Source organism: Pseudomonas sp. Pse79, from assembly GCF_024519615.1.
Taxonomy (GTDB): Bacteria; Pseudomonadota; Gammaproteobacteria; order Pseudomonadales; family Pseudomonadaceae; genus Aquipseudomonas; species Aquipseudomonas veronii.
Map to the genome: position 1 here is coordinate 584,351 of NZ_JALJRR010000001.1, position 57,671 is coordinate 642,021.

Genomic DNA, 57,671 nt, shown 5'->3' on the forward strand with positions numbered 1-57,671 from the left:
GCCAAGGCGTCCGATCCCTTGCGTGATGTGCAGGCCTTGGCGGCAGGATGGTCACAGGGTTTGCCGATGACAGGCTGCACGGACAGCACGCCGATGGATGGCGCTGACTTCGGCAGTCTGTACCGCCTCTGAAAGACGGTGGCAATCTGGACACCGCATGGCGTCTCCGGCCCCGAGATGCCTCACTGTAAACCGAGCCCCATGACTTTACCCACCGCGCTGGAGCGCCAGGTCTAGCAGCTCACACTGATGCTCTTCAGATGTCGGCTTCTGGCCGATTCTGTTGAAAATGTAGCTCCCCTATCTGGCCTGCGGCAAAGTATCTGCATTGACCAGCAGGGAAGGATTTGGAATAGGAACGGCGTGTTGGCTGCATGAAATATCCGCTTAAAAGGTTAGAACTGGTGCCCACTTAAATGTAAGTGCACACCATGTCCTGGCTCTTCGGGGCTGGGCAGATGACTTGGCCGGACGGATACACGTTAGCTGCAAATTTGATGCTGAATTAACATAGAGACCTCGCCCAATACATTGCCACGTCCATGCAGACTCTCGAAAACACCTTGTTTTTATATGCCAGACAGCACCTGCCAACACTTCCGAAGATCTACATGTGGACGCTTGATACCACCCTTGTTCACCATTCATTCAAATGGGTCATTGGCCACGCATGAAGGCTCAGGCGATCCAACAAAGCTGGATTCGAATTGCAACGACCAGTGTCTACTCAACCTACATCGAGTTACTCATGAGCGTCTCCCGAAAACTTGACGTCGAGATAGGTGATCTGGAAATGCTGCTCTTTGCGAAAGCAGAAGACCTTGCACAAACGTTCAACACGACCTCCCCCTCTGCTTGAACGAGAAAAAGCTCACAGAGCTTGATCTACACCCGTATGTTTTTTTGAAAGATGGCCGACGCAGAGAGCGAGTGAGATTGACCAGTTGCTTGCGCACCAGTGGGTACTCGCTTGAGTAATACACCGTGACTTTGGCGCTCAGCGCTCTTCAATCACGCAGCGGCTTTGTCGGAACCTGGACTTTTCACGACGACTGTCCGCAACGCACGTCCCGAATACTCGATAGAAATTGCCTGGTTTGACGGTTGGATCGCAGACAGACGACGCGACATGTTGAGGGCGCCGTTGCCGCAAGCTGCCTCATCTTGGCACGCGCCGATTTACGGGTAGTCCACATGAAGTTGAAAAGCGCTAGAAGGTTCTTTAGCTGCTCTGGGCAATCCTCTGGAAGGTCGGGGCGAGTGCTACCACGCTGGGTCAAAGTTCTAAGAAACACACGCCAAAACCGAAGTACCGGCGACCGATCAATCCATATTAAGAGGTCGGCTCTGGCAATACGGTTATCCCAGGTGGCCGAATGGCCACCTTCAAAAATCCACTGATCGCGAGCCTCGGCCTCGTGACAAAGGCGAGTCTTCTCATCAGCGTTTCGCTCAACCCATCCCGGTTGCCAATGGATCGTGTCGATATGGATGACCGGAAGACCTGTGTGCTTGCCCATCGCCCGAGCCAACGTACTTTTTCCTGACCCCGGTTGGCCAATAATCATGACACGCTGCATAGGAGCCCCTGCGCATTGAACATCCTGATAATACTGAGCGACGCTGCTCCTCATTGGAACACTTCACAATCGAATCGTGTTGATTAGTGCTACGCGGCGACGGGTGAAGTTCCAGGCAATAGGCGAGAGTAGAAGGACCGCGACAAGAAACGCCACCTGGGACAGGTAGAACGGCTCCAGCCACTGCTGGTTCAATGCGACGTAATAGGTGTTATGGGCGACGTCAGCCAGAATGATTGCTGCTGTAAGGATGATGCCCACCCTTGGTTTTATGAAAAGGAGCAGTGCCGCCAGCGGGTCAAAAAACGTAAGCGCCCCCCAGAAAATACGGCTAGCCCAATAGGCGCTGGCCCCGTATCCGTAGTCCCAGAGCAACCCATGCTGAAAATCTGCTCGAATGTGATTGGTGGTTGCGACCAAAAGGCAACAGGCGAACAAAACTCGGATGACGAATGACGACCTTGGCATAGCTGGATCTGCTCTCGTGAAGTAATCCTATGATAACGGGATCAACCAACGTCGCAGCAATGTAAGCGTATGGCAAACCCGTCTTGACCAGACGACTTTGGGCCGTGCGACAATTGGTTGCATATCGTTGGGCAAGAAATGTAGGTTGTACCGTCAACATAAATACATCGTTTAACTGGAGCTACATGGACGAGCTAAGAGTTTTCAGCAACACCCACTGGATAGTAACTCATCGGCGAGATTCACGTTACGACGGGTATTTGATAATTTCATCTGAAGAGACGGCTTCAGATCTCAGCGATTTGAGCGACGAAGCCATGTCATCTCTCGGTTTGGTGATGAAAACCTCGGAGCGTCTGCTGGCAAAGGTGTATTCCCCTTACAAAGTAATGTTCTACAAATTGGGATTTTCTCCTGACTTCAGCGCACATTTTCATGTCGTTCCAGTCTCGGAAGACTTGCTCGCAGAGATATCAAAACACCCCGGTTATTCCGACAATCCTGACGGTAATGACGCAATTGTTTTTCTAAGTCGAGAGTACTGTGAAAGACCTCTTACCGCTGGCGAAGCAGAGAAACAGCTCTCGGCGGTTCATTTGCTCAGGGCCTTTCTGTGACTAAGATACTTTCGCGCGGTTAAGCGGATACCCACTTGTGCGGTGGCAGTTCTTCAATCTCACTCGCCCGCTGCGTCGGCAGGCGCGTTAGAATATCCCTCAAATACGCGTATGGACCATGCCCATTCAACCGCGCAGTAAGCGTTTGGCCAACTCTCCTGGAGTAGTTGGGGTATTGCGCAGACTCTCCCATCCAATTGCATGGAATTGACATAAGTGTCCATTCAACACGCATGTTGCGTGGTTAAACGCGCGCCCACTTAACTGTTGACTCTGATAGGAATAGGCAATGTTCTAAGACAAACCGGCATAGGTGACCGAGTTTTCGATAGATATCATGGCCTCGTCCCTATTTATTGGAAGTCGCCATGAACAGCAGAAAAACCATATTCATCACGGGGGTGAGCAGTGGCTTCGGCAACGCGCTGGCGCAAGAAGCTCTTGCCGCGGGCCACCGTGTCATAGGTACCGTGCGTAGTGAAGCCGCCTTGCGCGCCTTTCAGGCGCTCTCGGTGGATCATGCTCATGGGGTGATTCTGGATATCACTGACTTCGCCCGGATCGACAGCGTAGTAGCTGCTATTGAAGCAACCCACGGCCCAGTCGACGTGTTGGTCAACAACGCCGGCTACGGTCATGAGGGCATCTTTGAAGAGTCGCCGCTGGAGGAAATGCGTCGCCAATTCGACGTCAACGTGTTCGGCGCGGTAGCGGTGACCAAGGCTTTCGTGCCTTATTTTCGCAAGCGTCGCACTGGTCATATTCTTAATATCACTTCTATGGGCGGCACCATCACGATGCCGGGCATCGCGTACTACTGCGGGAGCAAGTTTGCTCTCGAAGGTATCTCCGATACGCTGAGCAAAGAACTGCTACCTTTCAACATCTTCGTGACCGCCGTGGCACCTGGCTCGTTTCGCACTGACTGGGCCGGTCGTTCGATGCAGCGCACCCCACGAAGCATTGCTGACTATGACGCCAGTTTCGACCCGGTACGTAAGGCCCGCGAAGAAAAGAGCGGCAAACAGCTTGGCGACCCGCGAAAAGCGGCGCAAGCGATGTTGCAGGTTATTGCCAGCCCGACACCACCGGCACACTTATTATTGGGCAGTGACGCGCTGGGGCTGGTACGTGACAAGCTGAATCGCACGGCCAGGGAGATTGATCAATGGGAAGCGCTGACTCTTACCACCGACGGTTGAGCGGCCAGCAGAGGGGACATCAATGAATCGGGCCGACTCACGCACCTCGCGCATGGTGCATTTGATGGAAACCCTCGCGCCGGTCGAGGGCTACAACCTCAGCACGCTAGAGGATATCCGCTTTTTGCGTTCGAATCGGCCACTGACTCGCACTCCGGTGCTGTATGACCCGGGTATCGTGATCCTGTGCCAAGGGCGCAAACGTGGCTATCTGGGCGATGACGTATACGTTTATGACGCCCAGCACTATCTAGTGGTGTCCGTCCCAGTTCCTTTCACCATGGAGACCGATGCCAGCGAGGCGCAGCCAATGCTGGCGGTCTACATGCGCCTCGACTTACAAATGGCCAGCGAGTTGATACTGCAAATGGATGAAGCTCTCGGGCCAAGTGATGCCCAGCCCAAGGGCATGTATGCCTCGCCAATGGACGATTTGCTGCGCGCCTCGACGCTACGCTTTCTTGAGGCGATGAGCAGTCCGGGCGAAGCGCAAATACTTGGGCCGTCGCTGGTGCGGGAGATCTACTACCGCATCCTAACCGGCGAGCAAGGTGGTTCGATGCGCGCCGCGCTCAATCGCCAGGGTCACTTTGGTAAGGTCACTCGTGCGATCCGCAAGATCCATAGTTGCTACCAGGAGCGCCTGGATGTGGTGTCCCTTGCCCAAGAAGCGAGCATGAGCGTGCCCAACTTTCATCTGCACTTTCGCAGCGTGACGGACTCGTCGCCGATGCAATACCTGAAGTCGACGCGCTTGCACCAGGCGCGATTACTGATGCTACGCAACGCTATGACCGCTTCGACGGCGGCGTTCAATGTAGGCTACGAAAGCGCCTCGCAATTCAGCCGCGAATTCAAACGTTTCTTTGGGCGCACGCCCCAGGCAGAGATCGAATGGATGAAGGCGACCTACGCACTGCCTGCGCCGTCCACGCCATCTATGTACGTCTCGTCACATTAGCGATGAGCCGACCCGCTGCTCCGGCAACCCCAGTATCAGCGCTGTCCGCACCTGCCCAACATACTTTGGGCGGTTGAACGGGTGCCCATTTATGCGGCAGCAACTCGTTAATCTCACTTGCCCGCTGCGTCGGCAGCCGCGTCAGCACATCTTTGAGATAAGCATACGGATCATGCCCGCTGAGCCGCGCCGACTGGATCAAGCTCATGATCGCTGCCGCCCGTTTGCCACGGCGTAAAGACCCTGCGAAGAGCCAGCTCTTGCGCCCAAGAGCCCATGGCCTGATTTTCTTCTTCAGGTGCTTGTTAACGTCAATGTTGTTGAAGTCCTCTGCCCCAGTACTGCCCACGCTTTTTGTAGCGCTTGATGGGGGACCGGACGGTGATCGATAGCGCGAAAAAAGCAAGGCGTCTTGGGCAGAGATAACACGCGTGACTGGACGAACAGGCGCGCCTCACGCCCGCCAGGCCCGTGAGATAATCACGCGCTACGAGCGGACGACTCCGCCGAATAGATGACGGTTTGCGCGCTGTTCGCCGCAACGGTTTGCCGGGTGAAGTAGGTGTCGCCTTCGTCGGTCAGAATCTCATAGTCGACTTTTTGCGTGCTGCTGGCGTGTTTGATGATTTTCAGCACGCGCTGGAATTTCACGCTTTGCGTGCCGTTCTGGTTGGGCCCGGTCAGTACATTCACGCTTTGAAACCAGCCGGCGTGTTTCTTGTTGCTCACCAGCGCGTTGGTCATCGCCTCGAACCGCTCCAGGCGGGTGAAGCCCCACAGCGTCTGCTCCTCGACGGTTGCGTCGGGGGTGGCGGCGCCGGTAAACACGAAGATATTGATCGTCGGGCTGTCTTCACAAAAGAAGTCATACGGGACCAGGCCATCGACCATTTTCCTGCCGGGCACAAAGCCCTTTTTATGCACCTGAAACATCGCCACCTCCGCTCAAACAATGGCGACAAGTCTAATGAGCGGCGACGTACAGGGCGGTCAAGCCAATGTAATGTCGTGTAAAGATCGCGCGTTGTGCAGGTTGACCTCAACGGTCAGCCCACCGCCTGACTCATTGCGAGCCACGATGCTGCCGCCGTGCATCTGCACTGCCCGCGCGGCGATGGCCAAGCCCAGGCCAAAGCCGACGCTGGCATCCCCCGCGCCACGCTCGAACGGTTGGAAGATGCTGTGCAATCGATCGTTGTCGACGCCCGGCCCGTGGTCGCTGATCGCCACAGTGAGGCGGCTCGCGTCGGGATTGATGCGCGCTGAAACCAGCACCGTGGTGTCCGGCCGCGTGTAGCGCACGGCGTTGCGGATCACGTTCTCGAAGCAGCGGTACAGCAGCTCACCGCTGACACAGGCGATAAACGGCGGGCAAGCCTGTAGGTGTACGCGGCAGCCTTTGATGCCGGCTTCGAACTGCGCATCTTCGACAATCATCGCCAGCAACTCGATGATGTCCACGGGTTCGCGCTCGATGCTTTCGGGCCGGCCTTGCAGGCGAGCCAGGGTCAGCAGCGCTTCGATCAGGGTGTCCATGCGTTCGGATTCATGCTCGATGCGTTCGAGCATTTCCATGCGTGCAGGGTCTTGGCGCAACAGGCCGATGGCCGCTTGCATGCGCGTCAGCGGCGAGCGCAATTCATGGGAGATGTCGTGCAGCAGATGCTGCTGGGCTTGCACCAGCACCTTGAGCTGGTTGGCCATGCGGTCGCAGTCTTCGGCTAGGTCGACGATTTCATCGCGGCGCTTGCCCATGGCGGGTTTGACCCGGGTTTCGAAGCGTCCTTGGGCCACATCGCTCATCGCCCGACGCAAGTAGGCCAGCGGCCAGGCCAGGTAGTACGCCATGTAGCCGCTGAACAGCGCACTCATCAACGTGCCGATGAGCAGCGGGATCTGGTGCCAGGGCCTGCCGGGGACGTTGCCGGGGGCGTGGGTGGACCTGATCGAAAGCGCCAGGCCTTCCTTGCTGGTGACTGCTCGTTCATAGGCCGGTTGCTCTACGGGCGCCCCCACGAGCAAGTGACCGTTGCTGTCATAGACGCCGATGTTCTCATCCGGCGGACGTTCCCAGACCGTGAGGAGCTGGCCTGCCGCGTCGACACCGACGCGTTCGAGCAGCCCGGTTTCCGCTGCCAGAATGGCTTCCACATACGGGTCGCTCGGGCGAAAACGGCTCAGTTCAAGCACGCCGATCCCGACCAGAAACGTCAGGGTGGTCGCCAGCCAGAAGGCCAGGAACAGTTTCCAGAACAGCAGGCTGGGCCGGGTCATTCGGCGATCAACAGGTAGCCAAGGCCGCGCACGCTCTGGATCCAGGCCTTGGTGTCCAGGCGCGGCCCAAGCTTCTGCCGGATGCTGCTGATGTGTACGTCGATGCGCCGGTCGTAGCGGGTCAGCGGGCAGCCCAGGGCGTTGAGGGACAGGTCCTTTTTACTCACCACTTGGCCGGCGTTGCGGGCCAGTTCTTCGAGCAGGCTGAATTCGGTGCTGGTCAGGCCCAGCTCGACACCGCTCCATAGGGCCTGGCGCTTGCCGGGCCACAACACCAGCGCGCCGGTCTTGATCACTTCGGTGAGCGGCTGGCCCACCGGCTGCACCCTGCGCATGATCGCGCGCAACCGTGCCACCAACTCGCCCGGGGAGCTGGGCTTGGGCACGTAATCGTCGGCGCCGAGTTCCAGGCCGGTGATGCGGTCGATGTTGTCGCCACGGGCGGTCAGCAGCACCACGGGCACTTGGCTGACCGCGCGGATGCGCCGCAGCACCTCGATACCCGAACGCTGGGGCAGCATGACGTCCAGCACCACAATGCTGTAGCGCCCCGACAGCGCCTCGACCTCGCCCTCCTCGCCCGTATGCACGGCCGTGGCCTCAAAACCTTCGCGCGCCAAGTATTGGCTGAGCATTTCCGTCAATTCCTGGTCGTCGTCGACCAACAGTACGCAGATCATCGTGGGCTCGTCAGTGTGGGGTTGTCCATTATCAGCCTTTGCGCAGGTTATCAGGCCCACCTTTACCTAACTTGACATTCGGTTAACCGCACCAAACGCCGCGCACTCTTATGCTGGCTGTTCACCGGTCGGCGAGTGAACCCAGCACGCCGGCGCTGCTTGTCGATGTGTTCTGGAAAAGATCTTGATGAATTTTTCGCGCCTGCTCTGCTCGGTTGCGCTGCTGCTCAATACCTCACTGGCACTCGCCCAAGGCTTCAAAATCTCGGATATTCGAATCAATGGCCTGCAACGCGTCTCGGCGGGCAGCGTATTCGGCGCATTGCCGCTGAACGTCGGCGACGAAGCGGATGACCGGCGCCTGGTGGATTCCACTCGCGCGTTGTTCAAGACCGGGTTCTTCCAGGATATCCAGCTGAGTCGCGAAGGTGATGTGCTGATTATCAATGTCGTCGAGCGTCCTTCGGTTGCCAGCATCGAGTTCGAGGGCAACAAGGCGATCTCCACCGAAGATTTGATGAAAGGCATGAAGCAATCGGGCCTTGCCGAAGGCGAGATATTCCAGCGCGCCACCCTGGAAGGCGTGCGCAACGAGTTGCAGCGTCAATACGTTGCCCAGGGCCGTTACTCGGCCTCGGTCGACACCGAGGTCGTGGCCCAGCCGCGCAATCGGGTCGGCCTGAAGATCAAGATCGATGAAGGCGAAGTGGCGTCGATCCAGCACATCAACGTGGTGGGCAATACGGTGTTCCCCGACGACGCGTTGATCGACCAATTCACGCTCAAGACCAGCAACTGGCTGTCATTTTTCAAGAACGACGATAAATACGCACGGGAGAAACTCTCCGGCGACCTCGAACGGCTGCGCTCCTATTACCTGGACCGTGGCTATATCAACATGGATATCACCTCGACCCAGGTCTCCATGACCCCGGATAAAAAGCACGTCTATATCACCGTGAACATCCAGGAAGGCCAGAAATACACGGTGCGTGAAGTCAAGCTGAGCGGCGAGCTGAAAGTCCCGCAAGAGCAGGTCCAGTCATTATTGCTGGTGCAAAAGGGCCAGGTGTTTTCGCGCAAGTTGATGACCACCACCTCGGAACTGATCACCCGCCGCCTGGGCAACGAAGGCTATACGTTCGCCAACGTCAACGGTACGCCTCAGGTGCATGAAGAAGACCACACGGTAGACATCACTTTCAGCATCGACCCCGGCAAGCGGGCTTACGTCAATCGCATCAACTTCCGGGGCAATACCAAGACCGACGACAAAGTGTTGCGTCGCGAAATGCGGCAGATGGAAGGCGGCTGGGCGTCGACCTACCTGATCGACCAATCCAAGGTGCGCCTGGAACGCCTGGGGTTCTTCAAGGAAGTGAACGTCGAGACGCCGGCCGTGGCCGGGCTGGATGACCAGCTGGATGTGAACTACGCCGTGGAAGAACAAGCCTCCGGCTCGATCACGGCCAGCGTCGGCTTCGCCCAGAGTTCGGGCCTGATCCTTGGCGGGTCGATTACCCAGAACAACTTTCTTGGCACGGGCAATTACGCCAGCCTGGGGCTGACCCGTTCGTCCTACCAGAGCAAGTACAACATCGGTTTCACCGACCCCTACTTCACCACCGATGGGGTTAGCCTGGGCTACAACGCGTTCTACAGCAAAACCGACTACAACAAATACTACGATGACGGGGTGTCTTATTACGCCATCAACAGTTTTGGCCTGGGTGCCAGCCTCGGTTACCCGATCAACGAGACTTCGCGCCTGACGTTCGGCCTGACCGCACAACACGACAGCATCGAGCCGGGCACCTACAGCGCCGACGAGATCTACGATTTCATCGAGCGCGAAGGCAAGGAATTCACCAACTTCAAGGCCAGCGCAGGCTGGTCGGAGTCGACCTTGAACAAAGGCGTACTGGCCACGCGCGGGCACGCGCAGAACCTCAACCTGACGGTGACGGTGCCCGGCAGTGACCTGAGTTTCTACAAAATCGACTATACGGGGCAAACCTTCCTGCCGGTCAGCAATACCACCGCCCTGCGCTTCCATACCAAGCTCGGTTATGGCAACGGTTATGGCTCCACGGACGGGTTGCCGTTCTATGAGAGCTATACGGCCGGCGGCGAAGGCACGGTGCGTGGTTTTGAAAGCGGCACGCTCGGCCCGCGCAATACCCCGGCGACCGGGACCTATGCCAGCGCAGGTCAAGCGTACTACTCGGACCGGACTACGGAGGCACTGGGCGGTAATATTCTGATTACCGGGGGCACGGAGTACTTATTTCCCGTGCCGTTCATCAAAGACAACAAATCCGTGCGGACCTCCTTGTTCTGGGATGTGGGCACGGTGTATTCGGACAAGTGTTACCTCAGCACCACCCAAGGCTGCGGTGGTGTGGACCTGAGTCAGATGGCCAGTTCGGTGGGGGTTGGCGTGACCTGGTACAGCCCGCTGGGGCCGTTGAGTGTCAACCTGGCTTATCCGATTCGCACGCCGGAGAACGCGGATAAACAGGTGTTCCAGTTTTCCATGGGCCAGACGTTCTGACCATTTCAGCGGGTTAACGCGTTGCTCGCCGTCGCAGGATACCGGCGTTATGTTTTATCGCCTGGCTCCGATGGGGCCTCGGCGACGGTTGCAGATTCGCGAGGCACATACGGTTCTGGAATAGAGGGTGCGAGTGGGCGCCGTGTGAGGGCTGACCGGGACTTGCCGCGAACCTTCTCTTCCCACTTGGCACGCTCCTGAGGGATGTCTTCGATCGGGATTTTCCTGTCCGTGCGTCTAAGTGCGATCAGTACCACCACCAATACGGTTACGACGGCCGAGGATAGAATATCTAAAAGGTCCATGTTTCTTTCCGGTAGCCGTTGGCCGGCAATGGCTTGACTTCGCTGATGGTTGTTCGGCGAAGCAGAAAATTACTTTCCGATCGTTGTAAGAACACTATTCCAGGTTGTTTGTTTTCCTTAGTTGCGTAGGCGTTACGCCAAGTTTGCTGCGCAGGACACGGGTCAAATGCGCCTGATCTGAAAACCCACAATGATAGGCAATTTCCTTAATCGACAGTGTGCCGCTGTACAGCATTCGCTTGGCCCGCTCGATGCGCTGCTCGGTAACAAAAGTGTGTGGCGAACAGTCGAACGATTCACTGAATTTCCTGGAAAACGTCCAGACACCCAACCCTACGGCATCGGCCATTTCGTCCAGGCGTATGGACTCTTCCAGATGAGCATCGATGAACTCGAGCAAGTACTTTTTTTGCTGTTGCGACAGCCGACCAGGCGCACTGGACTCTTTAAAGGTGACACTGGCGTAATGCCGTAGAAGGTGAATGGCCAACTGCATGCTCAAGGCTTCCACATACAATGCGCCACCAATCCCACGACTTCTTACTTCATTGGTAATTGCGCCGACAATAGCCGTGAGGATCGTGTCTTGGGTACGGAGCAGATCATGCAGGCGCACCTCTTCAATCGGACGTTCCATAACATCCATGGCCACACGAGACATCAGCGTATTGGAAAGATAGAGATGAGAAACATCAATGTCTTGCGTCCAGTTCCAATGGGAGTCCTGTGACATCGTAAGCAGGGAAATATCGCCCGGCGCGCAAGCGGTACGTGTCCAGCCCTCATCCACACAGCGATCCATCGGTGTACGGCCGCCAAAGTAATAAACGATCATGAAATGATCAAGGGGTGGAATGAGGACGTCCTGACCTTTATATCGATATGAGCGTTGCTGCATATCTTTCCATCCGAGTTCTTCGCTTGAGCTGAGAACTACGCCTGGCACCCACTTGAGAAGTTCCTTTGGAGTAATGACGGTCGGCATACTTGAAGTCTCACTTGAGGGCCGTCACCCTGGCTCTTATTGCGCTCCTACGCAAAGTTGAAAGCACTCGAGAGATGGCCGTGGAGTATTGTTTTTATTAGTATTTACAGCTCACCAGAATACTAGCACGGGATGAGCAGTGTCGAAAAAAAATATCCAACGTTATGCGACTTAAGTGATTATAAAAAAACCGAACACAGGGATTAAATGGGTATAAAGCGTGACCGAGATGATTTGCATGGGTTGAGGGTTGCGAACGTTTCCCGCCCCGCTAAAAAAACGGCCACCGCCGGGCGGCCGTAAAGGGGCTGCGAGAAGTGATTCTCGCAACGGAGCGACGCCTGCCAGGCCAATGCCTGGTGATGTCTTCACTGATTTTCCTGGCATAGCCGGCGTTGCTCAGTGACTTAGAATACGTAAAGTAATCGAAGATTGACGCGAGACTCTTCCTTGAAGCCATTTTCAACTGAAAGGTCTCGCCCCAATGTCGCAAGCAACTGAGTTTTCGGCGTCACGAAATAAGACCCGCCCAGCATTATTTTTGCTTGACGGCTTTCATCTTCCAGTTCAGTTCCGTCAACTTTCCTCTGCCCGCCCCATAGCCGGGAATAACCGACATGCATAGCCGCGCGCTCACTGAACATGTACCTGATGAATCCTTGCATCTGATACTGCGGGTCCTGCTTCAGCGTCAGGTCGCGGGAGGAATAACGATCGTTGTCGCCGAAAAAAGTCACGTCAGCGACGAAATCCAGAATGACGCGGCTGCCGATGCCGTGCATGTATCCGCCCTGCAAGACATACTTCCATCGGTTCTCCCCAATATTCAACTCTTTATTCTTGTTGTAGTCGCCTATTGGCAAAAAAAGATATTGAGTGACGGCCAATGCGCGGTTTGTTGAAGGGTCCTGATGGATCCAGACCGCATTGGCCAGAATCGGATCGCCCATTCCGCTTTCGCTGCCCATGCCTTTTATAGCGCCACCGGCCGACAAGTGGCCAAAAGGCAATAACAGTTGGATATTCGTCAGGACGCCTGCAAACGCTTGATAGCTGACCCCCCTCAGAATGCTGACATCCGAGTACAGGTCATATTTGTCGCTTAACTGATTGCCGCGCACGTAATAATCGTGGCGTTCTGCGTGCTGTAAATACAGCAGCCCGAGCTGTGTGCCGTCTGGCATAGGCGTATAGTCGCCAGGATCGACATCCAGTGCGTGGCACACAATCGGAAGTTGTAGGCCAAGCATTAAAGTCGCCAACTGAAACGCATGCATAATTCGGCAGTGGGTATTGTTTTTTCTCAGGCAGTCGACGCTAGCAGCAGAACTCGACTTGAGCGTATTGGCCGCGCGCAAAGCATGTGCTGTTGTTATTATGTTCATCTTCAACCCTGTTTTTTTTAAAATTGTTCTGGGTCTAGCACAGGTGTCCTGTGCTATTTTTTTGAAGCTTTTTTCAATGTGTCGGGGACGAAAGCAGCTCTGCCAGATGGGCGTCCAGTTGATTGAGCATTTGCGTGTCGGTGCCAAAAAGTCCGAGGTGACCGTCGATTGATTGCAATGGCCTGAACTCGCTGTTCGGGATCATTTTCTGCTCCGACAGACAATCGTCCACGGTAAAGAACTGGTCATGTGAGATGGGCATGACATAGGTTTTCGCGCGGATTCGCCCCAGGGCCGTCGCAAGATCACCGCCCGTGTTTCGACTGACATCGCCCCGCTGCCATTTCCAGGCCATGGTCAGGAGGTTGTTAGGGTCCATTGCTGCAAAGTAGTTCGTCATAAAGCTGTCGACGAATACCTGCATCGACTCGAAACCCAGCGCCTTATGCCGCTCGGCGCGGAAGAACGCGGTACTCCAGCCCATCAATGTCCAAACTTTCGCGTGGCGCTTGAGCCCAGCCGCCACTGCCGCCGATGAGCCGTATAAGCCAGCCCGGAAGGCCGGATCGGTGGTTATCGCATCAATCAGTATTTCGCTGAACAGGAAGTCATGTTCGCTATTGCGCGCGGTGCCCGCTATAGCTGCGGCGCGTTTGACAAAGTCTGGATAGCGCACAGCCCACTCGTAGGTTTGCTGCGCGCCCATCGATCCCCCGACCACTAACGCCAGGCTCTCGATGCCAAAGTATTCGGTGAGCAATGTGTGCTGGGCACTGACGTCATCGCCAATTCTGACATTCGGGAACCCAGGGCCAGCCAATGAACCGCCGGTGTTACTCGCAGAGCTGGAAAGACCGTTACCGATCTGGTTGACGACGATGATGCAGTATTTCGCAGGGTCCAGCGCCCGCCCTTCGCCGATGTAAATCTGCTCCATCGCCTTGCTTGTGCCGGAATACCAAGTGGGAACCAGTATGGCGTTAGTCTTGTCGGCGTTCAGGGTGCCATGTACGGCTACGGCCAGCTGACATTCAGGAATGCACGAGCCTTCTTCAAGCTGAAGCGCTCCGATGTTGATCAGTTCAAAAGGACCGTGATGTTCCTGGGAGTAATAGTTGTTCATTTCAGGTTACCTCGAATATCGAGCTGTCACGGCGCAATAGAGAGTCGGAGTGACAGCTGCAATCAATGAGCAGTCGTTCGACCTCAAGCCATTTCAAAGCCTGGGTAACCCTGTGCGGCTATTTCGTCGCAGCGGCGATGATAATTACCGACGCCGCCGATATACGATACAAGTCGGCGCGGTTTTCCATCGACGTTGGAGCCCATGTACCAAGAGTCGGTTTTGACGACCAGGGTCTTCGCCGCCGTCTCGTCGTGATGCTGTACCCAGTCGTCCTCGAACTCTTTGGAAGCTTCCACGACTTGTTTGCCGTGCTGGATGGCAAACTCAATGCATCCGGTGATCCAGTCCACCTGCTGCTGCAGGCAAGTGGTCATGTTGCAAAGTGCCGCCGACGGTGCCAACGGCGCACCGGTGGTGAACAGGTTGGGGTAGCCATGGATCTGCAGCCCCATCGATGTACGGATTTCTTGTTTCCACTGCTCCCTCAGCGACCGGTTATCGCGCCCTCGAATGTCGATCCGGCTGAGTGCGCCGGAGCCTGCATCGAAACCCACGGCCAGCACGATGATGTCTACCTCGTGAATCTTTCCATCCGCGGTCTGGATCCCCTCCGGCACAATGCGCTCGATCGGCGACTGCTTGCAGTCGACCGCCTCGACGTTGGGTTGCAGATAGACTTCAAGGTACTTGCTTTCCAGCGGTACGCGATGGGTGCCGAAGCCATAGTCGGTCGGGATCAGCAGGTTGCAAAGATCTGGCCTCGACTGCAGGCGCTCACGCATCTTGATACGCACGAACTCCGACACGACTTCATTGACCTGTTCGTCAAAGAACATCTCGGGAAACGACGCCAGCCACATGGCCAAAGAGCCATCCTCCCAGAGTTGTTCAAGCACGGCTTGTCGCTCGTCGGGGGTTTTCTCGGCCCAGGGGCCGGCGTCGAAGTCATAGTCGAAACCGGCAAAGGTCTCTCGCACGCGCTTCTTGAGCTGGTGGAATTGGGTGCCCCACTTTTCCCAGTCTTCTTTGCTGTACTTAGGGTTCCTCATCGGAATCACATACTGCGGGGTACGCACGAAGACCTTCATCGATCCCACCGCCGGAGCGATGGTCTGGATCACCTGAATACCGGTGGCGCCAGTGCCTACCACGGCCACGCGCTTGCCGTTGAAGTCCACGGGGTCTTTTGGCCACAGGCCGGTGTGATAGATCTGACCGTTGAAGTCGGTTTGGCCGGGGAACCGATCGGACAGCGGAGCGGACAGCATCCCGCAGCAAGAGATCAGATATTGCGTATTGATCGTTTCGCCGGCCTCGGTTGTCACCCTCCAGTGCCCGCTCTCTTCGCAGAAGTGCGCGGCAGCGATGCGGGTGTTGAACTGGATATCTTTCTTGAGGTCGAGCCGATTGGCGACGAAGTTCAGCCACTGCTCTGTTTCGGGCTGAGCCGGGAAACGCTCGGTGGGTTGCCAGGACTTATAGAGTTCTTCAGAGAACCAGTACTGATAAATTTCTGCCTGAGAGTCAAACCGCGCACCGGGGTAACGATTCCAATACCATGTGCCGCCCACTCCGGAAGCCGTATCGTAGGCGCGGACCGTCAAGCCCATCTCACGAAGTCGATACAACTGGTAGAGGCCAGCTACCCCTGCACCAATCACCATTGCGTCCAAGTACGTGACTTTGCCGTTTTCGGCAGACACAGCGGCGAGTTTAGATTGAGCACTCATTTTGAAGCCTCATATTGTTATGTTTATATTTGCCTTTACTTACTTGCTGCCAGGCAATGCTTAAGGCACGGATAAACGATAACAACCGAGGCGCGTTCTACTCTTGAAGGAAATGGTGAATAGCTTGAACAATCCGGTGCGATGAACCGGGCTTCGCCGAGGCCGACGACAGAGGGGCGCGACGCAACCCGACCGACGCGCTGAAGACGCGTAGGCCGGCGCGTCCAGGCATTAAAACCAGGTTTCCATCTGTATCCCGTATTGCCATACACCGCCGGCCTTGAAGTCGGTCTTGCCGAAGGCGTCAGAGGTCGCGTAGTTGTCCAGATCGGAAGACCAGTTCATCACGCTTGCGAACACTCGCAACTCGGGCCGCGTGAGAAGGTCGCCAACGTCAAGCTTGAATGTTGGCGCGACAGTGAACTTCCAGAAGTTACCGTCGACTGCATTACGTTGTAGATAGCCCTTCGGGTCGAGGTTCATGGTTTGCCAGCTCAATTCGTAGGCCATCTCAAAATTGCTGTTGATTTCATTGGCCAAACGCATGTTGAGGGTCATCCAGCGGTAGTCGTCACCCTTGACGTATCTATCCTTGCTCTGCTCGGCCAACAAGCTCGGGCCGATGCGCCAACCAGGCGCGATGGGCGTCTCGCCATACAGTGCCAGACGCAGAGCGCGGGCATCGTCAATCAACTCACCGTCCGAGCCGACGTTCTTGACCTCAGCGCCCAGGCCTTGCCCATAGAGCAGCGCGGTTTTGAAGAAGCCTTCCCTGCCGAAAAAGTTTTTCTGGTGGTTGGCCAGCATGGTGTGTACACCGGAATTCGCAGGCCTGAACCCCGCTTCGTTGGTGCGGGTGGCGAAATCGTTTTTCTTGGCGCCAATGCCATTGAACATCCACTGCCACTGACCATTATCGAAGAACTGGTTGGAGGTCAGGATGTAGCTTTCCACATCGGCATTCACACCGTCTCGACTGAAATCGCCGTAGGTACGCCCGATCAACGAGTAATTCGAGCGCCAATTCTTGTTCATCTGCACATCGTAAATGCCACCCCCGGTGCCGGCCAGATAGACAACGTCCGAATCCATCCAGTGGATATCGAAGTTATCGCGATCAAATCGCTTACCGGCCCACAAGGTCGCGTTCTCGAACACTGAGTTGCCCTTGAACGCGGCGAGACGGTCGAGTTCCGTGAAGACCTGGCGCACGTTCAACTTGCTTTCTTCGGCGGTCCAGTCATTGGAACTTTCCACGCCGTCAGCGATGGAGACCGTGAATTTCGCGCGGGTACCGTTCTGCGCATAGATCTCTTTCGACAGGTCTATACGCATGTAGGTGTCGTCTTCGTTACCGAGGCGCCCAACCGCACCACCGACCAAGCCGGCCGGTGTCGTATACGGCCCGCCGCGGCCACCGCCGAGTCCCTGGTCAATCAGCAATCCCGAGCGGGCATAGCCTTTGAAGCTGAAGCCGTCTGTGAGGTGTCCGGTACCGCCCGGTTTTTCCAGGCTTTCTTGGCGGGCTTCGAGCTTTGCCAGCCGGGTATCCAGCGTCGGTGCCGCCGTTGCTTGCGCAGTGGCGGCAGCGGGCTGCAAGGGCGGCGTGGCGAGTTTGATCTGTTGCAATTCTCTGGCGAGTGCCTGGGTTTGCTGCTCGGCTGCGGCGGCACGTTTCTCGGCGGCGCTGGCGCGGGCTTCGAACGCGGCCATGCGTTCTTCCAGAGTTGCGGCCTGGGACGTCGCCGCCGAGGTGCTGAGCACGCCTGCGAGCAGCCATTGTGATGCTTTCTGCATGTGGATTTCCCTGTTTTGTTTTTATTGTTTTGTCCCAGCGACAGACGTGTTTTTCCGTGAGGTGTGAATTGCCAGAGTCGGCAAAAAAAAGGATGCCTCATCGAAAATACGCTGATACATTGAGCGTGTTAACGTTAACTTCTCTAAAAACAAAAATAAAGAGGGCTTTATGAAACAACTGAAATCGCTCCTTCCCGCAGCGCTGCTTACCCTCTGTGCCGGGCTTCCTGGCGTCTCGAACGCAGCCGATCTGACGATCTCGTGCGGTGCAGTGGGTGCCGAGTTACAACTGTGCAAGGAGGCTGTCGAGGCATGGTCGAAACAGACCGGCAACAACGTCGAGGTGGTTTCCACGCCGAACTCGGCAACCGAGAGGCTGTCGTTCTACCAACAGATCCTCAGTGCGCAGTCCAGCGACATCGACATCATTCAAATCGACATGGTGTGGCCGGGAATGCTGGCCAAACACCTGATGGATCTGCGCGAGGTGCTTGCGCCGGACGCGACCCAAGGCTACTTCCAGGCCCAGATCGATAACGCCACGGTGAACGGACGGCTGGTGACGATGCCGTGGTTCACCGATTCGGGCCTGCTGTATTACCGCAAGGACTGGCTCGAGAAGTACAACAAGCCGGTGCCCCAGACGTGGGAGGAAATGACCGCTACCGCCAAGGAAGTTCAACAGGCCGAACGCAACGCCGGTAACCCCAATGTGTGGGGCTACATATTTCAGGGGCGCGCCTACGAAGGTCTGACGTGCAATGCACTGGAGTGGATCAGCAGCCAACCGGAAGGCGGACTGGTCACCCCGCAAGGCGACATCGTGGTCAACAGCCCGGCTTCAAGAGCGGCTTTGACCCTGGCGAAAAGCTGGGTCGGCGACATCTCCCCGCGTGGCGTACTCAATTACACCGAGGAAGAAGGACGTGGTGTCTTCCAGTCGGGCAATGCGCTGTTCATGCGTAACTGGCCTTATGTCTGGGCCCTGGTGCAAAGCCCGGACAGTGCCGTCAAAGACAAGGTGGGCGTCGCTCCCCTGCCCCGCGGCGGCAGCGCCGGCAGCCATGCGTCCACCCTTGGTGGGTGGGGTCTGGCGGTTTCGCGTTACAGCGCCCATCCGAAACTTGCCGCAGAGCTGGTGAGTTACCTGACCAGCGCTCAAGAGCAAAAACGGCGTGCGCTGATAGGCGCCTATAACCCGGTGATCGAGGCGCTGTATCAAGACCCCGAACTGCTCGCGGCAATGCCTTACTACCGTCAGCTCCACAGCATCCTCAACGACGGGGTCATGCGCCCCGCCTCAGTCACTGCCGAGCGCTATCCACGGGTTTCCAATGCGTTCTTCGATCGGGTGCATGGCGTGTTGGCGGGTGAGTTGCCCGTCGATCAGGCGCTTGCCGAGCTGGAAAGCGAACTCACGCGCATCAAACGCCGGAACTGGTAAGCCACAAGGAAGGAAATCACCATGTCTGTCTCTACTCCCCACGCCTCCTGTGACGAGCCCCTGCTCGCCAGGGAGACGCCCATACAGCGCCGCCGCCTGCGCGCCGCCTGGCTGTTTCTGACACCGATGTTGCTGTGCCTGGCCCTGGTAGCGGCCTGGCCGCTATTGCGCACATTCTGGTTCAGCCTTACCGACGCCAACCTGGCGGACACCCGTGGCGCAACCTTCGTCGGCTTTAGCAATTACCTGTTCTACAACGGCTCCGGCTGGTCGGGCATCCTGGTCGATCCACAATGGTGGAACGCGGTGCGCAACACGCTGCATTTCACCGTGGTGTCGGTGGGCCTGGAGATCGTCCTCGGGCTGCTGGTGGCATTGCTGCTGAACATCAAGTTCACCGGCCGGTCCCTGGTGCGTGCGTTGATACTGATTCCCTGGGCGATTCCTACGATTGTCTCAGCGAAAATCTGGTCGTGGATGCTCAACGACCAGTTCGGCATCATCAATCACCTGATGCTGAGCCTCGGCCTGATTGACACGCCGTTGGCCTGGACGGCTGACGCGAGTCTGTCGATGTGGGCCGTCATCATCGTCGACGTCTGGAAGACCGTGCCCTTTGTCACACTGCTGATGCTGGCGGCCTTGCAGATGTTGCCAAGCGATTGCTACGAAGCCGCCAGGGTCGATGGCATTCATCCGCTGCACGTGTTCTGGCGTGTCACGCTTCCACTGTTGATGCCTGCATTGCTGGTGGCGGCGATCTTTCGCATCCTCGATTCGCTGCGGGTATTCGACGTTATCTATGTGCTGACCTCGAACTCGTCGAGCACCATGAGCATGTCGGTCTATGCGCGCCAGCACCTGGTGGAGTTCCAGGACGTGGGCTATGGCAGCGCGGCGTCGACGTTGCTGTTCCTGGTCGTCGCGGTGATTGCGTTGCTTTATCTCTACCTCGGACGCCGTCAACTGGAGGTGCGCTCATGAGCCCGCGTCTACTCAAAAAAGCGCTGTTGCGCCTCGGGTTCTGGTGCCTGATCGGAATTTTGCTGCTGTATGCGGTCTTCCCTTTCTACTACGCCATCGTGACGTCGCTGAAGCCATCCAGCACCTTGTTCGAGGTGAGCTACTGGATCGACCGTCCCGACTTCTCCAATTATGCGGCGGTACTCCATCAACCCTCGTTCCTGAAAGCTATCGGCAACTCGCTGGTGGTTGCGCTGTGCGTCGTGACGCTGGCGTTGTTCCTCAGCCTGACCGCCGCCTATGCCTTGGGCAGGGTGAAGTTCCGGGGGCGCGGCACAGTATTGATGATGGTGCTTGGCGTCTCGATGTTTCCCCAGGTCGCGGTACTGTCGGGGCTGTTCGAAGTGATCCGCGCCCTGGGCCTGTACAACACGTCCTGGGCGTTGATCCTAAGCTACACGATTTTCACCCTGCCCTTCACCGTCTGGGTGCTGACCACATTCATGGGCCAACTGCCCCATGAGCTGGAAGAGGCGGCAATCATGGATGGCGCTTCGCCGTGGGTCACGCTGACGCGGGTGTTGTTGCCGCTGCTCTGGCCCGCCCTGGTCACCACTGGCTTATTGGCCTTTATCGCAGCGTGGAACGAGTTCCTGTTCGCCCTGACCTTCACCCTCACCGACACGCAACGCACGGTACCGGTCGCCATTGCCTTGATTTCCGGCGGGAGCCCCCATGAGCTGCCGTGGGGGCTGTTGATGGCCGCTTCGGTGCTGGTCACGGTCCCATTAGTGATTCTGGTGCTGATCTTCCAGCGCCGAATCGTATCCGGCCTCACTGCCGGCGCGTTAAAGGGTTGATGCCCAACAAATACAAGGAACAGCATCGTGATCAAATTGAAACTGGACAACGTGAACAAACAATTGGGCGGCGCGCGGATTCTTCGCGACGTCAGCCTGGAGATTGCCGCGGGCGAGTTCGTGGTGTTCGTTGGCCCTTCGGGCTGCGGAAAATCGACCCTGCTGCGACTGATCGCCGGGCTGGATTCGATCTGCGGCGGCGACCTGCTGATCGACGGACGACGGGTCAACGACCTGGAACCGCGTGAGCGCGGCGTCGGCATGGTGTTTCAGTCGTATGCGCTGTACCCGCACATGAGTGTCTACGACAACATCAGCTTCGGTCTCAAACTGGCCAAGACGGAAAAGAGCAGCTTGCGCGAGCGCGTGCTGAAAACTGCGCAGATCCTGCAACTGGACAAACTGCTGCAACGCAAACCAAAGGAACTGTCCGGAGGCCAGCGTCAGCGTGTGGCCATGGGCAGAGCCATGGCGCGGGAGCCGGACATTCTGTTGTTCGATGAACCGCTTTCCAATCTGGACGCATCCCTGCGGGTGCAGATGCGCAACGAAATCGCCCGTCTGCATGCTCGACTGGGCTCGACCATGATCTACGTCACCCACGACCAAGTAGAAGCGATGACCCTGGCCGACAAAATTGTCGTGCTCAACGGCGGCCGCGTGGAGCAGGTCGGCTCACCGCGCGAACTCTATGAACGCCCGGCCAGCCGCTTTGTCGCCGGTTTTCTCGGCTCGCCCAGAATGAACTTTATGCCGGCGCGCCTGCATGCCCCAGGCAAAACCAGCCTGATCGACACCCCTGTAGCGGGCATGACTGCCCTGCCCTTCGACAGCTCGAACCTGCCGGCAGACGCGCAGCTGAGCCTGGGGATTCGCCCGGAGCACCTGTCGCTCAAAGCGGCTGAGGGCGCCAACGGTGTCGTCGTGACCGGGGTCGAATACCTGGGCAGCGAAACCTATGTACACCTCGAATCGGGTCAGGACGAACCCCTGATCTGCCGTTGCGAGGTCAACGCCGGATGGCAGGTGGGCGATCGGGTCGAGCTGCAGCTGGACACTGACAACCTGCACCTGTTCGACGCCGACGGCACCGCCTTGAAACGCCATCCGGCCGCCGCCGAACACCTGCCCGATGACGTCGCTCTGCATTCATTCCGAGCACGCGCCCTATGACTTTGTCCTTGAATACCCTGAGCGAGCCAATGCCTTCAGCCCTTGACCTTGCGCAGCGCGCACTGCATGACGGTGCGTCTCGCGTCGTCGACGACTATCGCCCCGGCTATCATATTGCGCCACCGGCCGGCTGGATGAACGACCCGAACGGGGTCGTGTACTTTCGTGGCGAATATCACGTGTTCTATCAACATTACCCATTTGAAGCGAAATGGGGCCCGATGTATTGGGGGCACGCCAAGAGTGCCGACCTGGTTCATTGGCAGCACCTGCCCATTGCGCTGGCGCCCGGTGATGAGTGCGACCGTGACGGTTGTTTTTCCGGTAGCGCAGTGGTGTGTGGGGATACCTTGGCACTGATCTATACCGGGCACACTTGGCTTGGGGAAGTGGGCGACGAACGCTCGATCCGTCAAGTCCAGTGCCTGGCCACCAGTGTCGACGGCATCCGCTTCGTCAAGCATGGCGCAGTCATCGAGACCGCGCCGCAAGACAACATCATGCATTTTCGCGACCCCAAGGTATGGAAGGAGGATGACGCTTGGTACCTCATTGCCGGCGCACGCCTGGGCGACAGGCCGCTGCTTCCGTTGTACCGCTCCACCGATCTGCACACCTGGGAGTTCCTTGACTATATTGCCGCGGGCAGCGACGGCGATGGTTATATGTGGGAGTGTCCGGACCTGTTTCGACTGAACGGACGCGACGTGCTGCTGTATTCCCCGCAAGGCATGCTTGCCCAAGGGTACGAACGGCTGAACAAATACCAGACGGGTTATCGAGTGGGCCGGCTCGACAGCGCGTGGCACTTCACCGGCGGGCCGTTTATCGAGCTGGATAACGGCCACGATTTCTACGCCGCGCAGACCCTCGTGGCCGCCGATGGTCGGCGTCTTGTCTGGGCCTGGCTCGACATGTGGGAAAGCCCGATGCCGAGCCAGGCCCATCACTGGAGCGGTATGCTCGGATTGCCACGCGAACTTGAACTGTGTGCCGATCGCCTGCGCATGTTTCCGGCCCGGGAACTCACCGCACTGCGCGGGACGCTGCTGCCGGCTACCGCGTGGTGGGAGGCGTCGGGAAGCCGCTGGGTGCCGCAAGTGAATGGCGATATGCTGGAAATCCATGTGCATCTGGATTTACTCGGCTGCACCGACGGCCACTTGGGAGTCGCCTTGCGTTGCAGCGACGATGGCCAGGAACAAACCCTGCTCTACTACGATGCGGCGTTGCAGCGCCTGGTTCTTGACCGCAGCCGCTCGGGCGCGCAAGTCAGCGGCCAGCGCAGCGTGGCGATAGACCCGACACAAGGGCAACTGGCACTGCGGGTGTTCCTCGATCGTTCGTCCATTGAAGTGTTCGACGAAAACGGCAGCTTCAGCCTGAGCAGTCGCCTCTACCCGCAACCCGGCAGTCTGGGGGTGAAGCTCCTTGCAAGCGGGAGTGGTGGGCGTGTCGCCATTCCCAAGGCATGGCCACTCGCCTCGGGATGGTTATGAACCGTGTCATTCGAGTCGCGAGAAGCGCAGGCCATGTGTCATGATTCGGCCTCAACCTGACCGGTCTCGCTTCGCATGACTTCAGTGAAAGACGTTGCACAGCTAGCCGGCGTGTCCCTGATGACGGTTTCCCGAGCGCTCAACAACCCGGAAAAATTGAGCCCCGAAACCTATCAACGGGTGCGCCGCGCCATCGACGAATTGCAATTCGTGCCCAGCCTGTCGGCGCGCAGGATTCGCGGCGACAACCTCCAGACTCGAACCATCGGCGTATTCGCGCTGGACACCGCGACAACCCCGTTCGCCGTCGAACTGCTGCTGTCCATCGAACAGACCGCGCAGCAAGCCGGCTGGAATGTATTTATCCTCAACCTGTTAAGCAACCCGCCCACCGACCAGAACATCGACCTGATGTTATCGCACCGTCCCGACGGGTTGATCTTCAGCGCCATGGGGCTGCGCCAGGTGTGCATTCCCGAGCGATTGAAGAGCACCCGCCTGGTGCTCGCCAATTGCCTGGCGGATGACAGTCGCCTGGTCAGTTATGTGCCCGACGATGAAATGGGGCAGTATCGAGCCGTACATCACGCCTTGAGCCAAGGCTATCGGCGCCCTCTGTTGATCAATCTCCCAAAACAGAGCCTGGCGTGGGGGCTGCGGCAAAAAGGCCTGCAGCGTGCCTGTCAGGCATTCGGGCTGTTGCCTGAGGCACTCCTGCAATATGACCTTTCCGATCATGACGCCTATGGCGAAACCGCGACCATCCTCGACCGGCACATCATCGAGGGTCGCCCCCAATTCGACATTCTGATCTGTGGCAACGACCGGATTGCTTTTTGTGCCTACCAGGTGTTGTTGGGCCGCGGGCTGAAAATCCCCGATGATGTCGCCGTGCTCGGCTACGACAATATGATCGGTATCGCCGAACTGTTCATCCCACCGCTGACAACGGTACAACTGCCGTACTACGAGATCGGTCGCAGGGCCGCCCGACACCTGATCGACGCCGTCGAGGTATCGGGAGCCCAGTCAGTCGATTGCCCGTTGGTTGCCAGGGCGTCGCTCTAAGGGATCGGTTAGGGTTTCAATCAGCCCAGAAACGCTCCAATGCCTCGACTGCAAAGTCCGGCAGCGGCGGCATTTTGCGGGTGTTGACACACGCCAGGCGCAGAATCAGCAATTCATACGCGGTGAATTGGGAGAAGTCCAAGTTCAGGTCAAACACCTTGTTTTCATTGGTCATAAAGAAGTAGGTAAAGTCCCTGAACCCTTCAATCACCAGCGAATCGACGCCGGCTTTACTCGAGGATGAATCGCAGAAGTAGTCACACTGTGAGCCGAGGAAGTACAGGCAGCCTTGGATCACGTGGCCGAGGACTTTTTGCGTATCGATCCCCACCATGTCGTAGGAAAACCGAGTCAGCTTTGCCAGATTCGTCATCGCTATAAAGTCGGCCAAGCAAAACGCCTGCTGTCGAATGTCCAGCAACTCGTCGCAGAATCGCTCCAGCAGACGGTCCGAGTCATGAAGGGCGCTGAACAATGGATCGCGTGAAATCAGTCCAGGATCTTTTACGTATTCTTCAGGCAGGTAGTTGATGGCAGTGATCACCGAGCACTCCCATTCATCTTGGACAAGTTCCGACATAACCCCCTGAAGGGTGACCAGAAGCGCACGTTTATCGACATCGCGCGCGATCAGATCGCAGGCCTGGACCTTGGGTGTATTCTCATTCAGATCAAGGAATACGGCGTTGAGCAGCCCGGTGATGAAGCCGTCCTGTTGCTCGTCAGTGAGGTATTCAAGATGGCTCAGAATGGCGCTTGGCGTATCCGGCCCGGTTTCCGTCAGCTCAAGCAGCAAGGCTTCATAAAACCAGTCCAGGCCGTAGACCTTCCGGATGTAATCCAGGTTCAAGATCCCGGACCGGGTGATGAAGTCAGTCCAGTTGTGGTTCGGGATATCCATCACACTTGAAAAGCGATGGGGCACGCTGATGTTGATGGGCATCAGCGGGAGCAAGGTTTCCCGGTCGCCGCCCAACCGCGTGCTCGTCCAGAGCGCTGGATTCTCACTGTGAAGCAAGGCCGCAATGGTTGTGGGTTTGAACTGCGTGGAACGTAGGGACTTTTCCATGAGGTAGGCTTGGATCGGGCAGGCAGCCATTGCCTCAACCAGGCGCACGGTCAATTCGGAAGCCGTCAGCGCCGCGCCCGACGCAGTTAACAAGAACCAATCCGGGCGATCCCAGATCCGCAGCGCGTCAATATCCTCAAGCCGGGCTTCGGCCTGACGCATGAACGTTGTGAGCACGGCTTGTGAAAAACCCATGCTCAGGGCAACCAAGGCTGGCGCCAATGCACTGGGAACCTCTGCAATCCTGCAGTTCAGGTTGAGATCAAGCACCTGCGTCGGATCTTCGCAGCGATACGCGGTGGCATCAAAGTTGGCGCCCTGGCGATTCAGTTGGGTCGCGATAAAACCCGCGCCCCAATTCGGATGAGGGCGTGTCGAGTGAAAATACATCGTGTGCTCCAAGCCTTGATGTTGAAATGACATTGTCGGTGGTTTTCAAGGCAGAGGACATACTCACGCGCGAAGATTTGGTGCGGCGATTGCGCGAAAGTGTCTGTCCTACCCCAGCCGCTATGGATCAATCTTACGACGCAGCCACGACAACGGGCCCACAACGCAAAAAACCGCGTAAAGCAATGTCCGTATCAACGCTCGTACCGGCCAGCATGCGGGCTGCCATTTAAGCGCGGGCACAAAAGCCCCGTGTGGTCTGAAATGCGCGAGTGGGCGGGTTAGGAAGTCGTACCACAATCCACCTTCAGCTATCTGCGTGCGTAAATTCTGCGGAACAAAAAAATCCGAGTGGCCAAACTGGGGGTTGCTTACGTTGAGTGTGCTCATGGATGCGTAGCCCACTTTGCCGCCAGGGCCCGCTCCCGGGATGGTGTATTGAGCCAGCGGCACGGCTGAGTCTTTGCCTCCGACATGATTCATGACGGCCTCCACCCGCCCTGACTCGATATGGCTGCTCCAATCAAAATCAGGCCGCACGATGCTACCGGCGGTGATGACGCGCCCGAATTCGAGGTCTTGGAAATCTGGATCCTCCAGAATCAACGAAAACAATCGAGTGCCGAAGCTGTGCGCAATGATGTCCGGCTTCGACGGGCGCTCGCTGCCGGTCGCCTGCTTGATCGCAATTCTGATTCTGTCGCCCAGCCGTCTTGCCAACCTTCGATGGAGTGGCGTTATCAGCACGTCGATGGTTGCCCAACCGTATTTATAGATGAGCACCGGAGCCGAATACCGTAGTCGATTGGCTATTTGCCAACTGAACTCTTCTTGCCATGGCGCGCGGCTGTTCATGCCATGGATGACGATGACCCACCGGATGTCGCGACTGTTGGCGCCCTCGAGTCGATAGAAATACTCGACGATAATCTCGACGCCCTCCTGCTGAAAATCTGCCTGGCAGTAGGGGCAACTTGCAAGCGTCTCGACTGTATCCGCGGGCAGCACGCTGGCGCATAACGGGCAACGACAAGCCTCGATTCTCCTGGCCGCCGTTGATCTCACAAGATTGTTAAAAAAGGATATCAGCGCAGGATCGTTGGCGTCGGCGCCCACGGATTTTGCGAAGTGTGCGAGGGTGAACTCCAGACCATCGCCCTGCCCCGTGCGCCGGTTGATTTCCGCTTCCCAGCGACGTTCTTGCGCTTCAAAAGGCGTCATGATTGGCTATTGTAATCCCACAAAATCTCAACCACTCTAAATACATCCTCACGCTTGCATTGCGCCAAGATCCTCAGTCGGCCTTCACTGCCATAGACCTGCACGACGATTCGACGACTTGTACCGTGTTCCTCTGGGACAAAATGAAGCATACCTTGGGCTCTATCGAACTGACTGGCGTCCACTGCGTGGAGAACGCCGCGAACGGCGGCAACGGATTCAATGCCGCCTTCGGCAAGGGTCGACGCCATCTCCACATAACCACTGTCGAGTTCGTAGCGTGTCGAATGCACCCCCTTGTCATCCCTGGCGGCCACTTTGACCGCCTGGCTGAGCGAGATCCGCACAAGGGGCACAACCGGGCAACCGATGGCCCACAATACTGCATCGACCTCTTTCAGCACCGCCGCATGATCTATATCCGGATTGCGATGAATCAGGATCGCGCAATAATTCTCAGCAAAATGCCACTCAAAGCGCACCACGCTACGATCAAAGCGTTGACGATAAGCCTCGAACCGGAACCGTTGCAGTCCCTCCGCCACGATGTAGTCTTTAGGTGTCCAGCGATTCCAGCCTTCCCTGCTCTGATGCCACTCCATTGAGAGCCCGGCCTGCCCCAGGCCAATATGTTTGAGTTCAAGTCCCTTGGGGAAATCCAGGCTCGCCCCCGCGCCCAATACACCCGCATACGGGCTGGCAGCGATTCCCGAGGCGAGCGCCACGGCCTCGATATCGGGCACTTGGAACAAGTAGAGATGCTGGTCGCCCCAGCCTTCAACCTGCGCAAGCCAAGCCTCGAGCTTGTCCTGGGTGATGATGTCCTCTTCAATGGCGCTATCAAGGTTGTTAGCGAAGTCCTCCTTGGTGGCGCCGATCCGGGCGCCGCTATCGCGCAGCAGTTCCTTGATGAACGCGTTTCCCTGAGCCACAGCGACCTTGCGCCCTAACTCCTTGAGTTGCTGCTTGTTCATCGCCATGGCCGCGGCCTCAAGGAACCACTACAAATGGCACGCTCTGGATCACCGGCATCATCTCTCCCGAACTGGTGACGACCAGTTGATGCCGGCCCTTGTGAAGGGTGTTCGCGGCATAGTTGAAACACGCCAGATTGGTTGACCCATTGACGCTGACAAGGGTCAAGCCTTTTACCTCTGTAGGGGGGGTATCTTCCAGATTGAATACCCGATAGGTCGGCGAATTGACTGGTTTGTTGTGACTCAGACAGAACGACGTGTTGGTGGTGGCGCTGGGTGCAAACTCGCCCTTGTCGTTCAACGGCGATACGAAGGAGATCCCGTTGCGGCCGGTCAGCTCCAGCGCTTGCGCGGTATCCAGGGCGGTCCTGGCACGTTCGTAACCTGCATTCATCAATAACGCGCTGGTGCTTTTCTTGTTAATGGATTGCACGGCCTGCTCCGCCTCGATCAATGCACGGCGACGGCCCCACAGCCCAGCGTCGCCGCCCTTGACCACGGAGAATGACAGCCAGGTTTTGTCCTTGAACAACTCACTGCCTTTACGTAAACCATGGTTGCCTGGCTCAATGCCGTCTGCCCCTAAATCGATATCCTGGAGGGATGCCCGATCCGGCGTGTCAGTCCAACCGCGCCGGATGGCGGTAGGAATCAGCATCAGCGAATCGCCGATCCAGGCCAGTGGGTTTTCTTGATTACCCCTGCCCGTTAGGTAGAAATAGCAATTGGCCGGCGCGCATCGCTCCTGGTTGATCAGCACGTAGTTACCGGGGTTGAGGGGTAGCATCGCGCCATTTTCACCAGCCGTGGCATCCGCCGGGCGGGCAACCATGTCCATGTCGATTTGCATCACCACGTCGTCCTTGTTCAGGGCTAGCAGACTCTTGGCAACTTCCTTGGCGAACACCTGCTCGGCAGCGGTAACCGGGTTGGCCAGCGATAATGTCTTGCTGGCAGAACCGATGAAATCGAGAAAGGCGGCAGTGTCTTCATTCTCGCCTTGATCGTATTCAAGCACCGTCAGCTTCATCGACAAATGATCGGAGTCTAGCTTCTTGGGGCCATACAGCAGCTTGTTCAAAATCGGAGGGTTGGCGCCGTCGGCGACGCCAAGATAAGGGCCGAGCACTTTAGTGATGGTTTCGGTTTTTTCGTCATTCCCCACCTCGGTGAATTCGGCAACGATCAGCACCTCATTGACCCCACCGAAGTCTTTGAGGTACTTGAAGTAGGCGTCCGTCAGATACACCGCGAAGACATCGCCGCCACTGCCGTTGCTGTCAGGCTTGCGAATGGCGTGGGTGTTGTCGGTGCTGAAAAGATCGGCCGTAACGCGGCTGGCGCGGGCGTTTTTCAAATCATCCAGGGCGTGTTTGTATTGAAGGTCGGCGGCGTCGAACTTACTTTTTGCAGCCTTGATCGATTCGTCCGTCGCTGGCGGTTTTTTTAACTCTGCCAGCTCGTTTCCTGCTTTGATCCGCGCTTGCAGGAGCGTGGCCGTGTCGAGGAGTTTTTGATCGGCAACCGCGGTTGGTTTTGGTTGGATCTGATAGAGATGAGCCGTTGCAGTCGGGACCGCACAGCCGGACATCATCAATGATAACCCGCCTACAAGTGCTGATAGAGCACAGCCACCAGCGATAGCACTCAGCCTTCCAGTGGCCTGTTTTAACCGGTTAGAGGTATGCATCCTGTCTCCCTCTGCTCAATGCTGGCAATTTGACTTTCGGTGCAGCCTAGATCAGGCCTAGAGGGAACGCAATTGGATGACCTACCGTAAATATCAAACAGGGTCTTCCAAAGACACAACGGGCTGATGGGGCGCCGGTATCACCTCACATGGGCGACTCTTGACCCACAGCCCAAACTCTTTCATTACCGCAACGACCGGTTCCAATCGTCGCCCGTCCACGGTGAGTTCGTACTCAACCGTCACGGGCACGGTGGGGAATACCGTCCGTTTGACCAGCCCGGCTTGCTCAAGGGCGCGCAAATCGAGGGTCAGCATGCGTTGTGAAATAGCCGGAATGTCGCGCCTCAGCGCATTAAAACGCTTCGGCCCATCGAGCAGGTAGGACGCAAGAAGCAGGCGCCAGCGGCCACCCAACAAACGCATCGCTTCTTCGACCGAGCAGCCGGAGATGTTGTCTTTCATAGTCAGAGTCCTGGCCGGGTGTAGGTATATTTTTTGTACCTATACTACAAAATAGTGCGTTCTTCCTATTTTATACCGGGCATCTAGAATCAGCTGAAGCGCGCTCTCCATTGGATTGACAGCGCTCCCCCTGTCCTGGAGTTTGCCAATGAAGTTGTACTACATCCCCGCGTCTTGCTCGCTTTCGCCCCACATCGTTCTGAATGAATTGGGTCTCGATGCCACGCTGATCAAGGTCGATCACAAGACGCACCTTACCGACTCGGGCGCCAACTACTTCGAGGTCAACCGTCTGGGCTACGTACCCGCCATCGAGCTGGACGATGGCACGCTCCTGCGTGAAGGCCCGGCAATCGTGCAGTATTTGGGCGACCTGAAGCCGGCGCTTGGGCTGGTTCCCGCTCATGGCACCCTCGATCGATACCGACTTCAGGAATGGCTGAGCTTCCTGTCGTCTGAGATTCACAAGGGCTACATTCCGCTGTTGTACGCCACACTCGCAGGTCAATACGTCGAGACTGCCAAGCCAAAGCTGGAAAAGCGCTTCGCCTGGATCGACGAACAATTGAGTACCCGTCCATACCTCATGGGCGATGCCTTCACGGTGGCGGATGCCTATCTGTTCGCATTGACCGGCTGGGGCCAGGCCTCTTGGCTGACCAGCTATTACAAGGCCGACATCCACTTCGAGCACTTGCATAACCTCCGGGCCTGGTATGACCGGGTCAAGGTGCGTCCTGCGGTGCGCAAAGCATTGCGAGACGAAGGCCTTGCATGAAAGGCCTCACGTGCCGATGTTGCCCCGGTCGGCCTCATCGCTCGGTAACCGCTGCGTCTGCACCGCCAGCACATGCCGAATCGTCGCCAGCACCGCGTCCGGGCTGAGGCTCATTGAGTCGATGCCAATCGACACCAAAAACTCCGCCATCTCGGGATAATCCGACGGCGCCTGCCCGCAGATTCCCGAGTGTCGGCCGTTACGCTTGGCGCCTTCTACCGCCAGGCGAATCATCTGCTTGACGCCCGGGTCGCGCTCATCGAAATCGAAGGCGACGATTTCCGAGTCGCGGTCCACGCCGAGCGTCAACTGGGTCAGGTCGTTGGAACCGATCGAGAAGCCGTCGAACAGTTTGGCGAACGCGTCGATCTGGATCACGTTGTTGGGTATTTCGCACATGATGTAAACCTCCAGCCCGTTGTCTCCGCGCTGCAGGCCATGGTTGGCCATGGTCGCCAATACCCTTTCGCCCTCCGCCACGGTGCGGCAAAACGGGATCATCAACTTGATGTTGGTGAGGCCGATGTGTTCGCGCGCCCATTTCATCGCCGCGCACTCCAACGCAAACCCTTCGGCATAAGCCGGATGGCTGTATCGGGACGCGCCGCGAAAACCGATCATCGGGTTGTGTTCTACCGGTTCGAAATACTGCCCACCCAGCAGGGTCGCGTACTCATTGCTCTTGAAGTCGCTCATGCGTACCACGCACGGTTTTGGGTACACCGCTGCGGCAATGGTGGCGACGCCTTCGGCCAAGGTCTTGATGAAAAAATCCGTAGGGTCTGCATGCGCGGCGCTCAGCACGGCGATTTTTTCACGGGTGGCGTCATCCAGCTTTTTCGGGTGGACAAGGGCCATCGGATGGACCTTGATGCATTCATTGATGATGAACTCCATGCGCGCCAGACCGATACCGTCGACCGGCAGCGAGGCCAGGCTGAAGGCCTGGTCGGGGTTGGCCAGGTTCATCATGATGTGCGTGTCGGGATGCCCGAGTTGGCTGAGGTCCGTTTCCTCGACATCAAAATCCAGGATGCCGTCGTAGACCGTTCCGATTTCGCCTTCGGCGCAACTGACGGTCAACAAGGCGCCGGTTTTGATTGTCGCTGCCGCATTGGTGGCGCCCACGATCGCGGGAATACCCAGCTCCCGCGCCACGATGGCCGCGTGGCAGGTGCGTCCGCCGCGGTTCGTCACAATCGCGGCGGCGGTTTTCATCACCGGTTCCCAATCCGGAGTCGTGGCTTCGGAGACCAGCACTTCGCCCGGTTGAAACTCGCTGAGCTGTTTCACATCGTTGACGATACGGGCCTTCCCGGCACCGATGCGGGTGCCGACCGCCTTCCCCTTAAGCAGCACTGACGAGCGTTGCTTGAGGTGATAGATCTGCAGCACGCTGCCTTTTTTCTGCGAGGCCACCGTTTCGGGGCGCGCCTGGACCATATACAAGTGGCCATCGATCCCGTCTTTCGCCCACTCCATGTCCATGGGTTTGTAGAAACCGGCTTTGCTCGAATAGTGGTTTTCAACCTTGATGGCATAGTCAGCCAGGACCATCACGTCCCCGTCCGAGAGGCAAAAGCGCGTTTGTTCTTCGTCGGGTGTTTCGATATTCGCGGTGTACTCCTGCGCGATGTTCCCGGTATTGAGGGTGTCGGTAAACACCATCTTCTTTTCTTTGCTGCCCAGGCTACGCTTGAGCACGCCACGATAACCGGCGACGAAGCTGGGTTTGTGTACGTAGAAACTGTCCGGGGCCAGCGCGCCCTGCACCACATTCTCCCCAAGCCCCCACGCGGCGTTGATGAACACGACATCCTTGAAGCCGGTTTCCGTATCCAGGGAAAACATCACGCCGCTGGCCCCGAGATCACTGCGCACCATTTTCATGATGACGACGGCGAGATCGACTTTGAAGCAATCAAAGCCGTTGTCGTATTTGTAATGGATCGACCGATCGGTGAAGTTGGAGGCCAGGCAACGCTTGTAGGCATCGAGCAGCGCATCTTCATTGGCGATATTGAGATAGGTCTCGTTCTGCCCGGCAAATGAGGCCTGCGGCGAGTCCTCGGCGGTTGCCGAGGAGCGCACGGCCAGTGAAAAGCTGTTGCCGTATTCGCGCTTGAGCTGGGCGTAGCTGTGCAGTATCGCGCTCTTCAGGTCTTCCGGCAGCGTACAGCCATACACAATCGCCCGCGCCCGTTTGCCGCGGGCTTGCAGGTCCTTGATGTCGTTGGGGTCGAGGCCGTCGAGCGCGGTATGCAGCGGCGCCCACGCCTTGTTGTGCTCAAGGACATAACGGTACGCGTCTGAAGTAACGGCAAACCCGTTGGGTACGCGGATGCCCTGGCCTGTCAGGTTCTGGTACATCTCTCCCAGCGAGGCGTTCTTGCCACCGACCTGTGCGACGTCGTTGATACCCAAGTCCTTGAACCAACGAATGTGCGGCTGTGAATGGGTCACGATATCTCTCCATTGAGTGAGGGGACCGCCAGGGATACCCGATTGGCCTTCAGCAATCGCAGATACAGGGCGCTGTAAGGCTTTATGGCTTGGTGCCAATCGAACGGCTTGCGCATGGCGCGGCAGCGCATTGCATTGAGCAACTCAGGGTTGGCGAACACCTTGATCGCCCGCGTCAGTGCTGCCGCGTAGCTTTCCACGGTGGGCGCCTCGAACAGAAAACCGCTCACGCCATCTTCGATCGTGTCGGCCAGCCCACCGGTATTACGGGCTACCGGTAATGAGCCGAAACGCTGCGCATACATCTGGCTCAGGCCGCACGGTTCATAGCGCGACGGCATGAGCAGGAAGTCACTGCCGGCAAACATGCGCCGGGCATCCGTTTCGTTGAAGCCGATAAGCACACCGACCTGGCCCGGGAAGCGCTGGGCCAGCTCCCGTGCGGCCTCCTCTTCCTGCGGTTCGCCACGGCCGATGATGGCGATCTGCCCGCCCTGCCTGACGATGTGCCCGGCAACGCCAATGGTCAGATCCAGGCCTTTCTGGAAGACCAGACGCGATACCACCGCGAACAGAGGCCCCGTCGACGGCTTGAGATTGAACAACTGGCGGACATAGTGGGCGTTCACCGCCTTGCCGAGCCAATCGTTAGCGGCAAACCGGCAGATCAAGTGCTCATCGGTTTCGGCGTCCCAACTGGCGTCGATACCATTGGCAATGCCGCTGAGCAGCCCTTGTTCGGCTTTGCTCTGCAGAAAGCCGTCCAGGCCGCAACCGAATGCTGGCGTGGTGATTTCCCGGGCGTAGGTCGCGCTGACGGTGGTGATGTGGTTGGCATAGGCCATGCCGGCCTTGAGCAACGAGAGCTTGCCGTAGAACTCCATACCGTCCGAGGCCAGCGCGTGCTCGGGGATGCCCAGTTCGCGCCGGGAACCGCTGCTGACCATGCCTTGATAGGCAAGGTTATGGATGGTGAAAACGCTCGGTGTGGCCTGCCCACGCCAGCGCATGTACGCCGGCGCGAGGCCGGCCGGCCAATCATGCGCGTGCACCAGCTCCGGACGCCACTGGCACTTCACCGCGCCTGCGGCGAAGTCGGCCGCGGCCAGGCCGAGACGGGCAAACCGGATATGGTTATCCGGCCAGTCACGGCCATTGTTATCCCCGTAAGGAGTGCCTTCACGCTCATACAGTTCGGGACAGATCACCAGGTAAATGACCAGGCCATCCGTCATGTCCATCCGCACGATCTTGCACGCCGGCAATGCCGCATGGCCCTCCAGCTCGCTGATCACATGGACCGGATTTCCACTGTTGAGCACTTGCGGGTAACCCGGCATCAACACGCGCACATCGTGCAGGGGATGCAGGGCCCGGGGCAATGCCGCCGATACATCGCCGAGCCCGCCGGTTTTCACGAGGCCGGCCAATTCGGAGGTCACGAACAGGACCTTGGCTCTCGCCGCCACGCTGGTAATGGCCGGTGAAACCGGCGCTAGCGCCAGCGGATCAACAGTCGAGGTAACCCATTCACTGACCGGCAGATTGAAACGTTCAGCCTGCGGGGAAATGGCGGCTGCGCCCATGATCCTTTTCCTTTTTGTTGAGTCGAGAGTGCGGGAAGACGGTTAAGTCAGTCGCACGAGTATCTGGGGTTGCTCCCGATGCCCTCTGATCTTTATCAACAAATGCGCTTTGCTGCCGCGTGGGACAGCGCCCGTTGCGATAGGTGATGCTCTCGGTGTTCACCGTTCTTCAGCTGTTGGCCGCCAGGCTTTACCCCGGTTTGGCTCGCTGACAATAGGCGCATCGCCGCTCAACGCTGCCACGCAATCAATGGGTTTTCCGCTGGCAGAAAGGCATCCGCGTGCCAGGCGCGAACCCTCGGAGTGTAGTGCTCCAGCGGGCGCGTGGCGGCGACCGAAATGGAATAGATATAACCCTGGATGGCGCCCGGAATCACATCGACGGCTTTCATCAGCAAGCACTCTGCGGGGTACTCGTCGCACAGGCCGCCATAGAGTTCCACCTTGACCCACAGAGGCGAGATCTCACCCAAATAGACCGGCACGCGAACGCTCAGACAGTCGCCATCGCGATGCCCCTCGACCGCGCCGAAGTGAATATTGTCCCAGGCCGCCGTCAACGCCTTCTGCCAGGCATGGAGCGTGCGCGCCAGTGCCGCGTTATCCTCGCGGCGGCGTCGAAACGCCTGAATCGCCGGTTGGTAAAGATTCTCCAGGTATTCCTGCAGCATGCGATTGCTGCTGTAGTACGGCCCCAGCTGCGACATGCTGGCGCGCATGCGTTGCACCCAGTCGCGTGGAATACCCTGTGCATCGCGTGAATAGAACGTGGGGACGACCTCGTTTTCCAACAGACCGTACAAGCGCTCGGCGTCGACGTCGTCATCGCTCGGCGCGTCATCCCCGATCGCCCAGCCATAGGCGGGCTGGTACGCTTGCGCCCACCAACCATCGAGTTCCGAGAGGTTCAACCCGCCGTTGACGAGCACCTTCATGCCACTGGTGCCGCAGGCTTCCCAGGGCCGACGCGGGGTGTTGATCCAGACATCGACGCCTTGCACCAGGTGTTGGGCCATTTCCAGGTCGTAGTCTTCCAGGAACACCACATGCCGGCGCAGCCCCGGGCGATGCACGAAGTCGAGCCATGCCTGGATCAGTTGCTTGCCCCGCTCATCGGCGGGATGAGCCTTGCCAGCGATGAGCAGTTGTACCGGATGCTGCTCGTTGGTTAACAGCCGCGCCAGGCGGTCGCTGTCGTGCAGCAGCAGGTTCGGGCGCTTATAGTCGGTGAAGCGTCGCGCAAACCCGAGCGTGAGGCAGTTGGGGTCAAACACCTGCCCGCCCTCCGCCACCTGCTGCGCCGATTCGCCACGCTGCTCGAGCTGCCAGGCCAGGCGCTTGCGCGCATAGTTCACCAGGTCGCGCCGTTGCTCGGCAGCCATGTTCCACAAGGCCTCGTCGTCATTGTTGGCGACCGTCGCCGGCAGCAACTCGACTGCGCCGCGCCAACGCTCCTTGCCGCAGCTTGTGGTCCACAGATGATCGGACCACATTGAGTCCCAGGACGGCACATGCACACCGTTGGTGACATGCCCCACCGGTATCTCTTGAACAGGCCAGCGGGGATACAAATCGCTGAATAGCCGTCGGCTGACCTCGCCGTGCAAGCGGCTCACACCATTGGCTTGAGCGCACCCACGCAGCGCCAGAAAAGCCATGTTGAAGGGTTCATCCGCGTCCGACGGATTGCGTCTGCCCAACGCCAGCAACTCGTGCGATGTGAGGCGGCAGTCGTCGAGATAGCCGCGGGCATACTTGAGCACCAGTTCCGCGGAAAACACATCGAAACCCGCAGCCACTGGCGTATGGGTCGTAAACACGTTGCCTGCCCGCGTCGCCCACCAGGCTTCCTGGAACGATGTGCCCTTCTGATGCATGAAGCGCCGGGCACGCTCCAGCACCAGCAGTGCAGCATGACCTTCGTTGAGGTGGCACACATCGACATTGATCGCCAACGCTTCGAGTGTGGCCCAGCCGCCGATGCCAAGCACCACTTCCTGCAGCAAGCGCATTTCCGAACCGCCACCGTACAACTTCGAGGTGATGCCACGGTCGCTGGCGCCGTTGAGCAGGTCATTACTGTCGAGCAGGTACAGGCTGGTACGCCCGACGATGGCCTGCCACACGCGTAAATACAGGGTCCGGCCGGGAAGCGCCAAGGGGATTTTCAACCACGCGCCGTCCTGTCCAAACGTCGGCTGGATCGGCAGGCTGGTGGGGTCGTTATAGGGGTAGGCCTCCTGCTGGCGCCCCATCGCGTCGATGGATTGTCGAAAATAGCCTTCCTGATAGAGCAACCCCACCCCGAGCACCGGTACGCCCATGTCGCTTGCCGTCTTCAGGTAATCCCCGGCCAGCACACCGAGCCCGCCGGCATAAAGCGCCAGCGCCTCGCTCAGGCCGAATTCCATGCTGAAGTAGGCGATCTGCTTGGAATCGCCGGCGCTTGTCTGCTGCGCATACCAACCCGGCTCGCTGAGGTAGTGCCGATGCTCTTCGATGGCGTGCGCGAGGGTTTGCGAGAACGTCGCATCTCGGCAGAGTTCTCCTAGCCGGTGCGGCGAGGTGTTCTGCAGTATCAGCCAGGGGTTGTGGGTACGCTCCCACAGCTGCGGGTCGATGCTTTTCCAGAGCTCGTCGAGCGCATGGTTCCAGGTCCAGCGCAGGTTAAGCGCAAGCTCGGTCAATGCGCGCAACTGCTCTGGCAGTTCGCGTGGCAAGAATGCATACACGTCGACACCTCAAGGCGATAGTGGCTAAAGCGCCTCGCTCGATGCCGGCGCCGGCAGCAAGGCCAGGCTGTGTCGAGCGATGACTGCATTTTCATCAGTGGCGATGACCCAGGCCGATACAGGGCTGTCCGGCGTCGTCAGGCAGGCTCCGGTGGGCGGGTGCTGGTTGCGGGTTACGCCTAACCAGGCGCAACCGTCGAGAATCCCCTCACGCACGGTGGGTGCATGTTCGCCAATGCCGCCGGTGAACACCAACGCGTCGAGCCCGCCGAGCAATGCGGCCAGCGCGCCGATTTCCTTGACGGCACGCCGTACAAACAACTCAATGGCCTGCGCGGCCCCTTCGGCGTGGCTGGCCAGCAGCGTCCGCATATCACTCGCCACACCGCCAGAGACGCCCAGCAATCCGGACTCGTGGTACAGCAGGTGTTCAACCGCCGCCGCGCTCATGCCGCGTTCGCGCAGCAGGTACAGCACGATGCCGGGGTCCAGGTTGCCCGGGCGGGTGCCCATCAACAGCCCGTCCAGGGTGGAAAACCCCATGGTGGTGCCGCAACTGATGCGGTTACGCATCGCGCACAGGCTGGCACCGTTGCCCAGGTGTGCGACCAGGGTGCGCCCGGCCGCCGCGCGCGGGTCGTAATCCGCCAGGACCCCGGCAATGTACTCGTAGGACAAACCATGGAAGCCGTAACGCCGCAGGCCCGCCTCGCTCAGTGCCCGGGGCAGGCCGTACAAGGTTTCCAGCGGGTCGAGCGTGTGGTGAAAGGCGGTGTCGAAGCAGGCCACCTGAGGCAGCTCGGGATGCTCGCGGGCCATATGGAGAATCGGTGCCAGGCACAAGGGCTGGTGCAAGGGCGCCATTGGAATCAGTCGTTGTATCTCGTCGATCAGCGCGCTATCGACCCGCGCAGCCACTTCCCGACGGGCGCCGCCATGGACCACCCGATGCGCCGCGCCGACAATCTGCCATTGGCGGTTGCTGCCCAGCCAACGCATCAGGTTGCCCAGGGAAACTGCGTCCATGCAACTGTCGGCGCGCCATTGCTCCTGATGTTCGGCCTCGGATCCTGGGGCCTGATACACCAGCGTTGCCCTGCCCTGGCGCACTTCAATCATGCCGCTGCCCAGGCAATGGACCGTGGGTGCCGCCACGAAGTAAAGGGAAAACTTGAGGGTTGAAGAGCCCGCATTCAGCACCAACAACGCCGGGCAAGGGGCATCCATCATGCGCGGCTCCACAACGCCGGGGAATCCACGGCCTGACGGGAGCTGCCAAGCAGTAACCGTAATGCTCGCATCATGGGCCGCCTCGACACTCGATGAGGTTACAGGGAACCTTGCCCCAGGTTGGCCTTATCCTGGCATCCACGGGGCGCGGCTGCTTGACCTTCCTCAATAAAATGTTCCCGTTACGGTTCAGGGCGTTCCTGGCGCATCAATATCATCGACGAACAACACTTTGGCGTTTAACGACGAAAACACCCGCGAAAAAATGTTTTTTGAAAAACAATTCAATCAGTTAAGTATTGCGACTGATCCGCAGACACTTACATCTGATCTAAATCAACCAGACCCAGCCCCTTCGCGCAGAAATTAGATGCAGCAGTCGCACCCTCGCATTCGACGGTGCAGATACTCACGTTTTCGTGGAGGCTCGTCATGGCTACGCATCTGCAAGGCTCTCAACCGATCGTCCCGCCGGCTGTCCAACCCGTGGCAGGCAGTCTGCGCAAGGTAGAACCCAAGCGCTTGTCGCTGAGCTTGTTGATTGCCCTGGTGGTCGGTTCGATGATCGGCAGCGGCATTTTCAGCCTGCCGCAAAACATGGCCGCCAGTGCGGGCGCCGGTGCGATTCTGATCGGTTGGTTGATCACCGGCATCGGCATGCTGTCGCTGGCGCTGGTCTATCAGACCCTGTCCAACCGCCAGCCCGCGCTGGACAACGGTGTGTTTGCCTATGCGCGTGCGCTGGGTGGCGAATACCTGAGCTTCAACTCCGCCTGGGGTTATTGGATCAGTGCCTGGATCGGCAACGTCAGTTACCTGGTGATCCTGTTCGCTGCGCTGAGTTACTTCTTTCCGGTGTTTGGCGAAGGCAATAACAAGGCGGCGATCGCCGGTGCGTCCGTGGTGTTGTGGGCGTTGCACTGGATGATCCTCAGGGGCTTGCGCACCGCTGCGCGGGCCAATGCGTTGACGACGGTCGCGAAGATCGTGCCGTTGCTGTTGTTCATCGGCCTGGTGATCGCCGCGTTCCAGCGTGAAACGTTCACTGTCGACTTCTGGGGCTCGCCAGCGTTGGGCAGTACGCTCGATCAAGTCAAAAGCACGATGCTGGTCACCGTTTGGGTGTTTATCGGGATTGAGGGCGCCAACGTGTTTTCTGCCCGTGCGGCGGAGCGGGCCAATGTCGGGCGGGCCACGGTGATCGGTTTTGTCATCACGTTGTTGCTGCTGATTTCGGTGTCCTTGCTGTCGCTGGGGGTGCTCAAACAACCGGAACTCGCCGCCTTGAAGAACCCCTCGATGGCGGGCGTGCTGCAGGCCGCGGCCGGGCCATGGGGCGCGGTGCTGATCAGCATCGGCCTGATTGTTTCGGTCGGCGGCGCCCTGCTCGCCTGGACGTTGCTGGCGGCCGAGTCGGTGTTCACGCCCGCCAAGGAAAAGGTCATGCCTGTCTCGCTGGGCGTGGAAAACACCCAAGGCGCGCCAGCCAATGCGCTGTGGCTGACCAACGGCTGCATTCAATTGTTCCTGCTGCTGACCTTGTATTCGAGCGCTACCTATCTCGCGCTGATCTCCCTGGCCACCTCGATGATTCTATTGCCGTACCTGTTCAGCGGCCTGTATGCGCTGAAATTGACCTGGAAGGGTGACACCTATGCCGGCCACCGCGCCCTGCAATTGCGCGACATGGCCATCGCGGCGGTCGCCACGCTGTATTGCATGTGGTTGCTCTATGCCGCCGGGCCGAAATATATGCTGCTCAGCGCCCTCCTCTACGCCCCGGGCTCGTTGATCTACCTGGGCACCCTGCGCGCCCGTCAGGGACAAGCGCTCAGCGGCCCCGAGACCGGCCTGTTGATCATCATCTGGGCGGCCGCGGCCTATGCCGGCTGGATGCTGTGGTCGGGGACGCTGACCTTGTAACGATGGGCTTGCCCCCGTGTTCTGTCCTGGCAGGCCGCGCAGAGGCCGTTCTGCTGCCTGCCTTCTATCTGAAGAGGAGTACCGAAAGATGAGCAATTCCGCAAAAAAAATGCCGGTCACTACCGAACATAAATCCGACCAGCATCCCATGACGACAGACCTGTGGCGGCCGCTGGAAAAACTGCGGCAACAGGTGGACCACCTGTTTGATGACTTCAATCTCGGTTCCGGCCTGTCGCCCTTCAGCCGGGGGCTGTTCGACGTTGAACCGTTCTGGCGTCGCGAGCTGATCGGCCATGGCATGCCTGCCGTGGACATCACCGAGAAAGACAAAAGCTACGAGATCACCGCCGAAGTACCCGGCATGGATCAGAAAGACATTGAGGTCAAACTGTCCAACGGCAGCCTGATCATCAAAGGCGAGAAACAGGAGGACAAGGAAGAAAAACGCAAAGGCTACCATCTTAGCGAGCGTCACTACGGTTCCTTCGAGCGGGTGTTCAACCTGCCCAAAGGTATTGATGCCGATAAGATCGACGCGAGTTTCAGCAAAGGCGTGCTGTGCATCTCGTTGCCGAAAAAGCCAGAAGCCATGAAAGCGGATAAAGTCGTGCCGATCAAAGGCGAATGAATCCCAGGCTGCACTGCCCCTTGGCGGGAAACCGACAAGGGGCTTTTTTTTATCTGCAGTGGTTCAACGCTTCATCCCCGGAAAATATCGAACAGCTCGATCTTCAAGAGCGTGCGAATGCACAGGTAACGCCTGCCGAACGTCAGCCTAAGCCACATGTTCAGCGGCAGTCCGTTACGCGAAGAGATGATAGTCGGGGAAAACCAAGCCAATGCTGTTGAGTCGACGCGCAGGTGCCAGATGTGCTGCCTGGCAGGGCTGGTTGCAGGCCTGCGGCTGTCTTGCAGCAAACCCGACGATGTGTCGGGTGCTGCAACCGTTCACTATTTGCGGCTGGCTTTTTCGAGCATCCGGCTGGCGCGCTCATTGGCCTGGTCGGCAGTCTGTTGCGCCTGATTGGCCGCCATCGCCGCCTGCTCCGCTTTCGAGTAGGCTTCATCGGCTCTGGCGCGTGCCGACAGCGCAGTGCTTTGAGCAGCCTCCAGGCGTGCATCCAGTTCTTTGGCCGGTTTGTTACTGCAACCAGCCGATAACGCGAGGAGGACGCTGAGCAACACTACGGGTAAACGCATATTCATGGGTATTCTCCTTGAGGGTCGTAGCAGGAACGCTCCGGCTACGGTTCAAGTATCCGGCGCCGTCGGTGCGGGGCTCTGATTTTTGTCAACTTTCGACCAAGAATCAGACCGAACCGTCAGTTCCCGGCGCCTTGCGCACGCCCGCCTGCCGTAGCAGCCAACAACGACTTCAGCGCGCTCAGCGAACGGGTATTGAGTACATCGCCCTTTTCCAGCCAGGCACGCCGGGCTTGCGCGACGCCGTAGCGCAAGTACGCAAAATCCGCGGTGCGCTGGGCATCCGAATTGATGCTGATCAGCACGTGTTGGTCTTTGGCGTATTGGCATTGAAGGTCGAACAGGTCCATGCGCTGGGGTTGTGCGTTGAGCTCCAGGCAGCAGCCGCGTGCAGAGGCGGCCCTGATGACGGCCGACAGGTCCATGTTCAACGGCGCGCGCTGATTGATCAGGCGACACAGCGGGTGCGCCAGTAGCGTGAAATAGCGATGATCCATGGCCCTGAGCAGGCGTTGCGTCTGTTGCCGCAGTGTCAGGTTGAAATGCATGTGGACCGCGCCCACCACAAGGTCCAGACGAGCGAGGACAGTGTCTGGCAGCCCCAGGCTGCCATCTTCCAGGATCTCGACTTCAACCCCCTTGAGCAAGGTGATGCCGCGCAGGCGGGCGTTGAGCGCATCGATCTGGTCGATCTGCTTCAGCAGCCGCTCGCTGTCCAGGAAATGATCGGTGATCGCCAGGTATTCCAACCCGGCTTGCTGCGCGGCCAGTGCCATCTGTTCCAGGGTATTGGCGCCATCCGCGTCGCAGGTGTGCGCGTGCAAGTCACCCTTGAGATCACTCACTTCCACCAGCCTGGGCAAACGCCCGCTGAGTGCCGCCGCGACCTCACCGCGATCTTCGCGCAGCTCCGGCGTGATCCACGGCAACCCCAGGGCCTGATAAACCGAGACCTCCGTGGCACCCGCCAGGCGTTCCTCGCCCTTGAACACGCCATACTCGTTGAGCTTCAGGCCCTGTTCCCGCGCCTGCTTGCGAATCGCAATGTTGTGCGCCTTGCTGCCGGTGAAATACACCAGCGCGGCGCCCCAGTCCGCGGGCTTGACCACCCGCACGTCGACTTGCAGGCCGGAGTCCAGTACGACACTGGCCCGCGTGCGGCCTTTGACCAATACGGTGGACACCTCCGGGTGCTTGATCAGGTGTGCAGTGACCGCCACTGCGGGCGCTGCCGCCACCAGGATGTCGATGTCGCCCACGGTATCGCGCATGCGCCGCAGACTGCCGGCCAACCTCGCGTCCTCGACCCCGGGCAGTTGATGCAGATACTCGATCAACTGCAGCGCCACGGGCTCGACAACGCCCAGCGGCAACCGGCGATCCTTTCCGAGCCCCTTCTGCGCGGCGCTCAATAAGCGCGCCTCGAGCCTTTCGCCAAAACCGGGCACGTGGCGGATGTGGCCCTGCTCGGCGGCCTCGCACAGTTGCTGCGCGGTTTCGATTCCCAGGCCGTGATACAGGTGTTTGATGCGTTTGGGGCCGAGGCCGGCGATGGACAGCAGTTCAACCAGCCCAGGCGGCAATGTCGAGCGCAGGCGTTGCCGTAGCGCACAATCACCGGTGCTGGCGATTTCACTGATCTTGGCCGTCAGATCGACGCCGATACCCGGCAGTTTCGGCAAGGTTTCCCCACGTGCGATGAGCGGCGCCAACTCGACCGTCAGCGCCCTCAGCGTGCGCGCCGCAACCCGATAAGCGCGGATGCGAAACGGGTTGGCGTCATCGATTTCGAGCAGGTCGGCGATATCGTCAAACACCGCGGCAATGTCCTCATTACTCACCGCCCGCGAGCGCTTGACCGTCGACGTCGGCGCGCTGGGCGCCTGCGGTACGGCCGTGAGCTTCATGGCCCCAGCCTGGCCATGTAATGCGCGACTGCCTCGGCATCGGCGTCCGACAGTGTGTGCGCAATCTGGCTCGTCAGGTCACCGCGCTCACGCAGGTCGGCCTGTTGAAACACCTGGATCTGGCGAATCATGTAGGCGGCATGCTGGCCTGCCACGCGTGGGGTCTGGCCATGGCCCCGGCCCTCGGCGCCATGACAGGCGCTGCACTGAGCGATGCCGGATTCCGGCACGCCGTGGCGAAAGATCAATTCGCCCCGCGCGTCAGGCGTTTCGGCTTCAGCCTGCATGGCCGGCTGTTTTGAATAGTAGTCCGCCAGTTCAGTGATCTGCGATTCGGTCAAATGGGTAAAGCCCCACATGTATTGAGTCGAGGCTTTATCCATGCGCGTATGGTTTTTGAAATCCGTCAACTGCTGCTTCAGGTAGTCTTTTTGCTGGCCGGCCAATTTGGGAAACAACGGCGCTACCGACTCCCCCGTCAGCCCGTGGCACAGCGAACACACGTCGTTTACCAAGGCCAGCGCGGGCATGGATGCGGTTTTTTGCGATGCCCGGTCGCGGGTGTCGGTACAGCCCACAAGGGCCACCACACAGAGGGCAAGCGTCAGGTGTGATCGATTGATAGAGCACCTCATATCACAAGCCTCCATGAGCAGCGTCGGTAGCCGGCGCGTAACGGGTTCAGCCACCTTGGCTCAAGGCCGTGCCGGCTTTATTGACAAAACTCAATGATTCACCTGAGTCAGGGTGTAGGAATAGATAAACACTGAACCGGACGACGGCCGTGAGCACACCCGCCCAACGCATGCTGGATAAACACTATGGCGCGTCTCGGCAGGTCGATAGAGCCGCCATCGCGGCGGTCCTGCGCCAATTTGCCGAGCCTCTGCCGGCGTTCGATTCTGCGGCGTTCGGCGAAATGTTCGATCGCTACGCGGATGCGCGGGTGGTGCTGATCGGCGAAGCCAGCCACGGCACCAGCGATTTCTATCGCGCCCGAGCCGCCATCACGCAGCGCTTGATTGAGCGGCATGGCTTCTCCATCGTCGCCGTTGAGGCCGACTGGCCCGATGCAGGGCATGTCGACAAGTACGTCCGAGGGCTGGCCCCGTCGGCCTGGAAACGCCATATCTTCAGCCGCTTCCCCACCTGGATGTGGCGCAACGCCGAGGTCAAAGCCTTTGCCCACTGGCTGCACCGCTACAACCATCAACGCGCCAGTGCAGACCGCGTGGAGTTCCGTGGCCTCGACGTTTACAGCATGCGCAACTCGATCCATGAGGTGCTGCACTATCTGGACAGCGTCGACCCGCAACTGGCCCAGGAAGCACGGCGGCGCTACGGCTGCCTGACGCCCTGGCAGGATGACCCGGCCTTGTACGGTCACTTCGTCGAACGCAATGGCCTGATGCCCTGTGAACCGCAGGTGGTCGAACAACTCAACGTGATGCTGGCCAAGCAATTGGCCGGGCTCATCCAGGATGACGAAGGGTTTTTCAACGCCACGCAAAACGCCCGCGTGGTGCGTGCGGCGGAACAGTACTACCGCGCCGTCTATCGCGGCTCGACCGCGTCGTGGAACCTGCGTGACCGCCACATGTTCGACACCCTGCGCGCCCTGCTGGAACACCGGGGCCCGCAGGCCAAAGCGGTGGTCTGGGCGCACAACTCGCATATCGGCAACGCCGCTGCCACGGAGATGGGCTGGAAGGGCCAGTTCAACATCGGCCAGCTGTGCCGCAGTGCCTATGGGCGCGACGCCGTGCTGATCGGCATGAGCACCGACCGTGGCCACGTGGCGGCGGCCGACGATTGGGACGCCGAGATGCTCATCAAGGCGGTGCGGCCTTCCCGTCCCGACAGTTGGGAGCATCAGTTCCTCGAAGCCGGCGTGCCGGCGTCGTTGACCGACTGGCGCGACCCGCAGCGCGCCGAGCTGCGCACGGTGTTGTCCGCCACCCTGCTGGAACGCGCGATTGGCGTGATTTACCGGCCCACAACCGAACGCGACAGCCACTACTTCGAAGCGGTACTGGCCGAACAGTTCGACGCCATGCTCTGGTTCGAGCAGACGCAGGCGGTAAAGGCCCTGGCACTGCCCAAAAACGAGGAGCTGGAAGCGGAAGACGAAACCTTTCCGTTCGGTGTGTAAGGCTCACCTGGCGCGACGCATCTACAGCGGGTGCGCTTCAGTCGATTCGCGTTGCCAGGCCCGCTGCAATAACTCAATGACCTCTGCATCGGTGGTCTGGGGGAAGTTCGAGTACCAGTAACCGATGGACATCATCCGCTCAGGAATCAGCGGGCAGATCACTTCATTGACGATGCAGCGCAGGGTCTCCACCGTATCCAGCGGCGCGACCGGCACCGCCACGACGATCCGCGCCGGGGCCTGCACCTGCGCCGCCTGGATCGCGGCGAGCATCGAGGCCCCTGTGGCCAGGCCGTCATCGATCAGGATGACCACCTGATCCTTCAACTGCAGCGGCGCCCGCGTGCCCCGGTAAACCTGCTCACGGCGCGATAACTCGCGAGTTTCGCGGGCGACCACCGAGTCATAACTGTCTTGATCAATCGAATGAGCCCGCAGCACCTCTTCATTGCGGATCTGGATACCGCCACTGGCGATGGCGCCCATGGCGAATTCGGGTTGGGACGGCATGCCGAGCTTGCGTACCACCATCAGATCCAGGCGCACCTGCAGGGCCGTGGCCACCTCATACGCCACCGGGACGCCGCCACGCGGCAAGGCCAGGATGATCACGTCGGGGCGGCGGGCGTATCTGAGCAACGGCTCCACCAGGCTTTGACCGGCCACCGACCGATCCTGCCAGAGCGTTTGCAGCGAAGGGCTATAACTCATGGGTCACCTCATCTGTGGTTTCATTGCACACCGCCTTTGCCGCGCTAGACCGCCAGTACGCCGCAAGGCACCTGATAGAGAATGTGTTCGGTGGTACTGCCCAGCAGCTTCTCGATGCCGTGATACTGGACCCGGCCCATCACGATCACATCCACCTGGTGTTCCTTGGCGAATTGACTCAACACCGCAACCGGATTGCCCAAAACGAAGTGATGACGATCGGAAGGCACGCCATAGTCTCGCGCCAGTTCGAGGAAGGTTTTTTCCTCCTTGCTCGCCAGGTCCTTACTGAGATTGGACAGGGCCATACCGCCCATGTCAGCCATGTAGATCGTCGACATATCGCAGGCATACAGCAGGTGCAGCTCGGCATCGCATTGCAGCGCCAGGCTGGTGGCCTGCTCAATGATGCGCTGGTTCAACGCGCTGTTGGCCGGCTGAACATTCGACACGTCAACCGCTGCCACGACGATGCGCGGCAAGGCATGCCCACCACCGCCGACCAGATAGACCGGAATCGGACACTCGCGCAGCAACTGCCAGTCCAGCGGGGTGAAGAACGCGCGCTTGAACGCGGACTCTTGCTGCACTTGTTTGATCAACAGATCGGGCTGCGTCTCGGTGACGTAATCCAGGATGTCTTGCTTGAGGTTGGTGGCCCAGGCCACCTGGGCGGTCACGTTGAGCCCCAGGGCGTGGAGATTCTTGGTTTGGGCGTTCAGCCAGTCGCGGTGGTCCTCGAGGTAGCTGGCCCGGGCCTTTTCACGCACGTTCTCGGCCAGTAGTAACAAGATGTCCAACGGTGCTGCCAGCGCGACAATATGCAGGCTCGCGCCGCTGGCCTTGGCCAGGGCGGCAGCATGGCCGATTGCCGGGGAGTCACGCAGGGCGGGATTGATGATCAGTAACAAACACTGGTATTGGCTCATGATCTGGCTCCAGGGAGGAATGAAAAACAGCCCACGCGTCCACGGTCTTAACGGATGGGGCCAGGCGGCGGCGTCGCGGGAACCATGCGCCATCCCTCAGGACACTGGCGTACGCTCGGGTAATAGCCTTTGGCGGAATCGCAGTAGTACCAGGCCGATGGCGCGGCCGTGACGGGCTGAGGCTCGACCACCACCGTCGGCGGGCTGGCCGGGTAGTAGTACGTCGGGGCGGGATAGTAATAAACCGGATACGTCGGGTAGTAATACGGCGTGGCGATGCGCGCGGCTTCCCAACCCAGTCCCAGGCCGAGGCCAAACCCCCACCAGCCCGGCCCGCCCCCGTGCCCACCGCCATGCGGCCCGGCATGCGCCGGCAATGCAACGGCGGCAGCCAGCAGGATGAACCCTGTCAGCACGCACTGTTTTACTGAGTCACTGTTCATGATGTTCACCCAGGAGGCTCGCGAATAGCATTACGGTTGGCTGGTCGGGTTGAGCCCGCCGCACCCTTGCGGCCATGCCATGTGCATGGGCATGTGCATGGGCATTCGCCAACCGTCCTGATCGGCGATGCGGTGATGCATCACCGTCCAGAACAGATCGAAGATGGTTTTTTGCTGGGCATCGAGGGCATCGTAGAAGGTTTGGGTGCGTGCCTGAGCCGCGTCCAGACGGGCCAGTTGCGCCTGCATCCAGCTGGTTTGCGTGCGCAGGCGCTCTATGCCTTTGGCCATTCTCTGCGGTGTTGTTTCGTCCTTCAGCGCTTGTCTGGCATTTGCCTTGTCAGTAGCGGCTGGGTTGTCGTTTTCCACTTGCTGATTGGCGTCTGCGATGACGCCTGCGGCCCAGGTTTCCCAGGCGGGCATTTGCTCCGGCTTGAGACTGAGCTTGCCCTTGAGTTCTTCCAGGGTCTGCTGCGTATGCTTGACCCAATCGAAATTCGAGGCGTGACGGAACATACCGCCCTGCCCTGGCCCTAGCCCTAACCCTGGCATCGCGGGGTTGGCAAATGCGCCGGTGGACGGTAACAGCAGAACACTTGCCGCGATCAGCAAGCACTGGCCAAGCAAGCGTGGCTTGTTCATTTCAGCTCATCTCAACGTCGTGGGTTCAATCCGAGCATAGGAGCCGGCCTGGCGGGCGATCTGATCCACGTCAGAAAACCGAGACACCGGTCAACCGCTGGATCAACGGTAGCCCTGCCTGGGGCATCAGCCTATCCAATGGATCTCTGGGGTCTTATGCACGATGGGCGCGGGCACAGACTTCGGGTGCCCCACGATAATCGGTGCCACGGGTATCCACTCGGCGGGCAGGCCGAGCGCCTGCTTACCCTGCGGCGTATTCAGAAAGCCCTGGGCGAAACCGATCCAGCACGTCCCGAGCCCCTCGGCATACGCCGCGAGCATCAGGTTCTCGGCCGCCAGGGCACAGTCTTCGACAATCCACTGATTGGGCGCGTTGCCCGAGATCAGCACCAGGACCGGCGCGTGGTAGAAAATCTGAAAACTGTCCTCGCTGAGCAACGCTTGGAAATGGCTGGAGTGCGTTCCGGCGGGCGTGGTGGCGAGCATCCAGGCCCTGGCTTCGCGGGAAACCCGCTCCAGCAGCGCCTGGTCGCGGATCACCGTGAACGTCCACGGTTGTTGGTTCATCGCGCTGGGCGCCTGGGCGGCGGCATCGATCAAGCGACAAATGAGTTTTTCATCGAGCGGTTCTGGCGTGTAGTCGCGTGTCGAGCGCCGGCCGGCGATTGCCTTGGTTACGTTCATGGGTGCATGCCTCCATCAGGGCGATTCAAATCGAAGCAAGGCGCGAGCAGGCGCTCAACCTTCAGGGAACGACGGTTGGGCTGGCGGTTCTTTTTCTGGGATATCGGTAATGGTCGCTTCGGTCAGCAGCAGGATACTGGCCACGGAAACTGCATTTTCCAGGGCAATACGCACGACTTTGGTCGGATCGATGATGCCGGCTTCGTACATGTCGACATAAGTATTGGCGGACGCATCAAAGCCAATGTTGCCCGGCTCCGCCAGCATGCGCGCAACGACCACGCCGGCGTCCACCGCCGAGTTTTCCGCAATGCGCCGCGCCGGTGCTTCCAGGGCCCGGCGCAGTATCTGCAGGCCGGTGCGGACATCGCCCTCCTGCCGGGTTTCCTCGGCGGCGATCAGCGGCACCGCTTTGAGCAGCGCGAGGCCGCCGCCAGGGACAATCCCTTCGGTGATCGCCGCGCGGGTCGCCGAGATCGCGTCATCCAGGGCGTCCTTGCGCGCTTTCATTTCGGCTTCGGACGGCGCGCCGACCCGGATCACCGCGACGCCGCCGGACAGCCTGGCCAGCCGCTCCTGCAGCTTTTCACGGTCGTAATCGCTGGTGGTAGCCGCCATTTGCCCGCGGATCTGCTGCAGGCGCGCGTCGATCGCGGCGCGTGTACCGGCGCCGCCGATCAGCGAAGTGCTGTCCTTCGACACCACCACCCGATGGGCCCGCCCCAACTGCTGCAGGTCGACCTGTTCGAGGCTGATCCCCAGTTCGTTGGAGACCACCGTGGCGCCGGTCAATACGGCCATGTCCTGCAGCATGTCCTTGCGCCGGTCGCCAAAGCCTGGGGCCTTGATCGCCACGGCCTTGAGCACGCCGCGGATGTGGTTGACCACCAGCGTGGTCAACGCTTCGCCTTCGATGTCATCTGCGATCAACACCAGGGGCTGACCGCTTTTGGCGACCTGTTCCAACAACGGCAGCAAGTCTTTGAGTATGCCGATCTTGTGGTCACAGAGCAGCAGGCAGGCATCGTCGAGTTCGACCTGCATTTTCTCGGTGTCGGTGACGAAATAAGGTGAGACATAACCCCGGTCAAAGCGCATGCCCTCCATGACCTCGACCACCGTTTCGGTGGTCTTGGACTCTTCGACGCTGACCACGCCTTCAACGCCGACCTTCTCCAGCGCGTCGGCCACCAGTTGACCGATGACCGCGTCGTTATGCGCCGACAGCGTCGCCACCTGGGCTTTTTCCTTGGGCGTGCTGACGGGGCGGGACTGCGCCGCCAGCGACTCGACGACCAGCAGCAGGCCCCGATCCAGGCCGCGTTTGAGATCGATCGCGCTGGCCCCCGCGACCACGTTGCGGATGCCATCGGCCAGGATCGCATGGGCCAGCACCGTTGACGTGCTGGTCCCGTCGCCGACCGCGTCACCCGTGCGTTCCGCGGCCTGGCGCAGCATTTGCGCGCCGAGGTTCTCCTCGGGGTCCTGCAGGTCAATGCGTTTGGCAATCGTGACGCCATCGTTGCAGACCGTCGGGTTGCCCCACTTGTTCTGCATCAACACCGACTTGGACTTCGGCCCCAGCGTCACGCGCACCGCGTCCGCCAATTGGGTGGCGCCGCTGAGGATCTTCTCGCGGGCAGCCGCGCGAAACACGATTTTACTGTGAGCCATCAGGGTGCTCTCCTCTCACGTCGACGGAACTTGCATGCTTCTCTGAAGTGCCTGCGGCGAGGTTGACTTTTATCAACAAACTCACACCCCTTGCCGACGCCCGCCGCAACGCTTACACCGGCGGTCGCCGGGCGCTCTGCGAGTTGACAAAAATCAACCCGCTCGGGCGGAAACAGCGTCCAAATCAACCTGTGAAATCCACCCGATCGTCAACACGTGGGTTTGCCCCTCTCGATGCGTCAGGAGAAACACCATGGACAAGTATCAGCAGAGTCAGAAAAACAAGCTGTTCAAAACGCCGCCCCATGATCCCTATTGCTTGCCGCGGGTTGAAGGTTCGGCGGTGTGCCCGCAGTGCGACGCGGTGTATCAGGCCGGGAACTGGACCTGGAACCGACCTGAAAACGCGGTGGTGCATGACGCGCAAACCGTCACCTGCCCGGCCTGCCGCCGCATCGCGGACAACATGCCGGCCGGCACCCTGATGCTATCGGGCGGCTTCTTGCAAAAGCACCATGATGAAATCATCCACCTGATCGAAAACACCGAAAAAACCGAAATGGCCGAGCATGCGCTGGAGCGCATCATGCGCGTGACGGAGGTGGCGGACGACCTGATGGTGACCACCACCGGCATTCATCTGGCCAATCGCCTGGCGCATGCACTGGAAGGCGCATTCAAAGGCAAGGCGCAGTACCGCTACGGTGATAGTCAGTACGGCGTGAACGTCACGTGGGCACGTAACGAGTAACCCCTCACGCCACGCTACGGCGCAGCGCGAGCGCGGCTCAACCGCTGGCGACGGTAAAAGAGCCGCTTGACCCATTCCGCCGCGCCCATGTAGGCCAGGCTGATTGCCAGCACTGTCAGCAGGATCGGCAGTGGCAAGGGCACCAGGCCGAACCAGGACGCGATCGGGCTGTAAGGTAGCCCGACGGCCAGCAGGCCGATGGCTGCGGCGCTGAGCAACAGCAGTGTGGCCGGGCGGCTTTGGTAGAACGGGCGGTAGGTTCGCACGATGAAGATTGTCAGCAGTTGGGTCAGCAGCGATTCGACGAACCAGCCGCTGCGAAACACTTCCGGGCCCTTTTCCGCCAGCAGGTACAGGGCCGCGAACGTGAGCACATCGAACAGCGAACTGACCAGCCCGAACACCACCATGAAGGTGCGGATTTCCCTGATATTCCAGCGGTGCGGGGTGTTTTCCCATTCGCGGTCGACGTTGTCGCTGGCGATCCCCATGGAGGGGATATCGGACAGGAAGTTGTTGAGCAGTATCTGCTTGGCCAGCATCGGCAGGAACGGCAATACCAACGAAGCCAGGGCCATGCTGATCATGTTGCCGAAATTGGCGCTGGAGACGATGGAAATGTACTTCAAGGTATTGGCAAAGGTATGCCGGCCCTCTTCGATGCCTTCGCGCAACACGTCGAGGTTGTGCTCCAGCAACACGAAGTCGGCGGCCTGCTTGGCCACGTCGGCGGCGTTATCCACCGAGATCCCGATATCGGCGACTTGCAGCGCCGGGGCATCGTTGATGCCATCGCCCATATAGCCGACAACGTGCCCGGTCTTCTGCAGGGCGCGGATGATGCGTTCTTTCTGGTTGGGGTCGACCTCGGCAAAGAGCGTCGTCAGTGGCGCCAGGTGCATCAATGCTTCGTCTTTCATGGCCGCCAGCTCGGCGCCGGTGATGATGCGCTCTACGGGCAGGCCCACGGCCATGCCGACATGGCGGGCGACCAGATGGCTGTCGCCACTGATGATCTTGACTTGCACACCCAGGCGCTCGAGGTTGGCGAGAGTGTCTTTCACCCCCGGCTCCGGCGGGTCGAAGAACAACAGAAAACCGCGGAAGGTCATGGCCTTTTCTTCATCCCGGCCGTAGTGCGGCTGGTCCGGCAAGACCCGCGTGGCCAGGCCCAAAACCCTGAAGCCCTGCTCGCTCCAGTCGGCGAAACGCTGCGCGATGGCGGCCCGCTCGGTGTCGCTCAGCGCCAGCAACTGTTCGCCGCGGCGCACCTGTGTGCAAACCTCAAGCACATTGTCCAGCGCCCCCTTGGTCACCATCAGCCGGGCGGCCTCAGGCGCATTCGCGACCACCACGCTCAGGCGCTTGCGCACGAAGTCATATGGCACTTCATCGAGCTTGCTCGCGCCGGGGCATGGCGCCAGGGTTTTGCCGGCCAGGGTGATCGCATCGTCCATGGCGTTGCGCATGCCGGTCTGCAGGCTGGAGTTGAACACCGCCAGTTGCAGGATCGTGGCATCGGCATTGCCCGCCAGATCCATGGCGCCGTCCAGCACGACGACGCCGCGGGTCAGCGTACCGGTCTTGTCGGTACACAGGATGTCCATCGCCCCGAGGTTTTCAATCGCATTGAGGTGACGCACGATGACCCCTTTGGCGGCCATGCGTTGCGCGCCTTTGGCCAGCGTGATGCTCAGGATCGCCGGCAACAGTTCCGGCGACAGCCCGATGGACAACGCGATGGCAAACAACAGGGTGTCGAGCGCGGGACGATGCAGCAGGATATTGATGCCGAACACCACGATCGTGATCACCAGCATCACCCGCAACAGCAAGCTGCCGAAGCGACGCAGGCCGCGCTCGAACTCCGTCTCGGGCGGGCGCAGCGTCAGGGTCTTGGCAATGCGCCCGATCTCACTGTCCGAGGCGTAGCGCGTGACCAGCACCTCGGCGGTGCCGCTGCGCACCGAGGTGCCCATGAACACGCAATTATGCCGCTGCCCGAGCGTGGCATCGGCGGCGCAGTCGCCCGGCAATTTTTCCACCGGGAAGGTTTCGCCGGTGAGCAGGCCTTCACCGATGAAGCAATCGAGCGCCTGCAGGATCCGACCATCGGCCGCGATCAGGCTGCCGGCGCTGAGTATCAGGATATCCCCCGGCACCACCTCGCTGGCGGCGATGTCCACGGCCTTGCCGTCGCGCCGCACCGTGGCGCGCAGCGCGATCTTGCTGCGCAGTTGCTCCACCGCCGTACTGGCGCGATTTTCATACCAGGCGCTGAGAACCGCGCTGATCAGCACGATGCAGCCGACAATCGCCGCATCCAGCCAATCCCCCACCACCACGGCGACCAGCGCACCCACGATCAGGATCAGCACCAAGGGCGTCCGCATTTGCTCCAGCACCAACCGGGCCAGGCCGCGCGGTCGGTCTTTGGGCGTGGCCGGCGCGCTGCGCACCCGCGCGTTGGCGTCGGCCTCGCTCAAGCCCTGCGGCGTGCTGTGCAGGCTGCTGAACACCTGGCTGACTGGCGGGCTCCAATAATCGCCGGTTGCCACGCGGGTGGGCGGCTTGACGTTGGATCGCCATTCACGATGGGCCAACCAGAGGCCGGGCAGCATCGGCAACCAGAACGTCAGCCCGCGGAATAACAACGTGGCGGAAAGCGCCACCGCAATGTTCACCCCCACCCAATGCAGCGTGACCACCGCCGCCGCTTCAAAGGCGCCGAGCCCGCCCGGCACAATGCCGATACTGCGCAGCACGCTGGCCAGCATAAAACCGGCAAACAGCCCCAACGGCGGCGCGGACACACCCAGCGCGCGCACCAGCACCCACAATGTGGCGCTGTCGAGCACAATGATCACCAATTCCAGCAAGGTAATCCGCCAGAGTAACCCTTGGCTGCGTACCAGTTGCTTGTCGGCCCCGGTGAGCAATGACGCAATTCTGGCGACAATCGGAAAATGTCGCCCCGGCAAATGCGCGACCAGGCGCCGATTGCCGGCCAGCCTTGGCGTGACCACTGCCAGCAACAGGCTGACGGCAACGAACACCAGGCACGCCGTCACCACCGCAGGCGTGGCATGGCCCTGGAAGATCACCACCGGTAACGCCACGCCGACCGACACTGCATAGGCCAGGAAATACCCGGACAAATCCAGCACCAGGCTCGCCAGCACCAGCGGTTTTGCGAACCCGAGGCGGACGAAGGAGGCCACGACCGCAAAGGCGCCGCTGATGCCGGAGGACGGCAGGGCCTGATCGACAAACAGCTTCATCACGCTGAGTTTGCCTGCCTCCCAGAGTGAAAGCGGCTGCGTCCCGGCCCTGAGCACCACCCGAAAGACCTGCCCTTGCGCCATATACGTCAGGACTTGCAACGCCAGGGCGCCGACCAGCCACAGCGGCTCTGCCTGGGTCAGCAAGCGTGTGAAGGATTCGACGTCGGTGAATTGCAGCGCCACGCCGACCACTGTCGCAAACATCGCGGCGCCGAGCAGCCACGTCAGCCACAGCGCGGAACGGCTGTAATGCTGTTCCTCTTCAGGTACAGCCGGATCGATGAAACCAGCAGTGGGCGGTTTGACAGGCATGCCGTGCCCCTGAGCGAATCAGCAGAGAGTCCGATTCTGGCGCGGCCTGCGCGGGGCCGTTTGATCCAAGTCAACCTGCCCCTGGACGATCGGTTAGTCCGCATCACGCTTTCTGACCTTGATCAATACGCCTGCTGCGCATACCCCTCAGTGTGAACAAGGCCGTTCTTCGACCCCACTGTGCGCTGGAGCCCCCCATGCTAGCTAATCAACACACTGCGGCTCTGATTGCCGAGATGGATAAAACCTCGCCCGCCGAGCATTGGCTGGAAAAACTGCACGACGGAACGCATGTGCTTATCCGTCCGTTGTCGACGCACGATCACCTGGGCCTGCTGCATTTTTTCCAGCGGTTGTCGCCGCTGTCGCTGCGCTTCCGGTTTTTGGGCGCGGTGACCCATGTCGATGCGAGCGCAATCGATACACTGCTGAGCGAGTCAGCGCAGATCAGCCGCGGCTACCTGGCCTTGATCCACCATGACGGCGAGTTGCAGGTAATCGGTGTCAGCCGCTACCGGCGTGCCACCGATCAGGACGAACAGTGCGATTGCGCGGTCGCCGTCGCCGACCCGTGGCTGCGCAGGGGCCTGGGCCGTTTATTGCTGGGGCATCTGATCGATGCCGCCAAGCGTGAGGGGTTTCACAAAATGTGCTCGACGGACCTGTCGACCGATTACCCGATTCATGGCTTGTACAAGCAATTGGGTTTTACCTCGGCCTATCTGGGCCGGGATTTTGATCGCATCGTTCACGAGCTGGAACTGTAGACGCGCACGCCGCCCGACCATTCACTGCGGTTCCAAGTGGTAACGCGATTGCACCAGGTGCGCGATCTGTTCCTGGGCATCCCGCAGCGGTACAGATGCATCGTTTTCAAGCAGACGGGTTTCGTTGGCCAGCACGTCGTCGCGGATCACCTCGCGAAACCAGTTGGAAAAGTCCCCGGCCTCGCGGTGTTGGCGGAACGCGGGATCGTCCAGGCGCGCAAGCGAAGACAAAAACTCCGCAAGGTTCGAAGCGCGCTGGTCAAGGCTGGGAAAGTAGAATGCATGCCAGGCGCCCACATCCCCGACCGCATACTTGCCGCTGTGGCGATGATGTTTCTGCTCGGGTTGCTGCTGCGCCATCAGCACCACGTCGCCGCCATGACGAACGTCCCACAGACAGAAATAGTCGGGCGCGGATGAGCGCGCCGGGAATTCGGGGCAGCGTCGCTGCGTATGCTGGGCGTAGCGTTGGACCAGTTCGCGGGCGGTGCTGCCCAGGGTCACCAGTACGTCTACCGCGTCCAGCAGCGACGGGCAGACTTGATCGAAGTCCAGGGCAACGATGATCGCCCCCATATTCGCCAGAAACCCCGGAGGCCAAGCGGCGCAATGGGGCAGCATGTAGTGGGCCTCGTCCACGACCATCCAGTACGGGCGGCCGGTGCTGCTGCGTAGCTGCTGGATAAACGGCAGTAATTCGCCGAACAGCTGCACGCGGGCGGCCGGGTCCAGGGCCAGGGTGCTCACCACCACGTTAAGCCGCGCCTGTAACAGGTGATGCAACGATTCTTCGGTTGTCGGCGGAGTGGTCAGGCCACCGACCGTGACCGCACCGTCCAGCGACAGATAGTCGCCTTCCGGATCAATGATGCAGAAGCCCTGGTGGGCCTCGACCATGCGTTCTGTCAGCCAGGTCACGTAGCTCGACTTGCCGGAGCCTGAATTGCCGATCACCAGCAGCACTGATTCCGGCGGCAACCACACCTTGCGTGCATCGGCGGTCCGCCCCAG

General features: G+C 59.4%; 47 protein-coding genes and 2 pseudogenes (2 of these 49 running past the window's edge). 17 read left to right on the forward strand and 32 right to left on the reverse strand.

Going from position 1 to position 57,671, the window contains the following annotated elements; all coding sequences use genetic code 11:
- A protein-coding gene (locus tag NR164_RS02500) for an FAD-dependent monooxygenase (protein ID WP_236255119.1) crosses the window boundary here: on the forward strand, positions 1 to 132 show its final stretch. It extends 1,125 nt beyond the left edge of the window; the window shows 132 of its 1,257 coding nt (coding positions 1,126-1,257); the start codon falls outside the window, past its left edge; the stop codon is at positions 130 to 132.
- A 911-nt stretch (positions 133 to 1,043) separates the two neighbouring features.
- Here NR164_RS02500 and NR164_RS02505 read toward each other — a convergent pair.
- Together NR164_RS02505 and NR164_RS02510 are read right to left on the reverse strand one after the other, a co-directional pair.
- Positions 1,044 to 1,580, reverse strand: a complete 537-nt coding sequence (locus NR164_RS02505) for an AAA family ATPase (RefSeq protein ID WP_232925446.1) — start codon at positions 1,578 to 1,580, stop codon at positions 1,044 to 1,046.
- A gap of 63 nt (positions 1,581 to 1,643) precedes the next feature.
- Positions 1,644 to 2,048, reverse strand: coding sequence for a hypothetical protein (locus NR164_RS02510; RefSeq protein ID WP_046383425.1), 405 nt, complete (start codon positions 2,046 to 2,048; stop codon positions 1,644 to 1,646).
- A gap of 185 nt (positions 2,049 to 2,233) precedes the next feature.
- On the opposite strand from NR164_RS02510, the gene NR164_RS02515 reads away from it, so the two are divergent.
- Positions 2,234 to 2,665, forward strand: a complete 432-nt coding sequence (locus NR164_RS02515) for a hypothetical protein (RefSeq protein WP_046383424.1) — start codon at positions 2,234 to 2,236, stop codon at positions 2,663 to 2,665.
- A 19-nt stretch (positions 2,666 to 2,684) separates the two neighbouring features.
- On the opposite strand, the pseudogene NR164_RS02520 reads toward NR164_RS02515, so the two are convergent.
- Positions 2,685 to 2,804: pseudogene (locus tag NR164_RS02520) on the reverse strand (transposase domain-containing protein); the annotation flags it as partial.
- A gap of 229 nt (positions 2,805 to 3,033) precedes the next feature.
- Here NR164_RS02520 and NR164_RS02525 point away from each other — a divergent pair.
- Positions 3,034 to 3,867, forward strand: coding sequence for an oxidoreductase (locus NR164_RS02525; protein ID WP_017849065.1), 834 nt, complete (start codon positions 3,034 to 3,036; stop codon positions 3,865 to 3,867).
- 22 nt (positions 3,868 to 3,889) lie between these two features.
- A complete protein-coding gene (locus NR164_RS02530; RefSeq protein ID WP_046383423.1) occupies positions 3,890 to 4,828 on the forward strand; it encodes an AraC family transcriptional regulator in 939 nt (312 codons plus the stop codon).
- Here the strand turns inward: NR164_RS02530 and NR164_RS02535 are convergent.
- The 4 genes and pseudogenes from NR164_RS02535 to NR164_RS02550 form a co-directional block, all read right to left on the reverse strand.
- A pseudogene (locus NR164_RS02535) lies at positions 4,806 to 5,117 on the reverse strand (transposase domain-containing protein); the annotation flags it as partial. The gene NR164_RS02530 and the pseudogene NR164_RS02535 sit on opposite strands and share 23 nt — an antisense overlap.
- Positions 5,118 to 5,308: 191 nt before the next feature.
- Positions 5,309 to 5,761 carry a hypothetical protein gene (locus NR164_RS02540; RefSeq protein ID WP_046383422.1) on the reverse strand — a complete coding sequence of 151 codons (453 nt, stop codon included), beginning with the start codon at positions 5,759 to 5,761 and terminating at the stop codon, positions 5,309 to 5,311.
- 57 nt (positions 5,762 to 5,818) lie between these two features.
- Entirely contained in the window at positions 5,819 to 7,102 is a 1,284-nt protein-coding gene (locus NR164_RS02545; protein WP_256822237.1) for an ATP-binding protein, read from the reverse strand.
- Positions 7,099 to 7,782, reverse strand: a complete 684-nt coding sequence (locus tag NR164_RS02550) for a response regulator transcription factor (RefSeq protein WP_046383420.1) — start codon at positions 7,780 to 7,782, stop codon at positions 7,099 to 7,101. The genes NR164_RS02545 and NR164_RS02550 overlap by 4 nt, the downstream gene beginning before the upstream one ends.
- Positions 7,783 to 7,969: 187 nt before the next feature.
- On the opposite strand from NR164_RS02550, the gene bamA reads away from it, so the two are divergent.
- On the forward strand, positions 7,970 to 10,336 hold the full coding sequence (bamA, locus tag NR164_RS02555; RefSeq protein WP_079443785.1) for an outer membrane protein assembly factor BamA: 2,367 nt from the start codon (positions 7,970 to 7,972) through the stop codon (positions 10,334 to 10,336).
- Between the two features lie 399 nt (positions 10,337 to 10,735).
- Here bamA and NR164_RS02560 read toward each other — a convergent pair whose 3' ends face one another.
- From NR164_RS02560 to NR164_RS02580, 5 genes are all read right to left on the reverse strand, one after another.
- Complete coding sequence (locus NR164_RS02560; protein WP_256822238.1) at positions 10,736 to 11,626, reverse strand: helix-turn-helix domain-containing protein; 891 nt, start codon at positions 11,624 to 11,626, stop codon at positions 10,736 to 10,738.
- 407 nt (positions 11,627 to 12,033) lie between these two features.
- Positions 12,034 to 13,011, reverse strand: coding sequence for a transporter (locus NR164_RS02565; RefSeq protein WP_256822239.1), 978 nt, complete (start codon positions 13,009 to 13,011; stop codon positions 12,034 to 12,036).
- A gap of 73 nt (positions 13,012 to 13,084) precedes the next feature.
- Positions 13,085 to 14,134 (reverse strand): alpha/beta fold hydrolase, encoded by a 1,050-nt coding sequence (locus NR164_RS02570; RefSeq protein ID WP_108524084.1) that lies wholly within the window; start codon positions 14,132 to 14,134, stop codon positions 13,085 to 13,087.
- An 83-nt stretch (positions 14,135 to 14,217) separates the two neighbouring features.
- Positions 14,218 to 15,867 carry an NAD(P)/FAD-dependent oxidoreductase gene (locus NR164_RS02575; protein ID WP_102618221.1) on the reverse strand — a complete coding sequence of 550 codons (1,650 nt, stop codon included), beginning with the start codon at positions 15,865 to 15,867 and terminating at the stop codon, positions 14,218 to 14,220.
- A gap of 231 nt (positions 15,868 to 16,098) precedes the next feature.
- Positions 16,099 to 17,664 (reverse strand): carbohydrate porin, encoded by a 1,566-nt coding sequence (locus tag NR164_RS02580; RefSeq protein WP_256822240.1) that lies wholly within the window; start codon positions 17,662 to 17,664, stop codon positions 16,099 to 16,101.
- A gap of 169 nt (positions 17,665 to 17,833) precedes the next feature.
- Here NR164_RS02580 and NR164_RS02585 point away from each other — a divergent pair, with 169 nt between their 5' ends.
- The 6 genes from NR164_RS02585 (at position 17,834) to NR164_RS02610 (ending at position 24,671) form a co-directional block, all read left to right on the forward strand.
- The gene (locus NR164_RS02585) at positions 17,834 to 19,108 is read left to right on the forward strand and encodes an ABC transporter substrate-binding protein (protein WP_256822241.1); all 1,275 of its coding nucleotides are present in this window, start codon (positions 17,834 to 17,836) and stop codon (positions 19,106 to 19,108) included.
- 21 nt (positions 19,109 to 19,129) lie between these two features.
- Positions 19,130 to 20,092 (forward strand): carbohydrate ABC transporter permease, encoded by a 963-nt coding sequence (locus NR164_RS02590; protein ID WP_256822242.1) that lies wholly within the window; start codon positions 19,130 to 19,132, stop codon positions 20,090 to 20,092.
- Positions 20,089 to 20,931, forward strand: a complete 843-nt coding sequence (locus NR164_RS02595) for a carbohydrate ABC transporter permease (protein ID WP_046383410.1) — start codon at positions 20,089 to 20,091, stop codon at positions 20,929 to 20,931. Before NR164_RS02590 ends, NR164_RS02595 begins: the two co-directional genes overlap by 4 nt.
- A 27-nt stretch (positions 20,932 to 20,958) precedes the next feature.
- The gene (locus tag NR164_RS02600) at positions 20,959 to 22,104 is read left to right on the forward strand and encodes an ABC transporter ATP-binding protein (protein ID WP_108524081.1); all 1,146 of its coding nucleotides are present in this window, start codon (positions 20,959 to 20,961) and stop codon (positions 22,102 to 22,104) included.
- A complete protein-coding gene (locus tag NR164_RS02605; protein WP_169881086.1) occupies positions 22,101 to 23,603 on the forward strand; it encodes a sucrose-6-phosphate hydrolase in 1,503 nt (500 codons plus the stop codon). The genes NR164_RS02600 and NR164_RS02605 overlap by 4 nt, the downstream gene beginning before the upstream one ends.
- A gap of 75 nt (positions 23,604 to 23,678) precedes the next feature.
- Complete coding sequence (locus NR164_RS02610) at positions 23,679 to 24,671, forward strand: LacI family DNA-binding transcriptional regulator (RefSeq protein ID WP_046383407.1); 993 nt, start codon at positions 23,679 to 23,681, stop codon at positions 24,669 to 24,671.
- A gap of 16 nt (positions 24,672 to 24,687) precedes the next feature.
- On the opposite strand, the gene NR164_RS02615 is transcribed toward NR164_RS02610, so the two are convergent.
- From NR164_RS02615 to NR164_RS02635, 5 genes are all read right to left on the reverse strand, one after another.
- Positions 24,688 to 26,130: a hypothetical protein gene (locus NR164_RS02615; protein WP_256822244.1), complete on the reverse strand. Its 1,443-nt coding sequence runs from the start codon at positions 26,128 to 26,130 to the stop codon at positions 24,688 to 24,690.
- A 120-nt stretch (positions 26,131 to 26,250) separates the two neighbouring features.
- Positions 26,251 to 27,351 (reverse strand): hypothetical protein, encoded by a 1,101-nt coding sequence (locus tag NR164_RS02620; RefSeq protein WP_256822245.1) that lies wholly within the window; start codon positions 27,349 to 27,351, stop codon positions 26,251 to 26,253.
- Entirely contained in the window at positions 27,348 to 28,331 is a 984-nt protein-coding gene (locus tag NR164_RS02625) for a hypothetical protein (protein ID WP_177030146.1), read from the reverse strand. The genes NR164_RS02620 and NR164_RS02625 overlap by 4 nt, the downstream gene beginning before the upstream one ends.
- 10 nt (positions 28,332 to 28,341) lie before the next feature.
- Complete coding sequence (locus tag NR164_RS02630) at positions 28,342 to 30,018, reverse strand: hypothetical protein (protein WP_256822246.1); 1,677 nt, start codon at positions 30,016 to 30,018, stop codon at positions 28,342 to 28,344.
- 93 nt (positions 30,019 to 30,111) lie between these two features.
- A complete protein-coding gene (locus NR164_RS02635) occupies positions 30,112 to 30,483 on the reverse strand; it encodes a helix-turn-helix domain-containing protein (RefSeq protein ID WP_177030144.1) in 372 nt (123 codons plus the stop codon).
- 148 nt (positions 30,484 to 30,631) lie between these two features.
- Between NR164_RS02635 and gstA the strand changes: the two genes are divergently transcribed.
- Positions 30,632 to 31,261 (forward strand): glutathione transferase GstA, encoded by a 630-nt coding sequence (gstA, locus tag NR164_RS02640; protein WP_046383405.1) that lies wholly within the window; start codon positions 30,632 to 30,634, stop codon positions 31,259 to 31,261.
- 6 nt (positions 31,262 to 31,267) lie between these two features.
- Here gstA and ppsA read toward each other — a convergent pair whose 3' ends face one another.
- The 4 genes from ppsA to NR164_RS02660 all read right to left on the reverse strand — a co-directional run bounded on the left by ppsA (position 31,268) and on the right by NR164_RS02660 (position 39,272).
- Positions 31,268 to 33,724, reverse strand: coding sequence for a phosphoenolpyruvate synthase (gene ppsA / locus NR164_RS02645; protein ID WP_256822247.1), 2,457 nt, complete (start codon positions 33,722 to 33,724; stop codon positions 31,268 to 31,270).
- Positions 33,721 to 35,313: a glycogen synthase GlgA gene (gene glgA, locus NR164_RS02650; protein ID WP_256822287.1), complete on the reverse strand. Its 1,593-nt coding sequence runs from the start codon at positions 35,311 to 35,313 to the stop codon at positions 33,721 to 33,723. Before glgA ends, ppsA begins: the two co-directional genes overlap by 4 nt.
- A 227-nt stretch (positions 35,314 to 35,540) precedes the next feature.
- The gene (glgP, locus tag NR164_RS02655) at positions 35,541 to 38,042 is read right to left on the reverse strand and encodes an alpha-glucan family phosphorylase (RefSeq protein WP_256822248.1); all 2,502 of its coding nucleotides are present in this window, start codon (positions 38,040 to 38,042) and stop codon (positions 35,541 to 35,543) included.
- 24 nt (positions 38,043 to 38,066) lie between these two features.
- Positions 38,067 to 39,272 (reverse strand): acetate/propionate family kinase, encoded by a 1,206-nt coding sequence (locus tag NR164_RS02660; RefSeq protein ID WP_256822249.1) that lies wholly within the window; start codon positions 39,270 to 39,272, stop codon positions 38,067 to 38,069.
- Positions 39,273 to 39,704: 432 nt separating this feature from the next.
- Here NR164_RS02660 and arcD point away from each other — a divergent pair, with 432 nt between their 5' ends.
- Together arcD and NR164_RS02670 are read left to right on the forward strand one after the other, a co-directional pair.
- The gene (arcD, locus tag NR164_RS02665; RefSeq protein ID WP_256822250.1) at positions 39,705 to 41,195 is read left to right on the forward strand and encodes an arginine-ornithine antiporter; all 1,491 of its coding nucleotides are present in this window, start codon (positions 39,705 to 39,707) and stop codon (positions 41,193 to 41,195) included.
- Positions 41,196 to 41,283: 88 nt separating this feature from the next.
- Positions 41,284 to 41,826 (forward strand): Hsp20/alpha crystallin family protein, encoded by a 543-nt coding sequence (locus NR164_RS02670; protein ID WP_017845784.1) that lies wholly within the window; start codon positions 41,284 to 41,286, stop codon positions 41,824 to 41,826.
- 323 nt (positions 41,827 to 42,149) lie between these two features.
- Here NR164_RS02670 and NR164_RS02675 read toward each other — a convergent pair whose 3' ends face one another.
- From NR164_RS02675 to NR164_RS02685, 3 genes are all read right to left on the reverse strand, one after another.
- Positions 42,150 to 42,404, reverse strand: coding sequence for an Lpp/OprI family alanine-zipper lipoprotein (locus NR164_RS02675; RefSeq protein ID WP_017845783.1), 255 nt, complete (start codon positions 42,402 to 42,404; stop codon positions 42,150 to 42,152).
- 116 nt (positions 42,405 to 42,520) lie between these two features.
- Positions 42,521 to 44,308, reverse strand: a complete 1,788-nt coding sequence (gene polX / locus NR164_RS02680; RefSeq protein WP_256822251.1) for a DNA polymerase/3'-5' exonuclease PolX — start codon at positions 44,306 to 44,308, stop codon at positions 42,521 to 42,523.
- Complete coding sequence (locus NR164_RS02685) at positions 44,305 to 44,838, reverse strand: c-type cytochrome (protein WP_165933311.1); 534 nt, start codon at positions 44,836 to 44,838, stop codon at positions 44,305 to 44,307. The genes polX and NR164_RS02685 overlap by 4 nt, the downstream gene beginning before the upstream one ends.
- A gap of 275 nt (positions 44,839 to 45,113) precedes the next feature.
- Between NR164_RS02685 and NR164_RS02690 the strand changes: the two genes are divergently transcribed.
- On the forward strand, positions 45,114 to 46,460 hold the full coding sequence (locus NR164_RS02690; RefSeq protein ID WP_102618215.1) for an erythromycin esterase family protein: 1,347 nt from the start codon (positions 45,114 to 45,116) through the stop codon (positions 46,458 to 46,460).
- 21 nt (positions 46,461 to 46,481) lie between these two features.
- On the opposite strand, the gene NR164_RS02695 is transcribed toward NR164_RS02690, so the two are convergent.
- The 6 genes from NR164_RS02695 to groL all read right to left on the reverse strand — a co-directional run bounded on the left by NR164_RS02695 (position 46,482) and on the right by groL (position 51,546).
- On the reverse strand, positions 46,482 to 47,171 hold the full coding sequence (locus NR164_RS02695; RefSeq protein ID WP_256822254.1) for a phosphoribosyltransferase: 690 nt from the start codon (positions 47,169 to 47,171) through the stop codon (positions 46,482 to 46,484).
- A 44-nt stretch (positions 47,172 to 47,215) separates the two neighbouring features.
- The gene (locus NR164_RS02700) at positions 47,216 to 48,100 is read right to left on the reverse strand and encodes a universal stress protein (protein ID WP_256822256.1); all 885 of its coding nucleotides are present in this window, start codon (positions 48,098 to 48,100) and stop codon (positions 47,216 to 47,218) included.
- Between the two features lie 47 nt (positions 48,101 to 48,147).
- Entirely contained in the window at positions 48,148 to 48,543 is a 396-nt protein-coding gene (locus NR164_RS02705) for a hypothetical protein (protein ID WP_026139877.1), read from the reverse strand.
- Between the two features lie 30 nt (positions 48,544 to 48,573).
- On the reverse strand, positions 48,574 to 49,185 hold the full coding sequence (locus NR164_RS02710) for a Spy/CpxP family protein refolding chaperone (protein WP_256822257.1): 612 nt from the start codon (positions 49,183 to 49,185) through the stop codon (positions 48,574 to 48,576).
- Positions 49,186 to 49,311: 126 nt separating this feature from the next.
- Complete coding sequence (locus NR164_RS02715; RefSeq protein WP_256822258.1) at positions 49,312 to 49,872, reverse strand: nitroreductase; 561 nt, start codon at positions 49,870 to 49,872, stop codon at positions 49,312 to 49,314.
- Between the two features lie 54 nt (positions 49,873 to 49,926).
- Positions 49,927 to 51,546: a chaperonin GroEL gene (gene groL / locus NR164_RS02720; protein WP_256822259.1), complete on the reverse strand. Its 1,620-nt coding sequence runs from the start codon at positions 51,544 to 51,546 to the stop codon at positions 49,927 to 49,929.
- 253 nt (positions 51,547 to 51,799) lie between these two features.
- Between groL and NR164_RS02725 the strand changes: the two genes are divergently transcribed.
- A complete protein-coding gene (locus tag NR164_RS02725) occupies positions 51,800 to 52,297 on the forward strand; it encodes a BCAM0308 family protein (RefSeq protein WP_017845773.1) in 498 nt (165 codons plus the stop codon).
- A 14-nt stretch (positions 52,298 to 52,311) separates the two neighbouring features.
- Here the strand turns inward: NR164_RS02725 and mgtA are convergent, their stop codons facing one another.
- The gene (gene mgtA / locus NR164_RS02730) at positions 52,312 to 55,893 is read right to left on the reverse strand and encodes a magnesium-translocating P-type ATPase (protein ID WP_256822260.1); all 3,582 of its coding nucleotides are present in this window, start codon (positions 55,891 to 55,893) and stop codon (positions 52,312 to 52,314) included.
- Between the two features lie 197 nt (positions 55,894 to 56,090).
- Between mgtA and NR164_RS02735 the strand changes: the two genes are divergently transcribed.
- Positions 56,091 to 56,660 carry a GNAT family N-acetyltransferase gene (locus tag NR164_RS02735; RefSeq protein ID WP_236255115.1) on the forward strand — a complete coding sequence of 190 codons (570 nt, stop codon included), beginning with the start codon at positions 56,091 to 56,093 and terminating at the stop codon, positions 56,658 to 56,660.
- 21 nt (positions 56,661 to 56,681) lie between these two features.
- On the opposite strand, the gene NR164_RS02740 is transcribed toward NR164_RS02735, so the two are convergent.
- Positions 56,682 to 57,671 carry the 3' portion of an HAD-IIB family hydrolase gene (locus tag NR164_RS02740; RefSeq protein ID WP_046484227.1) on the reverse strand. 699 nt of this gene lie beyond the right edge of the window, so 990 of the gene's 1,689 nt are visible here — the last part of the coding sequence; the start codon falls outside the window, past its right edge; its stop codon occupies positions 56,682 to 56,684.

Coding starts and splice junctions, on each gene's coding strand:
- NR164_RS02505 (WP_232925446.1), bottom strand. CDS start 1,580: ATGCAGCGTGTCATGATTATTGGCCAACCGGGGTCAGGAAAAAGTACG.
- NR164_RS02510 (WP_046383425.1), bottom strand. CDS start 2,048: ATGCCAAGGTCGTCATTCGTCATCCGAGTTTTGTTCGCCTGTTGCCTT.
- NR164_RS02515 (WP_046383424.1), top strand. CDS start 2,234: ATGGACGAGCTAAGAGTTTTCAGCAACACCCACTGGATAGTAACTCAT.
- NR164_RS02525 (WP_017849065.1), top strand. CDS start 3,034: ATGAACAGCAGAAAAACCATATTCATCACGGGGGTGAGCAGTGGCTTC.
- NR164_RS02530 (WP_046383423.1), top strand. CDS start 3,890: ATGAATCGGGCCGACTCACGCACCTCGCGCATGGTGCATTTGATGGAA.
- NR164_RS02540 (WP_046383422.1), bottom strand. CDS start 5,761: ATGTTTCAGGTGCATAAAAAGGGCTTTGTGCCCGGCAGGAAAATGGTC.
- NR164_RS02545 (WP_256822237.1), bottom strand. CDS start 7,102: ATGACCCGGCCCAGCCTGCTGTTCTGGAAACTGTTCCTGGCCTTCTGG.
- NR164_RS02550 (WP_046383420.1), bottom strand. CDS start 7,782: ATGATCTGCGTACTGTTGGTCGACGACGACCAGGAATTGACGGAAATG.
- bamA (WP_079443785.1), top strand. CDS start 7,970: ATGAATTTTTCGCGCCTGCTCTGCTCGGTTGCGCTGCTGCTCAATACC.
- NR164_RS02560 (WP_256822238.1), bottom strand. CDS start 11,626: ATGCCGACCGTCATTACTCCAAAGGAACTTCTCAAGTGGGTGCCAGGC.
- NR164_RS02565 (WP_256822239.1), bottom strand. CDS start 13,011: ATGAACATAATAACAACAGCACATGCTTTGCGCGCGGCCAATACGCTC.
- NR164_RS02570 (WP_108524084.1), bottom strand. CDS start 14,134: ATGAACAACTATTACTCCCAGGAACATCACGGTCCTTTTGAACTGATC.
- NR164_RS02575 (WP_102618221.1), bottom strand. CDS start 15,867: ATGAGTGCTCAATCTAAACTCGCCGCTGTGTCTGCCGAAAACGGCAAA.
- NR164_RS02580 (WP_256822240.1), bottom strand. CDS start 17,664: ATGCAGAAAGCATCACAATGGCTGCTCGCAGGCGTGCTCAGCACCTCG.
- NR164_RS02585 (WP_256822241.1), top strand. CDS start 17,834: ATGAAACAACTGAAATCGCTCCTTCCCGCAGCGCTGCTTACCCTCTGT.
- NR164_RS02590 (WP_256822242.1), top strand. CDS start 19,130: ATGTCTGTCTCTACTCCCCACGCCTCCTGTGACGAGCCCCTGCTCGCC.
- NR164_RS02595 (WP_046383410.1), top strand. CDS start 20,089: ATGAGCCCGCGTCTACTCAAAAAAGCGCTGTTGCGCCTCGGGTTCTGG.
- NR164_RS02605 (WP_169881086.1), top strand. CDS start 22,101: ATGACTTTGTCCTTGAATACCCTGAGCGAGCCAATGCCTTCAGCCCTT.
- NR164_RS02610 (WP_046383407.1), top strand. CDS start 23,679: ATGACTTCAGTGAAAGACGTTGCACAGCTAGCCGGCGTGTCCCTGATG.
- NR164_RS02615 (WP_256822244.1), bottom strand. CDS start 26,130: ATGTATTTTCACTCGACACGCCCTCATCCGAATTGGGGCGCGGGTTTT.
- NR164_RS02620 (WP_256822245.1), bottom strand. CDS start 27,351: ATGACGCCTTTTGAAGCGCAAGAACGTCGCTGGGAAGCGGAAATCAAC.
- NR164_RS02625 (WP_177030146.1), bottom strand. CDS start 28,331: ATGGCGATGAACAAGCAGCAACTCAAGGAGTTAGGGCGCAAGGTCGCT.
- NR164_RS02630 (WP_256822246.1), bottom strand. CDS start 30,018: ATGCATACCTCTAACCGGTTAAAACAGGCCACTGGAAGGCTGAGTGCT.
- NR164_RS02635 (WP_177030144.1), bottom strand. CDS start 30,483: ATGAAAGACAACATCTCCGGCTGCTCGGTCGAAGAAGCGATGCGTTTG.
- gstA (WP_046383405.1), top strand. CDS start 30,632: ATGAAGTTGTACTACATCCCCGCGTCTTGCTCGCTTTCGCCCCACATC.
- NR164_RS02660 (WP_256822249.1), bottom strand. CDS start 39,272: ATGATGGATGCCCCTTGCCCGGCGTTGTTGGTGCTGAATGCGGGCTCT.
- arcD (WP_256822250.1), top strand. CDS start 39,705: ATGGCTACGCATCTGCAAGGCTCTCAACCGATCGTCCCGCCGGCTGTC.
- NR164_RS02670 (WP_017845784.1), top strand. CDS start 41,284: ATGAGCAATTCCGCAAAAAAAATGCCGGTCACTACCGAACATAAATCC.
- NR164_RS02675 (WP_017845783.1), bottom strand. CDS start 42,404: ATGAATATGCGTTTACCCGTAGTGTTGCTCAGCGTCCTCCTCGCGTTA.
- polX (WP_256822251.1), bottom strand. CDS start 44,308: ATGAAGCTCACGGCCGTACCGCAGGCGCCCAGCGCGCCGACGTCGACG.
- NR164_RS02685 (WP_165933311.1), bottom strand. CDS start 44,838: ATGCCCGCGCTGGCCTTGGTAAACGACGTGTGTTCGCTGTGCCACGGG.
- NR164_RS02690 (WP_102618215.1), top strand. CDS start 45,114: ATGCTGGATAAACACTATGGCGCGTCTCGGCAGGTCGATAGAGCCGCC.
- NR164_RS02695 (WP_256822254.1), bottom strand. CDS start 47,171: ATGAGTTATAGCCCTTCGCTGCAAACGCTCTGGCAGGATCGGTCGGTG.
- NR164_RS02700 (WP_256822256.1), bottom strand. CDS start 48,100: ATGAGCCAATACCAGTGTTTGTTACTGATCATCAATCCCGCCCTGCGT.
- NR164_RS02705 (WP_026139877.1), bottom strand. CDS start 48,543: ATGAACAGTGACTCAGTAAAACAGTGCGTGCTGACAGGGTTCATCCTG.
- NR164_RS02710 (WP_256822257.1), bottom strand. CDS start 49,185: ATGAACAAGCCACGCTTGCTTGGCCAGTGCTTGCTGATCGCGGCAAGT.
- NR164_RS02715 (WP_256822258.1), bottom strand. CDS start 49,872: ATGAACGTAACCAAGGCAATCGCCGGCCGGCGCTCGACACGCGACTAC.
- groL (WP_256822259.1), bottom strand. CDS start 51,546: ATGGCTCACAGTAAAATCGTGTTTCGCGCGGCTGCCCGCGAGAAGATC.
- NR164_RS02725 (WP_017845773.1), top strand. CDS start 51,800: ATGGACAAGTATCAGCAGAGTCAGAAAAACAAGCTGTTCAAAACGCCG.
- mgtA (WP_256822260.1), bottom strand. CDS start 55,893: ATGCCTGTCAAACCGCCCACTGCTGGTTTCATCGATCCGGCTGTACCT.
- NR164_RS02735 (WP_236255115.1), top strand. CDS start 56,091: ATGCTAGCTAATCAACACACTGCGGCTCTGATTGCCGAGATGGATAAA.